This is a genomic window from Clostridium coskatii (assembly GCF_001675205.1).
GTDB lineage: Bacteria > Bacillota > Clostridia > Clostridiales > Clostridiaceae > Clostridium_B > Clostridium_B ljungdahlii.
This window is the reverse complement of the sequence record NZ_LROR01000104.1, coordinates 1-47,765: the sequence shown is the minus strand read 5'-3', so window position 1 is coordinate 47,765 and position 47,765 is coordinate 1. Positions and strand designations below refer to the sequence as shown.

The following is a 47,765-nucleotide window of genomic DNA, read 5'->3' as shown; positions in this document are numbered from 1 at the left end:
AGTTTATATCCTTTATCCCGTAACAATATATGCTTTTCAAAGTACGCCAATAGTTTTCCAGTTACTTCTAAGTAGTTGCTTAATTAAATATCTTTTCAGAATTTCCATCTACTTTTCGAGTGTCTTCATAATATTATATTACTATACTAACTATCTCTTGTAAACTAAACTATTATGCATCTTTACATGCTTCACAAATTCCATAATAAATATTACTCTGGCTGTTGATTTTAAAGTCATATATATTCTCAATAAACTTTTTCTGTTTGTCCAATTCCTTTAAAATTTCACTATCAAAGGCTCCAATTATTTTTCCACATTTTACACAAACTAAATGTGGATGCTCAAATTTTTCATCTGGAATTACCAATTCATATCTTCCATACTTCTCATTAGTTTCAATTTTCCTCAGCACACCAATTTTTTCAAAAGAAAGTATGCACCTATATACAGTGGCAATTCCAATCTTACTACAATAACTTTTTGAAAAATAATGAACCTCTTCAACAGTCATATGTTCATAGTTTTTTTCAAAAAAAGCCTTTAATACTGCACTCCTTTGACTTGTTAATTTACATCCCTTTTCCTGAATTACAGACCTTATTTTTTCTTGAATTTCCTGTGGTATCATATCTAAAACTTTCCTTAAAGATTCCTAAACAAGTGCTTAAGGTTGTCATCTGACTCATGATGATGTTTATGAAATCCATGATGTCTATGATGATCATGAAGTCCACATTGTAAATCACCTGAGTCACCTTCATTAAGTGATTTAGATAATTTTTCAGTAATCATAAGCATTTGTTTTACTTCTTCATCAGAAAGACTTTGAAATAGGGACCCAACTAACTTTTGAGTAGAAATTCTTGATTCCTCCTCAACTTTTCTTCCACTATCTGTAATATAAATATGCATAACTCTCTGATCTTTATCGTCTTGCTTACGTTCAACAAGTCCAAATAGTTCCATCTTTCCTATCATCACAGTCATTGATGCAGGTCTCACATCCATGATTTCAGCAAGCTGTCGTTGAGTAATACCCTCATTTTCTGCAACGATAGTAAGCATTCTCGATTGTCCTCCCATAAAGTGATTTCCTCCATGAGAAATTTTATGTGAAAAACGGTGCATTTGTCTTCCTAAACGGTGTAATTCTATAAATAATTTCATTGATTCTTCATTTGCCATTTAAAATTCCTCCAATATGTTTAGTTAACTAACTAACTTATTTTTAATATATCATTGCTTTTTCATATTGTCAATAACAATTTAGTTAGTTAACTAATAATTGTTAGAAATAAAAATATTATAAGATATATCCTCTATTACTTCATTAATTTACCATATATTATCTACTTGCAATGACAACTTAAATATGTTATTATAATCTCACAAAAGGAAAACGACTACATTCTTAGTTGATGATTTTTCTTTTTATTATGAATTTTATAGTGTACAACTTCTGAAATACACGTTAAGCTTTTATTTTGAACCTACATTTAAACATTGGGAGTTCAAATTTAGATGAGGATATGTACTTTTTTATGAGTCCTTCTAAGGCATTAAAAGCGATAGATACATCTGTGAGAACACCCACCTATCGAGAGATAGGTGTCAAAATTAAAGCACCGATATTTTGGATATAAATATAAAATTCAAAGCCAATGCTTAATTAAGCATTGGCTTTTTAATATTTAATAAAGTTATCCGATGACTACCTGCTCTAATACTTCCACTTCTCCAAGTGGAAGTAAAGAGCAGCTACGTCCCCGGATAACGATTTCTAACCACAGGTATAGTCAAAACTCCATCTGATGCCAAGAACTCTGTTTATAAATAATTCACTTTTTACTTGATTTTAAAAAATTCATATGATATATTTATAACATAAGTTACAAATATATCACATGAAGGAGATTATATTATGAAAGATAAAAAAATTAGTTTAAGAATTTGGATTAGTGCTAAAATAATCCCGGCTTTATTATTTCTTATGTATTATTGGATGAGTGTAAGGCACAATTTCAAACCCATTTATATATTAATAGAATATTTATTGCTGGGACTCACACTTGTGTTTTTAGCACTGCTCAAAGGAAGTTCAGAGACTTTTGATGAATTTGCAAAAGAAACCCTTAATAAAACAGATTCTATTTGTCTAAAACTTTCTTATTTATTTATGGGCCTCATTTTGCTTCCATCAGCATTTATAACTCCAAGTGGCGTAATGACAGGCTACTTGATTGCTATAGGTATAGTAGCATTAACTATCCTGCGGGCAATTATTTTCTGTGTAATTGATATGCGGGGTATATAGTATGCCAACTCTAAAAACAAAAGTAAAAGAATATAGAGAAAAAATGAATATGAAACAAAGTGAATTAGCAGAATTAATAGGGGTAAGAAGAGAAACCATTGTTCACCTTGAAAATGGTAGATATAATCCATCACTTAAACTGGCAATGGACATAGCAAAAGTATTCCATGCTTCTGTGGAAGAATTATTTAAATTTGAAGACTAGATTATAAATTTAGTGGAGGTTATATCCTCCACCAATTCATTTAAAAACAAATTATATGATAAATTTAAAGCTCTTTAATATGAAAATCCAGAAAGTTAGAGTAAAAGCTGATAATAAAGTAGTGGCTACAACAACACTTGAAGTCAAAACACCATCATTGTTCATGTTCTTTGCCATTATATAACAGCTCACTGTAGTTGGAGAACCAAGCATGATAATTAGAGCAACAAGTTCTTGATCTCTAAATCCAAAATATACTGCTAGTGGCAAAAATACAGCAGCTTGAGCTACCAGTTTTATAAAAGAAGCTGCCAAAGTTGGTTTTATCTTTGCAAGGGCTTTTGTTCCTTCAAAGCCAGCCCCAATAGTTACAAGTGCCAAAGGAGATGCCATAACTGCAAAATTTTTGAGTGTTTTGTCTATTATTTTAGGGAAATGAATATTTAATAGTGACACTATCATTCCTAGCAAAATTCCAATGATAATGGGGTTTTTTATAATATTGATGCATGCTTTTTTTATACTATCATTTCCTCCTCTGCTATCTTCACTTTCAAAAGTAAGTACAATAACAGAATATATATTGTAAAGTGGAACAGCTCCTATAATCATCATAGGAGCCATCTCCGCATTTCCATAAATATTTTGAACAAAGGCAATTCCCAGTATAGCTGCACTTCCACGAAAAGATGCTTGTACAAAAGCTCCTGTCATAGAAGAATCCTTCATAAATTTTTTAGTAAAAAACCAAATTGACCAGAAACAAATGGATGTAACTACTGCACAAAACAATATGTACTTCCCATCAAAATTTTTAATTATATTAGTTGATCCAATATCAGTTAATAATAATATCGGTAAAGTAACTTTAAAGTTAAATTTATTAGCTACCTCTATGAAATTATCATTCAACATTCCTATTTGTTTTAACACATATCCTACCACAATAACTAAAAACACAGGTACTGTCGCATTTAAACTGTATATTAAACTCTCCATTTTGTAATTTTCACCTTTCTAAAGCATATAGCTAAATTTGAGTACACATATTACATTATAATAGAACCTGTCTAATATACAATTTTTTTAATATACCTTTTTTAAAAGGTCCTCTTTTGTCATATTATTTTCTTTCACCATTTTTACCCATCCGTTATTCCCGTTAAGTATGAATTGTGATCTAGGCACCTTAGGGCTTACAAATACTCCTTTTTCATCGTCCTCTCTGCCGCTTTCTATACTATCTTTAAATTTACAAAGTGCTAGATAGATGTCCCTTTTTATTTCACTCTCAATTGGTATTATATCTTTTGTACCCTTAATGAATTCTCCTCCGCCTATACCTATTGCAAACTTGAAGTTAAAGCCTGTCTTTTTCGAAAAGTTATAAATTATATTTACAGCATTTTTATTTTGAATGCCTTCTACAAATCCACAATTAATAACACCATATAAATCTGGAAGTTTATTTTTATCAATCTTATTTTCTTTTATATAATTTTCAAGTTTCCATAAAAAATCAAGAAAATTAGATGGTATGCTATCAACATAAAGTGGGAAAACAAATATTACGCTATCTGACTTTATAATTTTTTCAAAACTTTGAGCTATCTTACCTGATTTTAAATCTTTAATTGTATAAATACATTGAGTTTCTATATCATTATCTTTAATTAATTTTTGTATTTCTCCTATGAAATAAGCTGAAGTGCTTCCACTTTCTCTAGGACTTCCATTTACAAAACATACCTTTTTCACTTTACTTAACCTCTCTTTCTTTTAAATAGATTTCAAAATTATTTATATATTCATCTATATCAACATCATTTTTGCACACATAAGCTTTTGCCCCATTTTTCTGAAGATTTATTCCATTAGCTGTAACAAGAGAACTAAAAGTTTCTTCTTCTTCACTAGAAACATCTTCACCATATCCTAAAGCAACTAGTTCTGGATACTTGTCATAACGTGGTGAATGATGCATTTCTCCATTCACTTCTTCAAAAAACGGAAGTATATTAGGTATTTGCCTATCCAGTGATCTTTTTATAACAGGACTGTAACATCCATATTTTATTGGGCCTACATACAATACAACATTACTTTTTATAAAATCCTCACATATTTTTCTTCCCAGGTCATCAAATACACACATACCAGGAGTCTTGAGCCAACAGCTAAAGCATCCAATACAATAATGTAAATCGTCCAAAGCTAAATTGTAACTTTTAAACTCAATTTTTTTAGTTTGAAATGTTTTTATAGTTTTTTCCATTATTTTCCTTCCAAGCTTGTTTTCATTTTGCCTATCATTTATAACCAATATTTTCATAAGTTTAAATTACCTCCTTATCATGTTTACAGCGTCAACTTATGAATATATAATACATTACTAAGTTTACATTGTCAACATAATTTAAATTTTAAGGAGGTGGAAGTTTAGTTTTCCACTAAAACTTTTTATTTACCACGCTCCTTAGACTTTTCCATTAAAAATATGTGAAATATATCTCCTCCAATATTTTTTTAACTTTCAGTTTGTTTAATGTATGAAAGTTTGTCTACTTAACTCTCGATTATGTCATATTATATTAGCCCAATTCAATGCAAAAATGTATTCTTTCACAACTGCACTTATATTTATATTTAACTTCTTTGAAAATTCTGTACATTCATCCCATCTAGCCCTTTCATAGGAAATTATTAAATCAAGGACTTCCCTATATTTATTACCTTTTCCAATTAAGGCTTCCCTTACGTCCTTCTCTAAAAACAGTTCGCCCAATAGACTCTCCATATTCCTTTCAAGTATTACATCGAGCATAGAAAGCATACCTACTATAAAAAAGTTATACTGCTTTTCCAAATCATCAGGGTATAACTTTGATCCAATTCTTTCACAAAATTTAGCTCTTACAATAGATGCCCTTACAATTTCACTTGACCTATAAGATCCCATACTTCCTAAAACTATAACATAAAGCCATTTGCAAGATTCTATTTCTCCAAGATAGGTTATTGCTTGATGCGGTGAAATAATTTTACTTTTAAGCCCATACATAGATGAATTTATGAGCTTTAAAAATTTATATATTATAGACAAATCTTTTATTATAAGTGATTTCAATTTTACAATATCTACATTTTTTTTGCTTAATTCAGAAAGTATTTCTACATATATTAATTTTTCCTTTGGAATATCTTTAGCTGATACTATAGTTGGCTTACTAAAAAAATATCCCTGAAAAAGGTCATATCCTAAATTTTTTGCTTTATTATAGTCTTCTTGCGTTTCAACTTTTTCCGCTAAAAATTTAATATTATTGTTTTTAGTATTATTTAATATGAACTTCTTTTCATATCTCGCCATCTTAAAATCCACTTTAACTATATCTGCCAAATCTAATAATTCTATGTACTTTTTATCAAATATAAAATCATCAAGTGCAAGTGTATAGCCACACTCTTTCAAGTATCTGCACGCATTTACTACCCTTGGAGTTGGTTCAACGGTTTCAAGTATTTCAATTACTACATCTTTAGGTAACATCGGAATAACATCATCCGTTATAAGATTTTTAGGAAAATTGATAAACGCCTTTTTACCCCATGTAATTTTATCTACTCCAACGAGAGAAAAAACGTTTGCTATAACATTACACGTAGCTTTATCTTCATCATTGCCCTTATAGTAATTTTCAAAACTATCCCTATAAAGCAATTCATAAGCTACAACTCTTTCCTTTTTGTTAAATATTGGTTGTCTAGCTATAAATGCATCCAAATTATCACTTCCTTAAAACATACTTAATATATATACACATATTAGCGTTTATTGGAATTATTTTAGGAATTATCCTATTATAAACTTATCGTACAAATTTGGGTACTTCTTTATCGCTTATTTTTTTAGTTAAAACTAGAAGAACACTTTTACCACTTAATAAATAAATTATACTATAGAAAACTATTATTGAGAGGGTACAAATGCCACATAATCATAATATTTCAAAAAATATCTGTCCATTTGCTAAATGTTTTTTCAGAAATGAGTCAAGCAGGGGAATTATCTTAAATACAGCAAAAATATCACCTGAAAAATTTAGCATAAGCTATCCATTCATACCAAATCCAAATAAGGACCAAATAATAAATAAGATAAATACTTCTATTATAAATGAAGTAAGTAAACTTTTTACATCTCAGGTCCTATTTCCAGAAAAAATAGATTTTAATGAAATTTTAGGTACTTATGAAGTAATGTTAAACAAAAACAATCTTTTAAGTATACTGTTTAATATGTATACTTATGTAAATAAAGCTGCTCATGGATTTACAGCTTACTCTTCCATAACATTAAATGTTAATACAGGACGAGTATACAACTTCAGCGATTTATTTAACCCTAAAATTTATTATGTAGGTTTTTTAAATGAACTTGCTAATCAATATATTAAGGGCAATAACATTACTCTGATAAATGAGTATAAAGGTATAACTCCAGATCAAAAGTATTACCTTACTCCTAATTCACTAGTGCTTTATTACCAAGTTTACGAATACACACCTTATTACTATGGAATTTTTGAAATTGAATTGCCTTATAGTAAAATAAAAAATCTTTTAAGTCCAACAAGTCCAATAAATTTACTTATATAATAAAAACCAGGGCCATACACCCTGGTTAACTATTTACTCCTATGAAATTTTGAAAATTAAGATACTATTGTAATTCTTTTTTACTTTTCTTTTCATATGATCCATATATCAATAAAGCAATTATAGTAAAGAATACTGGACCTATAATCATCCATATTGTATCTTTTAAATTTCCATGTACTGCTGGTTCTATTATTGTAAAGAAATTAGCAAACCCTATGGTAAAAGTAACTACTACTGTAGCAATACATGTCCATCTATAACTTTTGAAAACTTCAAAAGGTTTTTTGATTTCTGTTTTCTTTTTAAAAGCAATAAATGCAGCTGATAAAAACATATATGGTACAGTCATTGCTACGTTAGTCATCTTTATTAGTATATTAAAAAATTTAGACGCTGCATCTCCTCCAAAAGATACTAGTGCTATAAATGCCACTACAAATATACATTGAACCCACATAGCATTCTTAGGCATTCCATCTTTAATTTCAGCCATTTTTCCTGGCCATAATTTCTTTGGTGTACCTTCCACTAATTGTTTTAGTGGTGCATAACACAATGTAAAGAATGCTCCCGATAGTGCTAAAAACATGGATAATCCTGCATACCTAGCTGTCCAAGCTCCTATTGTCAATGAAGTTGCTTGACTGCATCCAAAGCTTTGTCCTATTTGATATCCTAAGTTTTGCATTACTACATAAGCAACATTGCCCATGTGCACACCTTTTACTGATAACACTTCTTTCCAATTAGTAAATATGCCACACAAAAATATACCTACAGCATATCCTATGGCAATAATTATTGCTGCTACAGTAACACCTTTTGGAAATGTTACTTCTGCTTTTTCAGTTTGGTCTACTAATCCTCCCACTGCTTCTATTCCGCCATAAGCAAATAATGCAAATACTAAAAATGCCAATACACTAATGCCACTTTGATAGTCAGGATTTGGTGATTGTGTAAAAGCAGCTGATGATACAATTGGCTGAGCTAAATGGCCACCATTTCCTATTAAAACAGCTACTGCTCCAATTAATAATACAATATTAAGTAATGCTACTGCTGTACCACCTACTGATGTTACTTTTGTTATTTTTTCCAATCCCTTAGATGCTGTTAATGTTACAACTAAAATCCAACATATCCCTAATATTCCTAAGACTTGAGTGGAATTTAATCCTAATAGTGACCAGGTTGCCGTTTTGTCACTTCCAAATATGGCATTTGAAAACGGTACCCATATTGTTGAAGATATATTAACCATCCAAATTACATAAGAAGCATACCACATGAATGTTCCTATAAAAGCATATTTAGCTCCAACAGACTTTTCCATCCACGAGTAGATTCCACCTCTTTCATTTTTAAATGCTGCTCCATATTCTGCCATCATAAATGCATAAGGAATAAAAAAAGTTATTGCAGATAAAATATACCAAGGAATTGCACCATAACCCATCAAATAAAATGCTCTGGGTATATTAGTGAATCCAAATACTGATGTAAAAATCATTAATACTAGTGCTATTAACGTCATCTTTTTTTGTTTTTGCTCAGTTGATTCCATCTTTCTCTCCTCCTTTATTAATTTATTGATTACATTTTCCCGTATAACTGGACTATTTTAAGTATTACTTCTACAGCTTTTTCCATAGAATACACGGGTATGTACTCAAATTTGCCATGGAAATTATGTCCTCCAGTAAATATATTTGGTGTAGGAAGTCCCTTAAAAGATAAGCTAGCTCCATCTGTACCACCTCTTATAGGTTGAACTTTTGGAACTACATCCACCGATTTCATCGCTTCAAAAGCGATATCAACTATATGTTTTACAGGCTCAATTTTTTCCTTCATATTTTTATACTGGTCTTTTATTTCAATTTTAACTATACTTTTGCCATATTTCTTGTTTAAACTTTCTGCAGCACCAGTTATAAATTGTTTTCTTTTTTCAAAATTTTTCTCATCAAAGTCTCTTATTATATATTCAAGCTTTGTTTGCTCTACTCCACCATTAAGTGCAACTATATGATAAAAGCCTTCATAACCTTCTGTAGTTGATGGGGTTTCATTTTGTGGAAGCATACTCATAAATTCCCCAGCAATAAGCATCGAATTTATCATTATTCCTTTTGCGCTTCCTGGATGAACATTTCTTCCACTAATAATTACTTCTGCACTTGCAGCATTAAAATTTTCGTATTCCAATTCTCCAAGAGCTCCTCCATCTACCGTATAAGCTGCATTTGCATTGAATTTTTCAACATCAAAATGATCTGGCCCTCTTCCAATTTCTTCATCTGGCGTAAATGCAACTTTAACGTTTCCATGCTTAATTTCTGGATTTTCTATTAAAGTTTCTAAAGCAGTAATAATCTCAGCAATTCCTGCTTTGTCATCAGCACCTAAAAGAGTAGTCCCATCTGTAGTAATAAGTGTTTTACCAACATAGTCTTTTAATTCTGGAAAATCCTTTGGAGAAAGAACAATATTTTTTTCTCCATTTAAAACTATATCCTTACCATCATAGTTTTCAATAAATTTAGGATTTACGTTCATTCCTGAAACTTCTGGACTTGTGTCCATATGTGCAATAAATCCTATGGTAGGAACTTCTTTATCAACATTAGATGGTAACGATGCCATTACATATCCATTTTCATCTACTGAAACCTCTCTCATTCCTATTTTCTTTAGCTCTTTTGACAATTCTTTTGCCAGCACCATCTGTCCTTGCGTAGTAGGAACTGTATTCATTTCTTCATTTGATCTAGTATCAAATTTTATATATTTAGTAAATTTTTCTACGACCTTAGACATGTTCAGCCTCCTTATAATATCTCCAATTTGTTAAAACTATATATACATATATACTGTATCACTTTTTCAAAGTATGATAATCATCCTAAAGTATTACTAGGTAGGATGAAATTTATCATTTAGCTAATCATACTTTAGGATGATTGTATATTTAAAAAAGTTATGTGAAAAGTTTCTTATATAAAACTTTTCACATAACCTTCTCTTAAATAATCCCTATCTCTTTTGCCTTCGCTACAGCTTCAATTCTATTTCGCACACTCAGCTTACTAAATATGTTTAATATATGACTTTTAGCAGTACTTTCTGTAATAAATAATCTCTTTGCTATTTCTGAATTTTTGGCTCCTTTTTCTATTAGCATTAACACTTCTCTTTCTCTTTTACTTATTATTTGGCTATCTTCCTTAGTTGAATACAAACTTAGTATTTTATTTAAATAATCCCCCATTTCATAATAATCCTTGTTAAATTTCATAGACTTAATAGTTTTTATCAAGATTTTTCTTGCCTTTGTCTGCTTTATTAAAAATAACCTGACAAAACCACTCTTATATCCAATTATTAAAGCTTGTCTTAAATCCTTTGTGGCATTTTCGTATTGATCCTTTTGTGAAAGAATTTCTGACCTAAAAATATAGGCTCTTATAATTAAACTGTTACTATTTTTCTCTTTATCAGAAGCTAAAATCTTATTTAATAACATTAATGCATCTTCATTTTTCCCTTTACACATGAGTATTTTAGAAAACACAACAAGTTCTTCTGCAATTTTAAAATCCCTTTTTGCAATATACTTTTCTACACATTTAATTCTGCCATACTCTATAAACCTCTCCATTTCCAGCACTTTGAAATGATCTTTTAATTTATAAAAATAGTATTTATCTGCTAACTTATTGTTCTTATATTTTTTAGATAATTCTTGTACTTTTTCATAAATCTTATTTAATTCACTCTTTTGATTCTTCTTATTATTTTTAAGGACTACTCCAGAATATACATAATACCCTATAAATGCCGTATAAAAATCCCATTCTTCAACAAGCTCTAATCCCTTAAATACGTACTCCTCTGCTTTTATAATATAATTTTTTTCATAATACACTAGTGCTAGTGCTACATAAAAAATTGACATCAGTGAAGATTTTTCTAAATCATTACTTATAGTACTATTTAAGCATGTATTACATATATTTTCGCATTCATTTAATTCTCCTTTAAGTAACTTTGCAAAAATAATTATTCTATTAGTCATTAAATTCAAAGTATTATCCTTATAGGATTGACTTAAAATTATTGATTCATGAAAAAACTTTTCTTCTAAAACAAAATCCTGTAGATAAAAATATACTATACCTGATTTTAGATTTATTATTGTATGCCAAAACATGTCTTTTCCTAAATAATTCAAAGCATTTTCATAATATGAAATACTTTTTTTATAATCTAATTCGATATAACTTTTATCTCCTCTAATAATATACAATATACCTAAGCATTCTTTCTTGTAATCTTCATCAGTACAACTCTTCAGTGCTTTTTCCGCAAACTCTAAATATTTCTTATAATTGATGTCATCATATATATACGTATACATATATATGATACAAAACCTAGCATTTTTTACAATAACATCTTGTGGTATGTTTTTTAACCAATTTTCTACATAAAAATATTCATTGATAAAAGTCTCTTTAATACATTTATCTTCAATTACTTCTATTGCTTGCTCATAGTTTTCTATGCTTATATACTGATTAACAGCATTATTTATACGTCCATTATTTTCATACCATTTAGCGGCCTTATTGCTAGCTTCACGCATTTCTTCCTTATTTATAACATTTGCTTTACTCATTAAAAATTTCTTAAAAAGTATATCATATTTAAATAGTTTTCCATCATAATCCAATTTGTTAATAAACAAATTTTTATCATATATTTTTTCTAAAATTTGCTGACTATTTTTCATACAACTAACAGCATTGCATAACTCAATATTTAATTCATCTAAAATACACGTTTTTAATAAAAAATCTTTAATTTCTTCTGATTGCCTATTAAAAATTTCTTCACAGAAATAATCCTGAATATACTTATTACTTTCAATAAATTTTTCATTCATTTCCGTTACATTTTTTCTTTCTTTTATAGATAATACCGTCATTTGAATTCCTGCTATCCAGCCCTCTGTATACTTATTTAATATTTGTACACTTTCCTTTGGCATTGTAATTTCTATATTGGTTTTTATAAACTCATCTGTTTCTTCTAATGAAAAACTAAGATCTTCTTTACCTATCTCCGTTACTTCTCCATCCAACCTTAACTTAGAAATATTTATGCTCAGCTTTGTCCTACTTGTTATTATAATATGAATATTATCAGAAATACCCTCAATAAAGTGTTTTATTTCCACAAGTATATCCTCATTCTTTACAAAATGTAAATCATCTATTACAAGTATTAAATCCTTATTTACAGATGAAATACTAGCTAATGCCATATTTACTGCTGATTCACTTGATATGTCTTGATCTTGAATAAGGTCTTCTTCTTTGCAATTTATGTCATTGTTTTTAAACTTTTCAATAGCTGTACTAATTGATCTCCAAAAAACATTTACATTGTTGTCCCTTTCATCTAAAGAAATCCATACTGTATTATGATCTAAGTTTCTTGAGTATATCCATGAAATAACAGAAGTAGTTTTTCCACTACCTGCTGCTGCAGATATAATTGTAAGCTTAGTTTTCAAAACTTCATCTAGCCTACTTAAAACCTTTTCTCTGTCTATAATCTTACATTTCTTTTTTGGAATTAAAAATTTAGTATTATTGTACTTATAATTTAATAACATTTTTCTCTGCTCCCAAACACTTTTTATGTTTCTGTAAATAATTGAATTATTTTCAATATCACTTCTACAGATTTTTCCATAGAATAAGTTGAGATATATTCATATTTGCTGTGGATATTATGAACACCATTAAATATATCTGGTGTGGGAAGTCCCATATAAGATAACTTAGCTCCATCTGTTCCTCCCCTTAGTGGTGTTACATCTGGAAATACATTTACTTCTTTCATAGCTTGAATAGCTATATCCACAATATATTTTTCCGGTTCAATTTTTTCTTTCATATTTCTATACTGCTCAGTTATTTCAAGCATCACTGTGTCTTTACCATATTTTTTATTTATAGTTTGTACTACATGAGAAATAAAATTTTTTCTTTTTTCAAAATTTTTATTATCAAAGTCTCTTATTAAATAATGGATTTCTGTCTTTTCTACCTTGCCATTAATAAATGAAGGATGATAAAAACCTTCAACTCCCTCTGTATTTTCAGGGGTCTCTTTTTCCGGAAACATATTCATAAGCTCTGTTGCAATTCTCAGTGAATTTACCATTCTCCCTTTAGCTTCACCGGTATAGGTATTTTTCCCATTTATAGTTATTTTAGCACTTGCTGCATTAAAATTTTCATATTTTAAACTTCCAATGGATTCTCCATCTATCGTATAGGCTAAATCAGCCTTGAATTTTTCTACATTAAAATATTCTCCTATTTTTCCTACCTCTTCATCTGTAGTAAATGCTATTCTTATAGGCCCATGCTTAATCTTAGGATTTTGTATTAAAAACTCTACAGCAGTAATAATTTCTGCTATACCCGCTTTATCATCTGCTCCAAGAAGAGTAGTTCCATCTGATGTAATTAAGGTTTGTCCTATATAATTTTTTAGTTCTGGAAAATTTTTAGGAGAAAGTACCATATTTTTTTCCTCATTTAAAATTATATCTTCACCATTATAGGCTTCTATAAACCTAGGTTTTACATTAGCACCTGAAACTTGAGGATGAGTATCTATATGGGCAATAAACCCTACTACTGGTACATCTTTAGTAATGTTTGCGGGAAGTGTTGCCATTATGTATCCATGCTCATCCAAGCAGATATCTTCCATGCCAATATTCTTTAATTCCTTTGATAATTCCTTAGCTAACTCTAATTGACCCCTCGTAGTGGGAACTGTTGTGGAATTTTCATCGGATCTAGTATCATACTTTACATACTTTACAAATCTTTCTACAACTTTAGACACTATCAATTTCCCCTTAAATAATATTGTTATAAATGCAATCCACCTAAAGTATGATTACATTTATAGGATTTCCTTCTAAAAAATTTTTTAAGTTTTCCACAGCAATATTTAGGAGTCTTTCTCTCGTTTCCTTTGCTGCCCAGGAAATATGTGGAGTAATTATACAATTTTCTGCTTTTAAAAGAGGACTTTCTTTTTTTACAGGCTCTCTAGAAGTTACATCCAGTGCAGCACCATATACTTTTCCAGTATTTAATGCATGAGCTAAGTCCTCTTCTACAATTAGAGGACCTCTAGCATTATTTACTATTATCACTCCATCTTTCATATGTTCTATAGATTTACTATTAATTATACCCTTAGTTTCTTCAGTTAATGGACAGTGGAGGAAAATTACATTTGATTTTTCAAATACATCATTCAGTTCTGCATATTTTACATTTTCACTCTCTAGTACTTTATTTTTATGCCTATTATATGCAAGTACTTTCATTCCCATAGCTTGAACTATCTTACTAGTTGCTTGACCTATTTTCCCATAACCTATTATTCCTGCTGTTTTACCTCCTAATTCCATAAGTGGTTTTTTCCAGAAGCACCATTCTCCAATTTCATTCCACTGTCCCTCTTTTACAGCCTTATTGTGAATTGATACATGATTTGTGAGTTCAAGCAAAAGTGATACTGCCATTTGTGCTACAGCATCTGTGCTGTAACTTGGAATATTTGTCACTACAACTCCAAATTTTTTTGATGCCTTTATATCTACAACGTTATATCCTGTTGCAAGTACTCCAAGATATTTTAATTTAGGGCAATTTTTAAATACATTTTCGGATATTGGAGTTTTATTTGTAAATACTACTTCTGCATCCTTAATTCTTTCAATTATAAGATCATCATTACTATTATCAAATATAGTTTTATCATAGACAGTTAAATCTCCAAGCTTCTCTAAGGATGACCATCTTAAATCACCTGGATTTAACACATATCCGTCTAATATTACAATTTTCAAATATACCACTTCCTCTATGTAAATTATACTTTTTAGTATAATACTTCTTCAAATTAGAATCACCATAATAATTTAATTTTATTTTGAAATACTATATTTGAAGGGAGTGATTTTAATGCCATTTACAACTGTAAAAGCTGTAGTTGAAAAAAAAGATGGAATAGCAGTAGAAGCACATTCTGGTGGATTTAAAGTATTGCTAGATAAAACTAAACAATCAGGTGGCACCAATAAAGGTATGAACCCTGCCCAACTTTTACTATGTACTTTGGGAGGATGTCAGGCAATGTCTATAGCATCCTATGCAGATAAATATGGAGTAAATATAAAATACTTATCAATAGAACTTGAAGGTGATATGGATTCAAATACCTCTCCAGATTCTTCTACCTCAAGGTCTGGATATCAGGATATAAGATTTAACGTTAACATAAGAACTGATTCCTCGGAAAATAAAGTAAGAGAACTTGTTGAATTTGTTGAAAAAACATGTCCTATGGGAGACAGTATAAGAAATGGCGTACCAATAGAACCAGCTAAAATTTCAATAGAAAAACAAATGCACTATATGGTTTGAATTAAGAATGAATGAAATTGGATTATTTTTCAATTCCTCTTGGGAAAATACAAGCACCACAGCCTTAATTAATGCAGCCGAAAATAATATTGGAATTGCTGTACTGCCTTTTCAACTAATCAAAGATCATATTGCTTCAGGTTCTCTAGGAGAACTGAAAATAAAAGATATGGATTTTAATAGGAAACTAGCTATTGTATATCACAAGAATAAGTTATTGACGAGTGCTATGAAAGATTTTATAAAGATATGCCATGAACTATAAACAGAGTTCTTGGCATCAGATGGAGTTTTAACTCCACCTGATGCTTAGAAATCGTTATCCAGGGACGTAGTCACTCTTTTTACTCCCACTTGCAGAAGTGGGAGTATTAGAATGAGTAGTCATCGGATAAAATATCATGTCCTTGAGAATTTTTAACACACATTTGTATCTTTGAAATTCTCAAGGACTTTTACTTACTTTTGGAACAATCTTATGTAGCTTGCAAAAATTTTATATAATTTATACAGCCATCATAACAGATGTAGCTTTAATAACAGCTTTTGCTTTGACTCCAGGTGCAAGTCCAAGATCTTTAACTGCAGCCATTGAAATGGTAGAAGTAATTGTGTTTCCATCATCAGTGTTTAAAGTAACAGATGCATTTACTGCACCTTCCTTAACAGATTCAATTTTCCCTGTTATTTGATTTCTTGCACTAATAATCATTTTTTACCCCCATCTTGCCGCCATAAGCGACATAAAATATTAATATTTACTATGTTTCCATAATATCACATAGCCTATCATAAGTATAATTGTATAATATTATATTTATCATAGCTAAATACCTATATAATTTAATATTTAATCTTCCCTCTAATTATCACTTAACTGATATAAGTGACTTTACAGCATTCTTTATCTCTTCATATCCAGTGCATCGACAAATATTAGACTGAAGCCACTCTTCTATTACACGATCATTTGCATCAGGATGTATATTTGCTAAAGCATGGCAAACCATTAAAAATCCTGATGTACAATACCCACACTGAAAACCCCAATTATCTACAAAAGCTTTTTGTATTGGTGCATTTTTTAAACCTTCAACAGTAGTTATTTTTTTACCTATTGCCTCAACTGTCAGCATTAGACAGGATTTTATTGGCCATCCGTCTATAAGAACAGTACATGATCCACAATCTCCATTTTCACAACCAGGCTTAGCACCTGTAAGTCCTAGTTCATTTCGAAGTGTATTTAATAAAATATCTGAGGGCTTTATAGCAACTTCTTTGTCTTCTCCATTAACATTTAAATTTATTATGGTCTTACCTGATATCTTTAGCATTTACTCACCTCACAGTTTTTCTAAAACTTCTATAAGTATTTTTTGCAGCATAAATTTTCTAAAGTCAGCAGATCCGACTATATCATTTAATATGGAATCCGGCATATTATCTATTGAATTGTTAACTCTTATATTACTTGATAAGTTAGTGTTATTTAAGCAATCTTCTACCATAGGAGATCTAAAAGGATAACTGCAAATTCCGCTAAAGGCTATATTTATTCTATTATAATCTTTAAGTGCTGCTATAGTAACTAAAGGATAGTCTATTTTATCACTTTTAGTTCTTTTTATATGTAAATATGGTAGTGAAAGAAAACACTTATCTACTATTACATTTACTATAAACTCTCCACAAGCAAGCTTCATTTTTTTATCAAATATATTCTTTAATAAAACTTGCTTTCTACCATTGGGACCTGCTATAATCACTTCACTATTTGATACTAAAAGTGGCAGCACAGCTTCTCGGTATATAATTGTTCCACATATATTTCCCCCTAGCGTGATTTTATCCTGTATAGTGTGGTCTGCAATTCTCTGTACCGTTAAAGTAAGTAGAGGAAATAAGTTTGCTTCAGCAATTTGCGTAAGTGTAATAGCAGCGCCAATAATTAGTTTATTATCCATTAATTTCTGAACATTACATTCAGAAATTCCTTTTATATCAATTACTGCTTCGGTGTGTACATTATAAGCTCTTGACATACTTATAATTTCAGTTCCACCACTGTAATACAAAGGCTTTATTCCTTTTTCATTTAATTCAATATATAATTGAACAGCTTCCTCAACTGTTTCAGGTTTATAATATTCAAAATCAAAGGGTATCATATTTTCCTCCAGTCTTAGCCTTCCAGATTACTTCAGGTGTTATAGGTAGTTTATCAAACTCATGATTAGCTGCATGGGATATGGCATTTGCAAATGCAGCTGGAATTGCTATTATACCATGTTCTGCAAATCCACGTGCCCCAAAAGGAGCATCAACCTGGGGTGTTTCAACAAACTCAATTATATATTCTGGGTTTTCACCAAATCGCATTGGTTTATAAGTGCGCAGTGTAGTAGTTTCAAGCTTACCATCAGCATCATAGATAAAAGCTTCCCTTGTCGCTAATCCAAAACCCATGTTTATTCCTCCCATTATAAGTCCTCTTGAAGTTTTGGGATTAATTACTTTACCTGCATCTATAACAGTAACGGCTTTTAACAGTCTATATGTAAACTTTGTAGGGTCATACTCAATTTCAACTGCTTGAGCACCTACAGTCCAGGCCGGTCCAGGCTTACCTTTCCCTGTCTCTTTATCTATATCCGTAATATGGTTCATTATGTAACTTCCACGTCCAAGTATTTGTCCCTCAACTGAAAGACCGTTTGGATATTTGTAACCATAGACCAAATCCTTAAATGACACATATATTTCTGGATCTTGTCTTAAATAAACTTTTTCTTCTGCAATCTCCAAATCCTCTGGAGGACATTTCATAACAACAGCAGCCAGACTTTTAAGCTGCTTTATAAGATCCTCAGCTGCTCTAAGTACTGCCTTTCCTGCCATAAAAGTTGTCATACTTGCAACGGTTTTCCAATGTTCCGGCGAAACTTGAGTGTTTACCCCCATCATTACATGAATCCTGCCTACATCCATTTTTAATTTTTCCGCAAGTATTTGAGCTAAAGTTGTCTTTGAACTGGGTCCAATTTCAACTGCTCCAGAATTAAGGTTTATACTCCCATCTGTATTGAAACTAAGAAAAACTCCAGAAACAGCATTAGTAGGTGAATCAGATGTTTTCCAAAAACATCCTATCCCCTTTGCCTTTATCATGCCTTCTCCTGTTTTTATTACTTGACCTTCATCCCATTTTGTTAATTTCTTTAATTTTGTCAAACAATCTAATAGATTACCTATATTGCTGATAGTTGTTTTTACTTGTGTTGGCGTATACTGACCAGGCTTTATGGCATTTTTAATTCTCAATTCTAAGGCATCAATTCCAAGCTTTGCTGCCAATTTATCTATCATTCTCTCTATGCAGAAGGTATATTCCGTATGACCGAATCCACGATATGAAGTAGCATAAGTATGGTTAGTATAAACACATATTGAGTTGCACCATATATTTTCAATATTATATGGTCCAGAACAATCTACTGCTATAGCCTTAGCCATACGCGGACCAATATCCGCATAAGCTCCTCCATCAACCCTATATGTAGCTTCAAGCGCTTTAATAATTCCATCTTTTGTTGCACCTATTTTTAACTCTGCCTCAACTCCAATTTTACAAGGTGAAGTTTTAATATCATCTTCTCTTGAGTTAGCTATTCTAACTAATCTACCACCCACAGCTTTTGAAGCAAGATATGCAATAATTTCTAGCTGCATAGGTGCTTTACCGCCAAACCCTCCACCTACAAAAGGTACTTTAACAATTATATTTCCTTCTGGTATATTGTAATATTTGCTTAAAAGCTTTTTAACAGAATATGGTCCTTGTGAAGAAGTATAGATTATTACTCTTCCATCAGGCATAATTTGTGCTCTAGCATTTCTAGTTTCCATTGCAATATGATCTGATTGTGGGAGTGAAAAACTTCCTTCTGCTATGACTTCACTTTGTGCCCACCCATTTACCACATCACCTTTCCTTATTTGGATTCGATCTGAAATATTAGTGTTTTGTTCAGGATATACATCCTTGACTGCATGTTTATATTGATCTAAATTCTCATGTACAAGGATTGCATTTTGCTTTAAAGCATCACTTATTGAATTAACAACAGGTAGTTTATCATATTCTACTTTTATTAGCTTTAAAGCTTCCATTGCTTGCTGTTCACTATTTGCAATAACTACCGCAACAGGTTCTCCATAGTAGCGAACTTTTTCTCTTGCTATGGGAGGCCTATCTTCTATCACTGCTCCACAGAGCACAGGAAAATAATTTCCTGCTATTACTGCCTGAACGCCCATGGATTTCCTTGCTTCTGATATATCAATCGATTTAATTTTTGCATGTGCATAACGGCTTGTAAGTATTTTGGCATGTAAAATACCTGGAAGAAGTGTATCATCAGTATATTTTGCTGCTCCTGTAACTTTATCAAATGCCTCTTTTCTTGGTATATTTGCGCCAATTCCAGTCATACTTTCCAAGTACTCCTACCTCCTCCTAAGAAAATTTATCCGATGACTACTTGCTCTAATACTCCCACACACACAGCGAAAGCGACTATCGCCAAATCAAAGATTTGGGATATCTGCTTTTCTCCAAGTTTACGTTACGAGCAGCTATGTCCCTGGATAGCGATTTCTAAGCATCAGGTGGAGCCAAAACTTCATCTGATGCTTAGAAATCTGTTTATCTCATAAACTTAATTAAAAACTAATTATATTTTTCCCTAATCTTTGTAGTTTATTCAATGTTTGTTAAACTACATTTTTAATAAGTAAACTACTTAAAAATGAAAAAATAACTCCGGTTTAAACCTAAACCGGAGTTATTTCTAAAATTCTCACTTAGACGGTTTGAATGTTGTACAGCAAGTATCATCACTAGTGTCGGGGTCTTTACCTTGCATTGGGTTAACTTCCAAAGACTTAGCATTACAGCAGTTATTTTTCCAATAGTGACAACAATCAACGCCACATTTAACTTCCATTTTTGGTGCATCCATAATTAAATCCCCCTTTCAACATATATATTATATATTTAAGTTATATATGTAGTATGACCTAAAACATAAATACTATCCAAGCAATCCATTAAATAAATCAAACAATTGTAGAAAGTTTTTCTTATGAATAACACCTTTATATTTCTATGTTCTATATTTAAAACTTCCAATAAATTTTACATATACACTGTTGTCCTGATCTTCTCCTATAGAACCATCATAATTAAAATTATATAATAATATAATTGAGTTATACTTTCTATCCAGTTTATCTGAAAACTTTTTGTTATAATCTGAAATAATATTTTGTGAAAAAGATTGATCTTTCATTATATCAGAAAACAAATCCGAATCTCTTTCAATAAAGTTTATTTCCTTTAGTTCCTCATCAAAACACTCAACGTTAAAATTTTTTTCAAACTTAGAATTCAAATAGTCACCAAAATTAGAATAATTCACTTGAAGATAATGCTGTAAATCTTTAATATCTTCACATTTTGCCAGCCATATAGATACTATTCCTTCATACTCCATTAAAACTTCTCCTTTACATTTCTAAATATACCTCTATTTTATCATAGGAATAAAGGAAAATAACTTATCTTACACACAATTAAGTAGAAGAACCTAATTTATACTTTAGAAGATGTATAAATTAGGTTCTTTTACTTTTGAAATAACACTATATTTATTTAAAAAATAATACTACTTATTTATATCAAAGGTAATTCTCTCTTTTCCATCCATATAAATATCTGTCTTTTTAGGATCAGTTTTTGCGAGTATTTTTCCATTTCTTATGGAATACAGCACCTCTGATTGTTTTCTTATAACATCATATTCATCTTTTCCATTGAGTATAATGAGATTAGCAGTATTTCCTTCCTTTATTCCATAATCATCTTCAATATGCATTGTCTTTGCACTATTTTTTGTTATGAGATCAATAGAATTTACAATCTGATCGTAACCCATGAGCTGACATACGTGTATACCCATTTGAAGTACCTGAAGCATATTACCTGTTCCCATTGGATACCATGGATCACATATATCATCGTGTCCAAAACATACATTAATGTCTGCATCTATCATTTCTTTAACTCTTGTAATTCCCCTCCTCTTAGGATAAGTATCAAATCTTCCTTGAAGGTGGGTGTTTACTATAGGATTAGATATGAAATTTATATTTGACATCTTTAAAAGTCTAAAGAGTTTATAGGCATATGCATTATTATAAGAATGCATAGCAGTAGTATGACTTGCCGTAACCTTTTCTCCTATTCCATACTTATATGCCTCTGCTGCAACTACTTCCACAAATCTAGACTGCTCATCATCAATTTCATCACAGTGGACATCAACCAGTTTATCATACTTTACTGCAAGCCCCAGTGCTTTTTTTACAGAATCCACTCCATATTCTCTTGTAAATTCAAAATGTGGAATAGCCCCTACTACATCTGCACCAAGCTTTAATGCTTCCTCCAAAAGTTTTAATCCGCAGGGAAAAGAATTTATACCCTCCTGTGGAAAAGCAACTATTTGTATGTTTACAAATTCTTTCATTGCTTCTCTTACTTTAATTAAAGCTTTTAATGCTGTAAGATCTGGATCTGTAACATCTACATGTGTTCTTACATATTGTATTCCATTTGCTATCTGCCATTTAAGCGCAGTTGTAGCCCTTTTTATAACATCTTCTTCCGTAAGCATTTTCTTTCTAAGTGCCCAGGTTTCTATTCCCTCAAAAAGAGTTCCACTTATATTCCATTTTGGCTCTCCTGCAGTAAGAGTAGTATCAAGGTGAACATGGGGTTCAACAAAAGGTGGAAGTGCTAAATTCCCATTCCCCTCAATTATGTTTTTGTCTTCTTTTATTATATTTTTAGAAATCTCCTTTATAACTCCATCTTCAATTAAAATATCATATATTCCATCTTTATTTCTAAGTCTTACATTTTTAATTAACATGCTGCGCTTCCTTCCTATATTATTTGTTCTTTAAAAATATTTTACTACTTATAAAATACAAAATTGACGAAATTATAATTATAGGATAAATGGCTCCTATGGTTTTGGTAAACATAGGTAAACTCTTCATAAATAAAAATATAATGACAGAAATTATCCATACACTAATAGTAACAAGGTTAAATCCAGATTTATACCAATACTTACCTTTTTCATCATCAAATTGTTCTGTAGCATAATGCTTTTTCTTAACAAGATAATAATCTGTTATCATGATTCCAAAAATAGGTCCAAATACCATACCTATATAATTAAGAAACATTTGAAAAGAGTCCAAAAAACTAGAAGCATAAATTGGAACAATAGTTAAAAGAGCTGCAAGTATGGTTACCCCAAAAAGAGCTGTTTGGGATTTTATTTTTTTATTTAAATTTGTAACAGAAATTCCTGCTCCCATAAGATTTATTGCATTTGCTGTAGTACTCGTCAATATAATAACTAAAAGTGCTATAACTCCAAGACCTAGCTTGCTTACAATAGTACTTGGATCAGAATTGTTAGGATCATATACTCCTGTTGTAACTGCTGTACCAATTGCTCCAATTATACCCACAAAAGCAAACCAAAATAATCCAACATTTGCTCCAATTATAGGAGCTACTGTAGATGCTTTTTTACTCTTACTATATCTTGTAAAATCTGCAATAGCAGGAACCCATCCTAAACTAAAAGCAGCCATAGCATCAAAAGCAGATCCAATATCCATAACTTTTCCAGAAGGAGGTCTCCAAGCTATAATTTTACTTAAAGGCACCTGTTTTAAAACAACTACTGTTTCCCATACTCCTAAAATTAATATAAATATAACTCCTATTTTTTCTACCATTTTTACAGACTTATGTCCTGTAGCAATGGATATAAGATGAAGTATGCTCATTACAGCAATTCCTATAAGCATCGTCTTTTCACTTCCGTTTGAGCCATAAGCAGGAAGTCCAAATATATCTTTTAATATAAAACTTATAGAAATTGCAGCTATAAAAGTATTTACAGCTGTCCAGCCAATAAATTGAGTTATGTTGAGAACAGATGGTAGAAAACTTCCTCTAACACCAAAAGCTGGTCTTGTAAGTGCCATGGTAGATGTTCCAACTTTGTAGCCTATAAAGCCTATTAAAGCCATTATTATATAGGCAATAGGATTTGAAACTAAAGTTACTAATACAGCTCCACCAAAAGTAGCCCCTGCTACAACTCCTCCAACATACCAAGTTCCGTTGTTTGCATTGGCACCAATCCAGGTTGTTAGCATGTCCAAAAAACTTATTGTTCTTTCACTCTGTGGTACAGTTTCAAGGGCAGCATATTCCTTATGTACTTTTTCATTTGTTTCCTTGTTATCCATCAATTACCTCCTAAATTAATAATTTTTTCTTCATATTATACCACGCTTTTCTAAAAAATGCATATATTTTTTAATAATTTAGCAAAATAGTTCTGCAATTATAAATTTAATTTTATGAATTTTACATTTTACCATAAAAATTATGATATTATTAAGGAATAAATAATAGGCTAAAAATACCATATTATAAAGGAGGACATACTTATGTTGGAATATAATATACAAAAAATATTGAATAATTTTATGATAGATTATTATGGAGTTGCAGATATAAGTAAATATGAAAATGAACTTGTAAAATATGGGGGATCTCTTGTAAAAAGTTATCCAAGAGCTATTTCATTAGGTATTGTATTTCCATCTACTATTGTAGATCATTTAAACGATGACTCCAACAATATTACTAAATTGGAATATGAAAATTGTTATAAGACTATAAATGCCAGATTAGATAATATAGCATCTATAATAAGTTCCTATATAATAAGAAAAGGTTATAAAGCTTTGCCTATATCTGCAGCAGAAAGAGTAAATAGTGATTATATAAATGCAGCCTTTTCACATAAACTTGCAGCAAGACTAGCAGGACTTGGATGGATAGGTAAAAGTTGTTTACTGATTACCCCAAAACATGGCCCAAGAGTAAGATGGGTAAGTATATTAACTGATTTACCATTAAACCCTACAGGTAAAGAAATAGAACAAAAGTGCGGTGAATGTATGGCCTGCGTGAAAATATGTCCGCAGAAAGCATTCTATGGTAAAAATTATATAGAAGGTGAAGATCGTGAAAAAAGATTCGATGTAAAAAAATGTGACAGTTATTTTAGTGAAATGGAGCATAATAAACAAGTACCTGTCTGCGGCATGTGTGTGTATATATGCCCTTATGGTAGGAAAAATAATAAATAACTCAATTTTCGCACATATAAAGTTTGGGCTTAATATAAAAAAATTGCGAAACATTTTTTAGAGGACAATTGACAGAGGACATAGGACAGTTAAGGTAAGTTTTCTTCCTTATGTCAGAAAACTAATTTATTTTTTTAAGCTTGTTTTGCTAATGCAAAAAAGCTTAAGTAGGTAACTAAAATCTATGATTTTCAGATAATTACTTACTAAAAGAGTATTCATGAAAAACAAAAGGACATAAATTTCTTTTAAGTTGAAGATTTTTCGCAGCGGAGCGGAGAAAAATCATCCTTCACTGTCATCTGTCAATTGTCCTCTGTCCTCTCAAAAGCTTTGCTTCACAATATTTTTAAACTGCGAAAGTTGAGTAAATAATCTGTATGAGTTTAAAATTTTAATATTGATAAAATACTTAATTTAAGTAAATACTATAGAGAAAGCAATAAGCTTTATCCGATGACTACCTGCTCTAATACTCCCACTTCTTCAAGCGTGAGTAAAGAGCAGTTACGTCCCTGGATAACGATTTCTAAGCATCAGGTGGAGTCAAAACTCCATCTGATGCCAAGAACTCTGTTTATAGTATTTACTTTTTTATTTTTTATATATTTAAGCTTATCATTTATAGGAGGGACTTGTATGGATAACAATAAAAATAGGATGAAAGATAGGCCTAAGTCTAATGCTGAGATGAGAAAAATGCACTCTGAAGCAGGATCTGAAATAGGTATTGAACGCGGTAAAAAGATAGGTTCTCATTCAAATGGCAAAAAATATACAAAAAGATCAAAATTATCTCATAACAAATAGCACAAATACTTTATTATCTATACTAAAATGTAAAGATAAACAAGTTTATGAGAATCACTTAGCTGACCACAAACTTATTATATGATGGAGGTAATATTATGAGTAAGAAAAATTCTTCTAGTAAAAATTACAGTAATACACAATCTCCTACATCTAAAAATTATACTAAAAATGTAAAAAATAAAGCCATAAAAAACAGCCCTTATGGAAAAAATGAACCTTCTACCCATACAGAGTACAAATAAGCATTAAGTTGTTTTTCCTATGGAGTTTTTAACTTGAAAATAAACTTATGCATAGAAATATTTCACAATAAACAAGTACATTTAAATATTTTGTATATAAGTCTTGACAGAAAATTTGTAGAAAAATTTAGGCCTTTTGAATTATCTGAGGTACGAGTTTTGAAAAAGCCTTAGGTTTTCTTAAATTTTCTATTTATTCTGTTTAGACTTATCAAAATATTTAGCCGTACTTGTGATTGTAAAAATATTCGAAGTATAAGTTTATTTTTCATTTAAAAACTCTATATTTACTTTTGAAAGCTCTTATACCAATTTTCATTTGAAGTGATTGAATATTAAAATTATAATATTTATATTATTATCTTCAAGAAAAGATGTAATAAAATGACTAATTATAGAATGAATACAAAATGTGTACAGGCAGGCTACAGACCAGGCATTGGTGAAACCATTGCTAATCCTGCTCTTACCGTACTAGATATCGAGAAATTTGCAAATACTGCTCATACACATGGTGTTCCTGCAGAGTTAATCCATATAAGCTACGGCATTGAAGACAAGGAAGATTTAATTTCTGATATTTCACAAGCACTAGATTGTATTAAATAATTTTAATCACAAAAAGGGATCGGTCAAATGTATTAGCCAATCCCTCTAATCTTTATAAATTTGTTTTAACTATGTGAAACTACATACTTAAAACAAATTGGTACTTATTTTTGAAAATTCTTGCCTGAAACCTCCACACTTTGCATTACTATAAGGGCATCATCATCTATGTCATTTACTATGGACTTCAAGCGTGATATCTCAAGTCGTGACACTATTACAAAAATCACATTAGTAGGGAGATTAGAATAGCCCCCTTCTCCTTTTATAAGAGTTATTCCTCGTCCTGACTCTTTTAAAATCCTATCTTTTATTTCTTCATGTTCGTCTGAAATTATCATAACTGACCTTGACTCATCAATTCCTTGAGAAGTTACATCTATAGCTTTAGATGCTATAAAATAAGCTACTAATGAGTACATTGCTCTGTCCCATCCAAATGCAAAACCTGCACTCCCAAGTATAAATACATTAAAACACATTACTATTTCACCAACAGAAAAACCACTTTTTTTATCTAAAAATATAGCTACAATTTCCGTTCCATCCGATGACCCTCCGCTTCTTATCATAAGTCCTACACCTATTCCAAGTATTATACCCCCAAATATAGCTGCAAGAAGTGGGTCATTTGTTACCCCTATTTTAGGATTAAATACTGATGTCATAACTGAAAGTGAAATTACTGAAAAAAATGTGGCAATTGTAAAATCTTTGCCAATATTTTTGTATCCTATAATGATAAAAGGAATATTAAATAATAGTATAAATACTCCAAGAGGTATTGATGTAAAGTGACTTACCATAATGGATATACCACTTATTCCTCCATCAATAACATCATTTGGTATCAAAAAGAATTTCAATCCTACTGCATCCAAGCACGCTCCCACTAACATTAACAATATTCTTATTGCAATAGAAGCTCTTCTATTATGTTTTTTTCTCATAGTACCCCTCCATATGCATTATTTTCTTTTGCCCTATAATAATTTTACCATTAATTTTATTAATTGCGCAAATATAGCTTTCTACAATGTTATAATGGATATAGCTTAAATTTAGGAGGACGTCTTTGAATGAACATGATATTTTTTGACACAGAAACAACTGGTTTAAAGCCTGGAAACATATGCCAACTAAGCTACATTCTTGTTGACACCAGTGAAAAGCCAACCAAAACCATAGGTAAAAATATTTTCTTTGCTGTGGATTATATAGAGCCTAGTGCAGAAAAAGTACACGGTTTTTCTGTGGAAGACTTGTACAAGCTAAGCAGCGGTATGAACTTTAAAGATCATTTAGATGAATTTTTAAATGACTTTCAAAATGCAGATATCTTAATAGGCCATAATGTAAACTTTGATATTAAATTTCTATCTTCTGAATTTAAAAATTGCAATGAAATATTAAACATAAAGCATACTTTTTGCACTATGAATTACTATAAAAATATATGTAATCTTAAAAACAGATATAATAAATGTAAGGCTCCTAGACTTGAAGAGGTTGTACGATTTCTTCATATAGAAAATCCATACATAACTGCTGTAAGTAAAAAATACTTTAACGGTACTGGAAACTTTCATGATGCCAGGTTTGATACTACAGCAACCTACTTGCTTGTAACAGAAGGAATTAGAAAGGGATATATTCCCAAAAGATATTTTTCTCACATAATACAATAAAATTATAGAATTTTTATTTTCAAAATTAACCCAACCAATAATTAAAGGGGTTATCATATTAACATAAAATAAAATAGTTCTCCCAAATTTTTAGTTTGAGAGAACTTATATTTACATTTAACCAGGGAATATAAGGCATGCGGCAAAAAGTTTTTCATAACCTTCAGATGCACCTAATTCCATATAATCTATTTGATGAGCTAATTGTTCAATTTCTTCTTTTACCTTACCAGACATAAGAGCCATATATGCACCTGTCTTAGATGAGTTTCCTACATATACTAGCTTATCTTCAACCTTTTCTGGTAAAATTCCTATTCCTACTAAACTATCAGCTGATAAGTGAGCTCCAAATTGTCCTGCTACAACAACTTTATCAAGATTATCCATATCAATATTAGCCTTTTTTAATAAAGCATAAAAACCTGAAAGAATAGCTCCTTTTGCTAATTGCACTTGACGAATATCTCCTTGTGTAATTAGTATTTGGTCTGGACTGCTTTCTAAAATAAATTGTCGTTTTCTGCCATCCAATTGAATCATATCATATCGATAATCTGATTCCTCTAACTTTTCTTTCTTTATAAATGCTCCATCCTTTTTTACAAGTTCTGTACGAAGCAGCTCTTTTACAACAGCTAATATGCCACTTCCGCATATTCCTATTGGCTTTTTATCTCCGATAACCTGAACTTCAACTCCACTTTCAGTAATTCTTACATCCTCAATTGCGCCTTCTGCCGCTCTCATGCCAGAACTAATATTCATTCCTTCTAAAGCTGGGCCTGCTGCGCAAGAACATGATAACAGCTTTCCATGATTGGATAAAACAATTTCTCCATTAGTTCCAATATCTATAAATAGAACATTTTCCTTAGCTTTATGCAGCTGACAAACATATGCTCCTGCTACAATATCTGCACCTATATAAGCTGAAACTGATGGAAGACAATATAGTCTAGCACCTGGTGCTGCCTTTAATCCAATGTCTTTTGCCAATATATTTTTTGACTTTGTAAATATTGGTGAATACGGAGACATTCCTATAGATGTAGCATCAATCCCTAACAGAAGATGCATCATTGTACAGTTTGCTGCAATAGAAATCTCATAAATGTTTTTTCTATCCACTTTTGATTTATTGCATATATCTCCAATCATCTCATTAATAGAATTTACAATTGCATATTGCAGTTTTTCTTTTCCATCTTCAGGATGCTCCACTTCATAGGTTATTCTAGTTAAAACATCCAATCCAAAGTTCTTTTGAGCATTAATCATTGAAGCTGCAGCCAATTCTTTACCTGTCTTCATGTCAATTAATGCTGTTACAACAGTTGTAGTTCCAATATCAACTGCAACTCCATAGAGAATGTCTGTAGTATCACCACACTCAATTGCAATTAATTCTCTTCCATTAAAAACTCCTGTAACTTTTCCAGTTATAAATTCATGCTGCTGAAGTAATCTCCAATCAAATTTTTCAACATCAAAGGTTTTACATATAAGCTCTTCAAAAGAACCTTGATTTTCTAATGTAGGTTTTTCTATTTCAAAAACCTCTTTATGAATTAAAGGATCAAACTCAAAGTCCGGTGTATAACCTGTTGTAAGTATGTCATGTTTTCCTTCTTTTTGTAAAATTTCAATTACAATATCCTCTTGTGGTACTACAAAGCAAGAAAGTCTTATACCTGAATCAATTTCTTCCTTTTTTAAAAGTTTCTCTTCTGTTTCTCCGATATCAGGTAAATTTCCTTCTAAAAGTTTGATTTTACATTTTCCACATAACCCTTTTCCATTACATGGATTATCTACAAAAACATCATTTTCAAGTAAAATTTCCAGCAAATTTTTATCAGGTGTATATTCAAAGCTTTTATTCTGTGTCTTAATAGAAATCTTAGGCATTAGTATCTCCATCCCCTTTTGATAAATATTCTAACATTGCTTTTACATTTTTTAAAGGGGATTTCATTCCAAGTCCACAAGCTGGAGATATAATATTTGACCCATCCTTTACACACTTTTCAGTTAGTTCTGCAATTTTCTTTGGTTCACCAAACTCAATTGCATAAGTACTTACATTGCCCATTAACACTCTATCTTTTAAATTTTTTCTAGCATCACTCATGTTGACTATAGAATCAAAACTTAAAGCATTACTTTTTACCTTATTTACTTCTGAATATACCCTCTTCATTTGTCCACATATGTGCACAATTGTACTTTTATTCTGTTTTTGTACACTTTCAATAATTTTATTAATATATTTAACAGCAAATTCTTCAAATAACTTTGGCCCTAAAATTTCACCTGTACCACTAGGATCAGAAATAGCTATTATATCCGCACCTGCTTCTATTTGTTTTTTTGCAAATGTAATTAATTCATCTGTAACAAAATTAAGAAATTCATGTGCTTCCTTATTGCTCTTTTTTAACTCTTTATAAAAGGTAGAAGGTTCCATTATAGAACTTGCTGTACTAATAGGTCCAGTTAAATTACCTATGATAGGAACATCAGTACCTTTTGATTTCAATAATTTAATTGCCTCAATAACTACCTTTGCTCTTCCTTCTGTAAAATTAATTTGAGAAATCTTCTTCCATTCCTTAACAGAATCAATTGCATATTCTACAACATGAGGTTCATAAATCTTTGTTCCCATGTCAACCTTTGCTCCAAAATTTTCTGCCTCAATGGTCATACAAAATGGAACTCCATAATTCTCAAAACAACCTCTTTCATACACAGCTTCTGCTAAACCAGCCATCATTTCTGCACTCATATGTGCTTCAGGAAACTTTATTTGAGCTTCTTCTATTAACTCTGTTGTGACCATATTCATCATGCCTCCAGGACAAATACATGGTGGTCTATCAACCTTTTCTCCATTAAAAGCCTTATTTAAACGTTCTTTTGGTGACAACATATCCCTCACTTCTTTCTATGCTATATTAAGTAATCCTTTTACTAGTTTAACTGCTTCAATTGCATTAGCAGAATATCCATCCGCACCAATCAAATCAGAAAACTTCTTTGAAATAGGGCCGCCTCCTATAACAACTTTAAGATTTTCTCTTATTCCAGCTTCTTTTAGTAGCTCTATAACAGTTTTCATTCCACCCATTGTTGTTGTCATCAAGGTTGACATACAAACAAATGAAGCGTTAACTTCTTTAGCTTTATCTACAAAACTCTGAAGAGGAACATCTCTACCCAAATCAATCATCTCAAATCCAGCTGTTTCTAACATGATTTTTACTAAATTTTTTCCTATATCGTGAGTATCTCCCTCTACAACTCCAATTACTCCCTTTGGTTTTTCTCTATCTGCTTCATCAGCTGGAAGATGAGGTCTTAAAATTGCTAAACCTTCATACATTGCATCTGAGCATAATAATAAATCCGTAACAAAATATTCTTCTTCCTCATACAATTTGCTTGCACGATTCATACCATCTACAAGACCTTCCATAATACCATCAAGTATATCATATCCTGCTTCTACATATTCATTGGATGCTTCAATCGTATCTTCCTCTTCCATTTCAAATACACCATCAGATAATCTTTTTAATAATTCTTCTTTTGATACTGTCATTGTTTTCCCTCCATTTTTTATAAATTTATATTCTAAGAGAAATTTTTTGGATCTAGTGGCCACTTTCCATATTTTCTAGCTGAAGCCATAAACTGATCAATATTTTCTAATGGAACTGCACCTGAAAGATCGCATCCTGATGCCAAAATATATCCACAAGGACTGTCATAAGCCTTTTGCATACAATTTTTTACTGCTGAGTCTACATCATTGGTGTTTCCTAGAATCAATACTTCCACTGGGTCTACATTACCAAGTATAGGTACTTTGTCTCCTACTACTTGTTTTGTATATGCTAAATCTACTCTATTATCTATACTCATCATATCGCAGCCTGATTTAACCATTTCTCCTACAATTGATGTTGTATCTCCACAAATATGATAACAAACCATTCCCTTTGCCTCATGAATCTCTTTCATTAATTCTTGTGTATATGGTAAAACAAACTCTAAATATTGCTTCTTATTAAGAATAGTTCCTGATGCAATAGGATCACATAATAAAATAAGAACACCTGCTTTTATAAACTCTCTGCAAATCATTTTTAATGCATCATTACAGAATTTAATTAGTTGATGAAGCTTTTCAGGATTTTTTCTAGTTGCTCTGAGCAAGTTTTCTGTTTTGTAAATACTTGCAGCAGCAGTAAAAGGTCCAGATATTAATACTCCAGTTGGAACTTCATTTCCTATTTTCTCCATTATGATACGTGCAGCTTCTAAATGTAATTGGAATGCTTTATCATTTTTTAGTTCTAATTTTGACATATCTAGCTTATCAACATCATTCAAATCCTCTAAAACATATTTCATAATTGCTGGCACTGAATCTTCTGGATCACTCATCTGACTACCTAAAGCTGCACCTACACCATGTAGTCCATATTCAACAATAGTTAAATCATTGCCAAATCTTTCATAGCAGGCAATCTGTGCTCTTGCTTCATTTAAGGCACTACTTCTTTTTTCCTTATGAGTCATTCCAAGCGCTAATCCAGACATAGAACAAGCAACTGGCATAGCTAAAATTCTGTCCATAGGTTTTCCTGTCATAAATGCAGCTAATCTTTCATTTGGCGTCATTTTATCATTCTTGTGCATGCGTTTTATCCTCCACACTTTTAAATTTATTTATATTAATAATTAAAGCAAAGCAATTGTTTTGATTGTTCCATCTTTTAATTCAAAATCTTTATTTTTAATACACATTTGTCCAACAAATTTTGCTTGTCCCATAACTTTTTCACAAGCTTCAGAATATTTTATAGATCCTCCTAAATTAATATCCTTCCACACAGCTTTATCTGTCCCTAATAATGCAAAAGTAGTCTTAGGACAAAGCATTACTATCATTTCATCATCAATCATTTTTTCAATATTTTTTAATAACGGATAAGTAAACATTTCTACAGTCTGCTCAGCATATTTAGGTCCTAAAATATTTAATCCACCAGAAGAATCAGCATAACTAATCATGTTAACTCCTGCTTTTTTAGCTTCTTCAACAAAGCGTAATATTTCCTTTTGGAATTTATCGAAAATAGCCTTCATAGTATCTGGTTCTTTTCTAAATAGCTTAAAAACATGACGCGGATCAATTAAAACATTCATAATTGTAAATGGTCCTGAAATATATAAAAGAACATTTTCTCCTTTGCCTCTCAAATATTTACAAGCTTTTAGAACCTCTGATATACGGCCTTTCGAGTAATCGATTTCAGGTAGATTTAATATCTCTTCTGCTTTTGTGCAAATATAATCTTTTGCCCTTGGACCTGTTTTTTCATTTCCAAGATTAATTATTCCGCCCATAGCTTCTCCCTCAACGGTATGACAGAATGGCAATCCACAAAAATTTGCATTATCATATTTCTTTAATTCTTCTGCCAATGTAGCCATGCTGTCCCAGTGCTTATAGGCTTCTGGAAAATGTAATCCCGTTTTTTCTGTAACCTCTTCGTTAATCCCTACAGAATTATCATACGTACAATTAAAGTCAATAATTTTACTCATGTTAATCCCTCCTTATTAAGTTAGTAAATGACCAAAACTTAGCATTTTATATCAAGTGATTCTTAAGTTCAGATAGAATTTACTTATTCGGATAAAAATTATAGATTAAATATATCTGTTTAAAATTTTGGATATCTACTTAAAACCCTAGATACATGCCTACTTGTAAAACATTGTAATATTTTTTGTTTTTTTAGTTGATTTCCAATAAAGGCCACTTTAGCCTCTTTAAATTCTTCCACATAGTTCCACTGAAAATGATGTGGAGTGAAATCAAAATAAATAAATCTTTTTGTATCAAGCTCTAAAATTCCTTTAGCCCTCAAAATATAACCATATTTCTTGCTCTTTAGAGAAGCTAAGATTTTATCTATATCCTTCTCTAGAAAAGTTCTGGGCTTGTCTATAGATAAAGTACTGAACACTTTATCTGCAGGTGTTGATACAGCTTCTTCTTTTAAATTAATTTCAAAATCTCCAATTGTATCTAATATTTCAATTATTTTTTCACCATCATAAGAATACCAATCATCCTTAAGGATATATGCTTTTTCATTATTTAATTTTATTTTTGAGATTACTTCTTCCACTTTTTCGTCATCTATACTATCTATATGGCTTAAAAAGATAATATTAGCATTTTGAATTTGATCTAAATAAAATCCACCAAAATTCTCTAAATAATCATCAAATGCACTTACATCTACAATAGTTATAAGATGATTTATTTTTATATTGCAATTTGAATTTTCAGAAATTTTGCTGCAAACCCTTATGATATCTGATAAATTTCCTACACCAGATGGTTCTATAAATATATGTTCAGGTTTATATTCTAACGCTAATTCCTCTATGCTATCTTTAAAATTTTTTACTAAACTACAACAAATACAACCAGCATAAATTTCTTTAATAGGTAGTTTGTCATTAATTAAGTCTCCATCAATGCCAATATCACCAAATTCATTCTCAATTAAAGCAATTTTACCTTTCATATTAGGAAGGATTTTTTTTAGAAATGTAGTCTTTCCAGCTCCTAAAAATCCAGAAATAATATTTACATTAATACTCAATGTAAACCTCCTTCGTAGACACTTTTATTTACGTGTTAAACAATTGACAATTTTGTTTAAAAATGGATTTATAATATTTTTAACTTTTACAGTTTAAAAAAATTAACAGCTGTTGAGTAATCTTTTTATATCATGTAACTTTGTAGACAACTCTATACTATTTATTCACATTTACTGAATCATTCTAACATTTAAAATACTATTGGTCTAATCATTATTAATTATTGTTTGTCACACATTTATAAACTATATTTATAGGAAAATTATAGTTTTATACTTTTAAATTTATATGCATATTAAAAATCCCAATATCGTCATCCTCAATTTATGTTACTTGCTGCCTTTAAAAGAGTTCATGACTTGTTAAACTGCAATTCATAATGTACCTTTTATAAAAAATGTAATATTTTTTATTTAATTTCAGATTACGAATTGCAGTTGTTAAAATAGATCAAGTATTTATAATATCTTGATTTTATCTAAATAAGTTTCTGTAAAATTCTATTGTATGCCTAAGCATTTTCGCTGAAATCATATTCTAACTAATATTTCATTTATTTCCTCACTCACTTTTATTCTTTCACTGTAAACCCAGTCAACATCAAATTTCAAATTAAATATTTTAGAAAATGAATAATACATATTTATCTTTTGATAATATATTTCCAAGTCATCTAAATTACCCACAAAACATTGTGGTTTAAATAAACTATCTTGTTTATTTATAAATAATTCATCTACGTATTCCAAAAACTCATTCATTAAATCTTCTCTTGAAACATCAAAGGGAACCTTCAATAAATTCCACTGATCTTCTTCTTTTAGCTTATATTTCTTTATCTTATCTAAAATCAATATATATTCGCTGATGTCCATCTTTGTATAATAATCTAGTTTTTCTTCTCTAGTCCCCCACAAAGCTAATTTTTCATTTAAAGGCAAACTTTTAATCTTTAATATTGCATCTGATGGTCCAATAACTGCTCTTTTTATTTTTTCATCTCCAGCTTCTAATTTGGATTTAATAAAATTTTGAGTATCTCCAGCACTAGCTACATAACCTATATCATAAATACCTATTCGTCCCGCACGTCCACTTACCTGTTTTACTTCTTGTGATGTAAGTTCCCGTACTTCTTCGCCATCAAACTTTTTTATATTTATAAAAATAATTCTTCTAATAGGTAAATTGACTCCCATACCTATTGCATCAGTTGTAACTAGCACTTTTGTCTCCTTATTTGTAAATTGTTCATACTGCATTTTTCTAACTTCTGGAGGTAAATCTCCATATATTATACTGGCTTTAATGCCTTTACTTGAATATCTCTGTGCTATCTCCAGCACTCTTTTTTTAGAAAAAACTACAACAGCGTCACCTTCCTTGATGTCATCATAATTAAATTTCTTATTTTCAACTTCTAGAGGAATACTTCTTTTATATTCTTTTATCTCATACTCATCTTCACAATCATTTATAATTGTTTTTATTATGTCTTTAGCATTAAGAGCTCCACATATATGAATTTCATCACATTTTAACCCTAATAAAGCCCTGCTCCATGCCATTCCCCTTTGTTTATCACTAATCATTTGAATTTCATCAATCACAGCTATATCATAGTGCTCCTTTAAATTAAGCTTTTCTATTGTACAGGAGATATGAGTTGAGCCTATCTTTAATACTTCTTCTTCACCAGTTAATAAATCACAAATTATACCTTCCTTATTTAACTTTTCGAAATTTTCCAAAGCAAGAATTCTAAGTGGTGATAAATATATCCCTTTCTTCGCTGTTTTGAGGCGTTCTACAGCATTATAAGTTTTACCTGTATTCGTGTCCCCTAGATGAATATAGAATTTTCTCTTCATGTGTCTAGTCTCAATATATTCATCCTTAGGATTATCGGGAAATGTTTTTTCAAACTCTTCAGCAATTAACTTAGGTATATGATTTTTAGTAAGTACTGTCATTATGCCTGAATTCAAAAAAGCATTGTAATTTTCTTTTATAATTTCATAAAAATCAAAGTGTGTATTGTTCTTCTTATTGTAACTGTCAAGTATTCTCTTTGATACATTTTTCAGTAATTCTTCATAGCTTTCATATACATCTTCAAAGTCCTTTAATCCTTCATTTTTCATTTCCTTAAGTTTAACAAGCTTTTTTCTTATGGAACTTTCATGTTCTATAAGTGCTCCTGGTTTTGAATAATATACAATCTCTTCAATATTATTAATTTGACTTTTTAATTTTTTAAATTCTTTTTGTGATGAATTCTTCTTCATATGTTTTCCTCCGCCTACTATATTCAATTATTCAAATATTATATTCTCCTATCTTATTGAGTTTATAAATTTACTTTATTGCATCTTAATTATATAACTATTTCTCAAATTATTATAAATCAAATACACATTTTACGTTAATCACAAAAAATAAAATAATAAACATGACATTTATCTATATTTTCTTTTATAAATATAATAAAGAAAACTTTGTTTTAAAGTAATCGCCCCACTCACTAAGGCTTTTTCCTTATCTTTTTCTTTAATATCTCCTCCTCATTTAAAATCAAAATATACATCTTCATAACTTCTACACAACTATTATGTAATATTATATCTATTAAATGTATTTATCAAATGACTACCCGCTGTAATACTCCCCTCTTTTTCAAATCGGAGGTAAAGAGTAACTACGTCACTGGATTCGTTTAACTAAAAATCATGTTGAGTTCTAAACTCCATCTGATTCAAGTTTTCACTTCATACTGTGAGGACTGTTACCAATGATCTAAACAAAGTTCCAACTGAAAGTCTAGTTAGCACTGCTATGTAAGAAAATCCTTCAATAATTAATTTTTATAACTTCTGAATTTCTTCATAACTTCTTTATATGTACACTGTATAATTCAATTACGATAAAAATTATTAAAATTACTTTGGAGGGATATACTATGAATTGTCATGGAAATAAGAAAGAAAAACAAGGAACTCATAATCATAGTTCATTAAAGCATACGCTGCATATGGCTATCTGCTGTGGATTACCTATAATTATCATAGGATTATTACCAATTATAACGAAACTAAACCCTAGCGCTGGTAGTGTAATTGGAAGAGTAACACCTTTTTTATGTCCAATAATGATGATCTTTATGATACCCATGATGATGGGTATCAATAAAAAAGGAAGTTGCTGCAATACTAAGGAAACTAATTCTAATAGTAAAGAAATCGTATAGATTTAAAGCAATAAAATTATTTTTAAGGAGAGGCTCTCAATATTTAAAGAGTCTCTCCTTAAAAAATAATCGTAGAATATAATAAATTTAGTTATGAAAATAGGTATATATAAACCGCATCTAGGTATTTTCTCATTTATTTGTACTTTTTCTTTACATATCATCCGCCTCTTTTTACTTTACACAGTTTCTAACATATCTAATAATTCATCAAATCTCTTTATAGTATCCTCTAACGGCTTAGGTGAAGTCATATCCACTCCTGCTTTTTTCAATACATTTATTGGATAATCACTGGACCCACTTTTCAAAAATTCCTTATAAGATTCTACAGCTTTTTCTCCATTCTCTAGTATTGCATTGGCAAAAGAATGTGCTGCTGCATAGCCTGTAGCATACTGATATACATAAAAGTCCCAATAAAAATGAGGAATTCTCGACCACTCCATATCTATTTCTTCATCCACAACCATATTCTCTCCAAAATATTTTACATTTAATTCTCGCCAAATTTTACATAAATCTTCTCCTGTAAGTGGTGTTTCATTTTCTATTTTTTCATGAGTTACTTTTTCAAATTCGGCAAACATGACCTGTCTAAATACAGTAGTCCTAATTTGCTCTAATTCTTGGTTTATGAGATAAAGTTTTCTTTTTTTATCCGTCTCATTGTCAATTAAATAATGTATTAATAAGCTTTCATTAGTAGTTGAAGCCACTTCTGCACAAAAAAGAGAATAATCTGAATATATATAAGGTTGATCTTTTCTCGAATAATAAGAATGTATGGAATGACCCATTTCATGCGCTAAAGTAGAAACATCTGTAAGCTTATAGTTATAATTTAAAAGTACATAAGGCATAGTATCATAATCCCCTGTGGAATAAGCTCCTCCTCTTTTGCCTTTGTTTGGATATATATCTACCCATCCATTTTTTATTCCTTCATCAAATATATCTAAATACTCTTTTCCCAAAGGCTTTAATCCTTCTTTTACTATTTTTACTGCTTCATCAAATTCTATATGTTCTTCTACAGTATCTATTAGTGGAACATACAAATCGTACATATGCATTTCATGAAGTCCTAAAAGTTTCTTTTTAATGCTTACATATCTGTGCAGATACTTTAAATTATTATTTACAGTATCAATCGTATTATTATAAACATCTAAAGGAATATCATTAGGTTTTAGTGAACATTCCATTGAACTTTTATACTTTCTAGTTTTTGATATAAAAATAAAATTTTTAATATTTGAGGTAAGTGATGCAGCTAAAGTATTTTTATACTTTTTATAAGTGTTAAATAGTGATTTAAAGGCTTCTTTTCTAACAGATCTCTTTTTAGACCTTATAAAACCTGAATAATTTACATCAGTAAGTTCAACTCTTTTTCCCCTCTCATCCTTTATTTTTGGGAAAGTCATATCTGCATTAGATAACATACTGTACACTTTCTCTGGGGCATTTAAGCAATCTGACACTGAAGCTATAAGTTCCTCCTGTTCCACACTTAAAATATGAGGTTTCTTTTTCAAAATTCTTTCTAGTAAAAACTTATACATATTTAATTCGGGAACAGCCTTCATAAATTTATCTATAGTTCCTTCTGGCAAACTCAATATTTCAGGAATAAAAAATGCTTCCATGCTTTTTATTTCAGCACTATATGCATATATTTTATCTCTTAAAACTTGAAAAGTAGGATTAGCAGTATCTTCATCATTTTTCATGTGTGCAAAAATAGCTAGTTTTCCTGCCAATCTTGAAACTTCTTCATCCAGCTTAAAATATCCTAAAAGCTTCTTGCCTTCAAATAATTTACCAGCGTATTCACTTAATTTTGGTGCCATGGATTTTAACTTTTCAAAATCCTTTTTCCAGCTTTCTATATCTTTATATATTTTCTCTACCTTCCATTTATCTTCTTTTAATATTTCATCTCTTCTTTTTGTCTGTACCATATAAAATTCTACTCCTTTTCTATAAAAATAATATTTAGGAATTTTCAAAATTAGTTTTCCTACATTTTACTTTAATTATAAAGATTTTCACTTCATATTACTACACTATTGCTTTTACAATACTGTTGAATAAAATTATGAATTATACGATAAAATAATAATTATATTAGAGGAGTTAATGCCAAAGAATTTAATTTTTATATGCTTGTTAAAATCAAATAAAAATGCCCTCCTTTCCAGTAACAGATTTTTAATTTTTTAATCTGCCTGACTCAAGGAGAGCATGCCAATTTTGAATAATACGGTGTTCTTCAAAATTGTTCGTTTTTTAGTTCAGTCAATTTAATTCTATGAAAAATCCCCCTATATACCGATTAGTATAGAATACTCCCTCACTTACATCGTTAACTGTAAAATTTATTTTCTTAGATAACCTACTGCAATCACAACAGGAATAGTAATAGCAACTGCTGCGCCTGCTGAAATTAACCCATTTAATGCCAGGACTAAAAGACTTTTTACTGCAATACTATAACTTACATGAAGAGCCTTCATATAAGCATCTATATATATTATGTAAATAAGTCCTAAGACACCTAAGGTATTAGTGAAGGAGCCAATTACTGCACCTATAGCAATATTCATGCTTCTAGATCTTGTCCTAATTAATCTATATCCGTAATATGCAGTAATTCCAATCATCATCCTCGGAAGCACCGCTATAATCGGGTTCATAAATATAAACGAAACTGGTGAAGGAGTATTAATTGCTTGAAAAATACTAAAAACACCAAAAAAAAGCCCAATCATAGCACCAACTACAGGACCCTCGACTATCCCTCCAATAATTACTGGGATATGCATAATAGTTGTTTTAAAAGGTGGTATAGGAATAAATCCTAAGCCTGTTACACCAAGCACAATTGTAATTCCAAATAAAGCTCCAATTACAGTAATCTGTGCTGTAGAAAATTTTCTCTTTACTAATGTTATTTCTTTCATAATAGTAACCTCCATTCTTATTCCTTTATGGATATAAGTCGGAAAACTTCTATAAATTGATAAAGGGTTAAACATAGATTAGAGTTTGGTTTCCTTATGAAATACCAACTCTTTAAAATTATAGCATATCTTATTAATATAATAAATATAATTTTACCATGAATATATAGTTCCATCAGTCCTCCAATCAGTTCCTCCTGATAAAACTCCATTTTCATCTCTCCAAATTATCTGACCTCTTCCAAAATCAGTCTCATCAATAGCATAACTTATTTTATGCCCTTTATCGTACAAAGCTTTTGCCAAATACTGAGGGAAAGCATGCTCAATACTAATATTTTTTTCCTCATTCCACATCCACCTTGGAGCATCCAGTGCTGCTTGTGGATTTAAATTAAAATCAATACAGTTCATCAATACTTGTACATGGGCTTGAGGCTGCATAAAGGCTCCCATAATTCCAAAAGGTCCTACAGCTTTGCCATTTTTCATTAAAAATCCAGGAATTATTGTGTGATATGGCTTTTTTTCAGGTTCCAGTGCATTGGCATGATTTGAATCAAAAGAAAAATTTTTCCCTCTGTTATGCAGAGCAATACCTGTTCCAGGTACCACTAACCCTGAACCAAAGTCCATATAATTACTCTGTATGTATGATACCATATTCCCATATCCATCAGCAGTAGCAAGATAAACAGTTCCACCTTTCGGATTTTTACTAAATTCAGGCTTAAAAGCAGTTTCTTTTATTCTCTTCCTTTTTTCATCAGCATAAGCATCAGACAGCAAGTCCTCTATTTTAATTGTCATTTTATTTCTATCTGTTACATACCTTAAAGTATCTTCAAAAGCCAATTTCACTGCTTCCATTTGCTTGTGATAAGTATCTACAGAATTTTTTTCATTGAATTCAAAACCCTTTAATATATTAAGAGCTATGAGTGCGGTGATACCCTGTCCATTTGGAGGAATCTCACACACATCATAACCTCTGTAATTAATACTTATAGGTTTTACCCATTCAGCATGGTATTTTTCTAAATCCTCTTTTCTTATATATCCACCAGTTTTCTTTGAAAAATCATCTATTTTTTCAGCCAGTTCTCCTCTATAAAATGCTTCACTTTTAGTCTCAGCTATAATTTTTAATGTTTTTGCATGATCCTTTAAGGTAAACATTTCCCCTATTCTTGGAGCCCTTCCCTCTGGTGCAAAAGTATCAAACCAGTATTTAAATTTTTCATCAGTTAAGTTTCTTTTGTATAACTCATAAGCCATTCTCCAAAATTTTCCTACTGTTGGGGTTACAGGGAAACCTTCCTCTGCATACCTTACAGCAGGCTCTAATAGCTTTTCAAAAGGCAGTTTTCCAAATTTTTCTGAAAGTGATGCCCATGCTGCAGGAATCCCTGGAACATTAACAGGTTCCCATCCAAACTGTGGTATTTGATTATATCCTGCTTTTTTCAAAATCGGTATAGAAATTCCTTTTGGCGATGGTCCACTTGAATTTAATCCATGCAATTTACCATTAAACCATACTGTAGCAAAAGCATCACCACCAATTCCATTTGATGTTGGCTCACATACAGTCAAGCAGGCAGCTGTTGCAATAGCAGCATCTACTGCATTGCCACCCTTTTTTAGAATTTCAAATCCAGCTTCTGCTGCAAAAGGTTGAGATGTAGCCACCATTCCTCTTCTCCCATAGGCTGTGCTTCTTGCTGAACTAAAAGGATTGTATAAGGCATTAAAATTCATAATATCCACCCTCTATAATACTAATATGAAATGAAAGTAACATATTACATATATTATTAAAATCATGATACAGCAGTATAAAACTTATGTCAATATATTCCTCTATCCCTTATCCGATGACTACCTTCTCTAATACTCCCCATCAACCTTACATCTTATTTAATTGCTTCGCAATACATTGATATTCTTTATCCAATGCTTCTTTATCACAATCTTTTAAGGACATTCTAGAAACAATTTCAGTAAGCTTCATCTGCAAAATTGATTTTTCTATATATATATTTTCTTGATTTTTTGGTACGTTTTTACTTTTTTCAAATTGTTCCAAATTTCCTTCAAATTCCGTTATTTTTTCATTTTCAAGTATAAACAGTCTATCTGCTACAGAATTTATAAAAGCTCTATCATGAGATACAAAAAGTACAGTTCCTTCATAAACTTTTAGGAAATCTTCCAGTGCCCCAATAGACTGCATATCAAGATAGTTTGTAGGCTCATCAAGAAGCAATACATTAGCCTTTGATGCAAAAAGCTTTGCAAAAGAAACCTTTATTTTCTCTCCGCCGCTTAAAACTCCAACCTTTTTACTCACTGCATCACCAAAAATCAATAATCTTGCCAAAATTGTTCGAACACAGCTTTCACTTTGAATGCTACTAAGCATAACATTTTGGAGTACAGTTTTATCAAAATCAAGATCTTCAAAGTTCTGATGAAAATATCCAATAACCGCTTTTGGAACAGTATAAATTTGCTCATCCTGCATATTTATAAGATTTAATAGTGTAGTTTTTCCAGAGCCATTATCTCCTACAACTGCTGTCTTCATTCCATTATAAACCTTAAATTTAGCATTACGAAAAATCTCATTTTTATTATATTTAAAACAAAAATTAGAACTAGCCATAATAATTTTATTTTGTGGAGGATTGGTCAAAGAAAAATCAATTTTTACTTTTAAAATTTTATCGGGTTTTTCCTTAACTTGCAGCTTTTCAATACGTGACTTTATGCCATTTACTGCACTATCCAATTTTTTCTTTTTTTCATTGACTGCACGTTTGTGAAGTCTTGCTTCAGAATTCCCCATTCTCTTTGGAGTTTTTTTCATGGATTTTGATTTACTCTGTACATCTCTTGTTGTTTTTTCAAGCCTTACTTTCTCCTCTATATATTCTTCATATTCCATCTTCTGTTTTTTTATTTTTAAATCTTTTTGCTTTTTGTAAAAAGAATAGTTTCCTTCGTAAAAGAAAAGTTTGCCATTTCTTATTTCAATAATTTTATTACATAGGGTATCCATAAAATCTCTATCATGGCTTATCAACACAATAGTTTCTACCTTACTGAACTTTTCTTTCAGTACTTTAATGCTTTTATAATCTAAATTGGATGTAGGTTCATCTGCTAAAAGCAAGGAACTGTTTTTACTTAACTCAGCTGCAATACTAAGCTTAGCTCGTTCACCTCCACTTGCCTTCTGACAATCAATCTTATCATTGACTCCAAATTCTTTAAAAAGCTTACCTTGCGTATTCACATTTTCATCTGAAAATTGTTTTATATACGCTGCAGAGCAATACCTTTTAATAACACCTGTATCTGCATCTGTCTCTCCTGATAAGATATTCAAAAGTGTAGTTTTACCTGCACCGTTTTCTCCTACAATACCAATTTTATCTCCTCTTCGTATTTTTAAATCATTAGTAGATATGATTAATCTATCTCCATAATATTTTTTCAAATTCACAGCTTCTAAAATAAGCATAAAAAAAATCTCTCCTTTGCAAACGCTGGAAAGATAAATGAATCCATAAGTATATAGCTATGCCAAAAAAGCATAAACGTCTATAGTAATTATTATTTCATTTAAACTAACCCAGCAAAAATAAAGACATAAAAAGCCTTAAAAATAAATCTCAATTGATTTTAAAAAACGCTGAATTAGTTAATCTTCATTAATTACATACCTTGCCCTTTCTATAATATATCTTATATATTACTATATTTAGAATAATATATCAACCTGTCTCATTTTACATAACAATCACTGTTTATCTCATCTCTTGAAACCTCTTTTCCATCTTCATAAGTAACTTTATAAGCTTTTGCCTCACAAACTGACTTTCCAGATCTATTTACTGTTTTTACACTATTTACAAGCTTATAGGTCTTTTTAGTTAACTTAGAATTGAAATAAATATTAAATGTAAGTTTCTTATCATCAGTAGTACATTCTATATATATGGGATACCCCAGTGTATTTTTAAATTTATAACCTATGTTTCCATAATCCACAGTAGCATCCATTCCAATACCTACATAACTCACGGGCATATTGTGGTGATCTCTTTCTGTAGGCACTATACCTGCTCCTACTACAGCATTATGAGGGGTACTTGATACCTGACACACTCCTCCTCCTAATCCAGATTCCACTTTATCACCTACAATAACATGTGCAAAATCATTGGTAGATATGATTAATCTATCTCCATAATATTTTTTAAATTCACAGCTTCTAAAATAATCAGCACCACCCATAAAACGGGTGCTGATTAATGACATAAAGCTTGTATCATCTTTTTTTTGTTTTCATATTATATAGCGTACTAAATTTTGAGGAAGTGATTATATGATAACTGTAAGTTTATGTATGATAGTAAAAAATGAGGAAGATACTATAGGAAGATGTCTGGATTCTGTAAAAGAGGTAGTAGATGAATTCGTAATAGTAGATACAGGATCTTCTGATAATACTAAAAATGTGATAAAAAAATATACTAATAATATTTATGATTTTAAATGGATTGATGATTTTTCAGCTGCAAGAAATTTTGCATTTAGTAAAGCAACTAAAGATTATATTTTCTGGTTAGATGCCGATGATATACTACTTCCTGAAGATATAAAAAAGTTTAAATTCTTAAAGAAAAATTTAGATACCTCCATAGACTCTGTAACAATGAAATACAATATAGGCTTTGATGAATATGGGAATATAACTACAAGCTATCGACGTAATAGATTAGTCAAAAGAGAAAAAAATTTTAAATGGATTGGATTTGTCCATGAATATTTAGAAGTGTATGGAAATATAATTAATAGTGAAATTAGCATAACTCATAAGAAAATAAACTATTCTCCTAACCGTAATCTTGAGATTTTTCGAAATAAATTAAAAGAAGGTGTAGAGTTTACTCCTAGAGATATATTATACTATGGAAATGAATTATACGAACATGAAATATTTGAAGAAGCTTTAAAATATTATAATAGTTTTTTAGATTCAAAAAAAGGATGGTATGAGGATAACATTTATGTTTGTGGAAATATATGTGATTATTATCAATCAATTAATAATGGTGAGGAAGCTCGTAAATATGCATTTAAAAGCTTTGAATATGATGCTCCAAGAGCCGAAATATGTTGTAGACTTGGATTTTCATTTTTACAAGAAAACAAGATTAATCAAGCAATATTTTGGTATGAAACAGCTGCAAACCTAAAAAAACCAAAAGATAGTTTAGGGTTTTTTAATGATGCCTGTTGGACGTGGCTTCCGCATTTACAATTATGTGTTTGCTATGACAGAATAGGTAATCATAAATTGGCTTATGATCACAATGAAATGGCTAGTAAGTTTATACCTAATAATAAAAAAATACTTTATAATAGAAAGTATTTTAAAAGTATAGGATTAAAATGATAATTTACTTTTTTCTCTAAATTGGTATATTTAAAAAATAAACCACGGTGAAAAAAGTCTGTAAGTATAGTTTTCTATGATAAATCAAAATACCATAGAAAACTGCTTTATTATTGTATAAACAAGACTATAGAAGCTATTCCCACTTTATTAATCTTGGATTTTCATCTAGGATAGATTTATATTGTTCTAAAATTCCATACTTGCCTTCAGGATCTGCTTTTAGATATCTAATATATTTAGATTGCCTTAATTCTTTGGTTGACCAACCCAAATGCTTTAATTTTACATAACATATACATCCAGGCAAGCTAAATATATTTTCAGGAATCCTTCCACAATGAAGAGGTTTTTCCTGCCAATTATAATTAAAATTAGGCTGATATCTTATTAAAAACGGTCTATAATACTTATGTGATTTCCAATAAAAATCTTCTCTATAATGATTCTCATCCCACATATCGTATAGCCTAAAAGCATAATAATCAAAATTTGGTTGATTAATTAATTCTCTAATAACTTTACATATTCTATCTTCAAAAATTTCATCAGCATCTAAAAATAATATCCAGTCTGGATTTGTACTTGCTGTTATTTCCCACAATTGTTTTCTTAAAATGACTTCATTATTAAATCCATGTTTTTTATTTTGCACCAACGTTAGAGTCATATTTTCAAATATTTTTTTACATATTTCAACCGAATTGTCTTCACTAGCATCATCTAAAATTACAACATTATCTACATATTTAGCTGCATGTGTTAAAACTCTTTCTAAAAATTTTCCACTTTCATTTCTTATAAGCATGGCAAGTGTTATCTTATTTTTTTTGTCTTTATTTATTCTTATCCGTTCCTCTAATAAATCTAAAATATTGTATCCAAAGAGAGGTTTGTTATCGTTATTTGTAAAATTTATATTTTCTATTAGCATAGTTTGATTATTTAATTGTAAATTGCAAATAAAAATTTTTGTAGAATCTTCTGTGATACTTTTATTT

The 47,765-nt window shown here is 30.4% G+C and carries 45 protein-coding genes; 12 read left to right on the top strand and 33 right to left on the bottom strand.

Annotation, left to right across the window (positions count from 1 at the left end; genetic code table 11):
* Positions 1–172: 172 nt before the first annotated feature.
* Positions 173–631 (bottom strand): Fur family transcriptional regulator, encoded by a 459-nt coding sequence (locus CLCOS_RS20650; RefSeq protein WP_013238595.1) that lies wholly within the window; start codon positions 629–631, stop codon positions 173–175.
* A 14-nt stretch (positions 632–645) separates the two neighbouring features.
* Positions 646–1,188: a MarR family winged helix-turn-helix transcriptional regulator gene (locus CLCOS_RS20645; RefSeq protein WP_013238594.1), complete on the bottom strand. Its 543-nt coding sequence runs from the start codon at positions 1,186–1,188 to the stop codon at positions 646–648.
* Between the two features lie 736 nt (positions 1,189–1,924).
* Between CLCOS_RS20645 and CLCOS_RS20640 the strand changes: the two genes are divergently transcribed.
* Positions 1,925–2,317, top strand: a complete 393-nt coding sequence (locus tag CLCOS_RS20640) for a hypothetical protein (protein WP_063600408.1) — start codon at positions 1,925–1,927, stop codon at positions 2,315–2,317.
* 1 nt (position 2,318) lies between these two features.
* Positions 2,319–2,522, top strand: a complete 204-nt coding sequence (locus CLCOS_RS20635; RefSeq protein WP_063600409.1) for a helix-turn-helix transcriptional regulator — start codon at positions 2,319–2,321, stop codon at positions 2,520–2,522.
* A 51-nt stretch (positions 2,523–2,573) separates the two neighbouring features.
* Here the strand turns inward: CLCOS_RS20635 and CLCOS_RS20630 are convergent, their stop codons facing one another.
* The 4 genes from CLCOS_RS20630 to CLCOS_RS20615 all read right to left on the bottom strand — a co-directional run bounded on the left by CLCOS_RS20630 (position 2,574) and on the right by CLCOS_RS20615 (position 6,306).
* Complete coding sequence (locus tag CLCOS_RS20630) at positions 2,574–3,521, bottom strand: AEC family transporter (RefSeq protein ID WP_063600410.1); 948 nt, start codon at positions 3,519–3,521, stop codon at positions 2,574–2,576.
* An 87-nt stretch (positions 3,522–3,608) separates the two neighbouring features.
* Positions 3,609–4,280, bottom strand: a complete 672-nt coding sequence (locus CLCOS_RS20625; RefSeq protein ID WP_063600411.1) for a hypothetical protein — start codon at positions 4,278–4,280, stop codon at positions 3,609–3,611.
* 1 nt (position 4,281) lies between these two features.
* Complete coding sequence (locus CLCOS_RS20620; RefSeq protein ID WP_063600412.1) at positions 4,282–4,854, bottom strand: NAD(P)H-dependent oxidoreductase; 573 nt, start codon at positions 4,852–4,854, stop codon at positions 4,282–4,284.
* A gap of 249 nt (positions 4,855–5,103) precedes the next feature.
* A complete protein-coding gene (locus CLCOS_RS20615) occupies positions 5,104–6,306 on the bottom strand; it encodes an EAL and HDOD domain-containing protein (RefSeq protein ID WP_063600413.1) in 1,203 nt (400 codons plus the stop codon).
* Positions 6,307–6,509: 203 nt separating this feature from the next.
* Here CLCOS_RS20615 and CLCOS_RS20610 point away from each other — a divergent pair, with 203 nt between their 5' ends.
* A complete protein-coding gene (locus CLCOS_RS20610; protein ID WP_063600414.1) occupies positions 6,510–7,181 on the top strand; it encodes a DUF3298 and DUF4163 domain-containing protein in 672 nt (223 codons plus the stop codon).
* A gap of 64 nt (positions 7,182–7,245) precedes the next feature.
* On the opposite strand, the gene yjeM is transcribed toward CLCOS_RS20610, so the two are convergent.
* The 5 genes from yjeM to CLCOS_RS20585 all read right to left on the bottom strand — a co-directional run bounded on the left by yjeM (position 7,246) and on the right by CLCOS_RS20585 (position 15,138).
* Positions 7,246–8,751: a glutamate/gamma-aminobutyrate family transporter YjeM gene (gene yjeM, locus CLCOS_RS20605; protein WP_063600415.1), complete on the bottom strand. Its 1,506-nt coding sequence runs from the start codon at positions 8,749–8,751 to the stop codon at positions 7,246–7,248.
* Positions 8,752–8,780: 29 nt separating this feature from the next.
* Positions 8,781–10,007: a peptidase T gene (gene pepT, locus CLCOS_RS20600; protein ID WP_063554988.1), complete on the bottom strand. Its 1,227-nt coding sequence runs from the start codon at positions 10,005–10,007 to the stop codon at positions 8,781–8,783.
* A gap of 205 nt (positions 10,008–10,212) precedes the next feature.
* Positions 10,213–12,870, bottom strand: coding sequence for a LuxR C-terminal-related transcriptional regulator (locus CLCOS_RS20595; protein ID WP_063600416.1), 2,658 nt, complete (start codon positions 12,868–12,870; stop codon positions 10,213–10,215).
* A 23-nt stretch (positions 12,871–12,893) separates the two neighbouring features.
* Positions 12,894–14,120 carry a peptidase T gene (gene pepT, locus CLCOS_RS20590; RefSeq protein WP_063600417.1) on the bottom strand — a complete coding sequence of 409 codons (1,227 nt, stop codon included), beginning with the start codon at positions 14,118–14,120 and terminating at the stop codon, positions 12,894–12,896.
* Positions 14,121–14,163: 43 nt separating this feature from the next.
* Positions 14,164–15,138 carry a D-2-hydroxyacid dehydrogenase gene (locus tag CLCOS_RS20585; RefSeq protein WP_063600418.1) on the bottom strand — a complete coding sequence of 325 codons (975 nt, stop codon included), beginning with the start codon at positions 15,136–15,138 and terminating at the stop codon, positions 14,164–14,166.
* A gap of 115 nt (positions 15,139–15,253) precedes the next feature.
* Between CLCOS_RS20585 and CLCOS_RS20580 the strand changes: the two genes are divergently transcribed.
* On the top strand, positions 15,254–15,715 hold the full coding sequence (locus tag CLCOS_RS20580) for an OsmC family protein (protein ID WP_063600419.1): 462 nt from the start codon (positions 15,254–15,256) through the stop codon (positions 15,713–15,715).
* A gap of 7 nt (positions 15,716–15,722) precedes the next feature.
* Positions 15,723–15,980: a LysR substrate-binding domain-containing protein gene (locus CLCOS_RS20575; RefSeq protein ID WP_063600420.1), complete on the top strand. Its 258-nt coding sequence runs from the start codon at positions 15,723–15,725 to the stop codon at positions 15,978–15,980.
* A gap of 240 nt (positions 15,981–16,220) precedes the next feature.
* Here the strand turns inward: CLCOS_RS20575 and CLCOS_RS20570 are convergent, their stop codons facing one another.
* From CLCOS_RS20570 to CLCOS_RS20535, 8 genes are all read right to left on the bottom strand, one after another.
* Positions 16,221–16,427: a TOBE domain-containing protein gene (locus CLCOS_RS20570; RefSeq protein ID WP_063600421.1), complete on the bottom strand. Its 207-nt coding sequence runs from the start codon at positions 16,425–16,427 to the stop codon at positions 16,221–16,223.
* Positions 16,428–16,584: 157 nt separating this feature from the next.
* Positions 16,585–17,052 (bottom strand): (2Fe-2S)-binding protein, encoded by a 468-nt coding sequence (locus CLCOS_RS20565; protein ID WP_063600422.1) that lies wholly within the window; start codon positions 17,050–17,052, stop codon positions 16,585–16,587.
* Positions 17,053–17,061: 9 nt separating this feature from the next.
* On the bottom strand, positions 17,062–17,886 hold the full coding sequence (locus tag CLCOS_RS20560; protein WP_063600423.1) for an FAD binding domain-containing protein: 825 nt from the start codon (positions 17,884–17,886) through the stop codon (positions 17,062–17,064).
* On the bottom strand, positions 17,873–20,209 hold the full coding sequence (locus tag CLCOS_RS20555; RefSeq protein ID WP_063600517.1) for a xanthine dehydrogenase family protein molybdopterin-binding subunit: 2,337 nt from the start codon (positions 20,207–20,209) through the stop codon (positions 17,873–17,875). Before CLCOS_RS20555 ends, CLCOS_RS20560 begins: the two co-directional genes overlap by 14 nt.
* 368 nt (positions 20,210–20,577) lie before the next feature.
* Positions 20,578–20,739, bottom strand: coding sequence for a DUF1540 domain-containing protein (locus CLCOS_RS20550; protein WP_023163545.1), 162 nt, complete (start codon positions 20,737–20,739; stop codon positions 20,578–20,580).
* A 144-nt stretch (positions 20,740–20,883) separates the two neighbouring features.
* Positions 20,884–21,273 (bottom strand): immunity 22 family protein, encoded by a 390-nt coding sequence (locus tag CLCOS_RS20545; RefSeq protein ID WP_063600424.1) that lies wholly within the window; start codon positions 21,271–21,273, stop codon positions 20,884–20,886.
* 171 nt (positions 21,274–21,444) lie between these two features.
* On the bottom strand, positions 21,445–22,713 hold the full coding sequence (gene codA / locus CLCOS_RS20540) for a cytosine deaminase (protein WP_063600425.1): 1,269 nt from the start codon (positions 22,711–22,713) through the stop codon (positions 21,445–21,447).
* Positions 22,714–22,732: 19 nt separating this feature from the next.
* Positions 22,733–24,118, bottom strand: coding sequence for a cytosine permease (locus CLCOS_RS20535; RefSeq protein ID WP_063600426.1), 1,386 nt, complete (start codon positions 24,116–24,118; stop codon positions 22,733–22,735).
* A 204-nt stretch (positions 24,119–24,322) separates the two neighbouring features.
* Between CLCOS_RS20535 and CLCOS_RS20530 the strand changes: the two genes are divergently transcribed.
* From CLCOS_RS20530 to CLCOS_RS23120, 4 genes are all read left to right on the top strand, one after another.
* Positions 24,323–25,030 (top strand): 4Fe-4S double cluster binding domain-containing protein, encoded by a 708-nt coding sequence (locus CLCOS_RS20530; RefSeq protein ID WP_063600427.1) that lies wholly within the window; start codon positions 24,323–24,325, stop codon positions 25,028–25,030.
* A gap of 639 nt (positions 25,031–25,669) precedes the next feature.
* Entirely contained in the window at positions 25,670–25,840 is a 171-nt protein-coding gene (locus CLCOS_RS22180) for a hypothetical protein (RefSeq protein WP_153042973.1), read from the top strand.
* A 98-nt stretch (positions 25,841–25,938) separates the two neighbouring features.
* Positions 25,939–26,085, top strand: a complete 147-nt coding sequence (locus CLCOS_RS22630) for a hypothetical protein (protein ID WP_192845000.1) — start codon at positions 25,939–25,941, stop codon at positions 26,083–26,085.
* Between the two features lie 384 nt (positions 26,086–26,469).
* Entirely contained in the window at positions 26,470–26,694 is a 225-nt protein-coding gene (locus tag CLCOS_RS23120) for a PLP-dependent transferase (RefSeq protein WP_063555000.1), read from the top strand.
* 104 nt (positions 26,695–26,798) lie between these two features.
* Here the strand turns inward: CLCOS_RS23120 and CLCOS_RS20520 are convergent, their stop codons facing one another.
* Positions 26,799–27,644 (bottom strand): YitT family protein, encoded by an 846-nt coding sequence (locus CLCOS_RS20520; protein ID WP_013238569.1) that lies wholly within the window; start codon positions 27,642–27,644, stop codon positions 26,799–26,801.
* A gap of 129 nt (positions 27,645–27,773) precedes the next feature.
* Here CLCOS_RS20520 and CLCOS_RS20515 point away from each other — a divergent pair, with 129 nt between their 5' ends.
* On the top strand, positions 27,774–28,382 hold the full coding sequence (locus CLCOS_RS20515) for a 3'-5' exonuclease (RefSeq protein WP_063555001.1): 609 nt from the start codon (positions 27,774–27,776) through the stop codon (positions 28,380–28,382).
* A gap of 117 nt (positions 28,383–28,499) precedes the next feature.
* Here the strand turns inward: CLCOS_RS20515 and CLCOS_RS20510 are convergent, their stop codons facing one another.
* From CLCOS_RS20510 to CLCOS_RS20480, 7 genes are all read right to left on the bottom strand, one after another.
* A complete protein-coding gene (locus tag CLCOS_RS20510; protein WP_063600428.1) occupies positions 28,500–30,293 on the bottom strand; it encodes an ASKHA domain-containing protein in 1,794 nt (597 codons plus the stop codon).
* Positions 30,286–31,317: a methylcobamide:CoM methyltransferase MtbA gene (locus CLCOS_RS20505; protein WP_063600429.1), complete on the bottom strand. Its 1,032-nt coding sequence runs from the start codon at positions 31,315–31,317 to the stop codon at positions 30,286–30,288. Before CLCOS_RS20505 ends, CLCOS_RS20510 begins: the two co-directional genes overlap by 8 nt.
* A 15-nt stretch (positions 31,318–31,332) precedes the next feature.
* On the bottom strand, positions 31,333–31,989 hold the full coding sequence (locus tag CLCOS_RS20500; RefSeq protein ID WP_063600430.1) for a corrinoid protein: 657 nt from the start codon (positions 31,987–31,989) through the stop codon (positions 31,333–31,335).
* Positions 31,990–32,021: 32 nt separating this feature from the next.
* Positions 32,022–33,092, bottom strand: a complete 1,071-nt coding sequence (locus tag CLCOS_RS20495; protein WP_063600431.1) for a uroporphyrinogen decarboxylase family protein — start codon at positions 33,090–33,092, stop codon at positions 32,022–32,024.
* 42 nt (positions 33,093–33,134) lie between these two features.
* On the bottom strand, positions 33,135–34,004 hold the full coding sequence (locus CLCOS_RS20490; protein ID WP_063600432.1) for a uroporphyrinogen decarboxylase family protein: 870 nt from the start codon (positions 34,002–34,004) through the stop codon (positions 33,135–33,137).
* A gap of 119 nt (positions 34,005–34,123) precedes the next feature.
* Complete coding sequence (locus CLCOS_RS20485) at positions 34,124–35,077, bottom strand: GTP-binding protein (RefSeq protein ID WP_063600433.1); 954 nt, start codon at positions 35,075–35,077, stop codon at positions 34,124–34,126.
* Between the two features lie 531 nt (positions 35,078–35,608).
* Complete coding sequence (locus CLCOS_RS20480; RefSeq protein WP_063600434.1) at positions 35,609–37,366, bottom strand: helicase-related protein; 1,758 nt, start codon at positions 37,364–37,366, stop codon at positions 35,609–35,611.
* Between the two features lie 671 nt (positions 37,367–38,037).
* Here CLCOS_RS20480 and CLCOS_RS20475 point away from each other — a divergent pair.
* A complete protein-coding gene (locus CLCOS_RS20475; protein ID WP_063600435.1) occupies positions 38,038–38,325 on the top strand; it encodes a hypothetical protein in 288 nt (95 codons plus the stop codon).
* 179 nt (positions 38,326–38,504) lie between these two features.
* Here CLCOS_RS20475 and pepF read toward each other — a convergent pair whose 3' ends face one another.
* From pepF to CLCOS_RS20450, 5 genes are all read right to left on the bottom strand, one after another.
* Complete coding sequence (gene pepF / locus CLCOS_RS20470; RefSeq protein ID WP_063600518.1) at positions 38,505–40,292, bottom strand: oligoendopeptidase F; 1,788 nt, start codon at positions 40,290–40,292, stop codon at positions 38,505–38,507.
* A gap of 417 nt (positions 40,293–40,709) precedes the next feature.
* Complete coding sequence (locus CLCOS_RS20465) at positions 40,710–41,294, bottom strand: ECF transporter S component (protein ID WP_063600436.1); 585 nt, start codon at positions 41,292–41,294, stop codon at positions 40,710–40,712.
* Positions 41,295–41,447: 153 nt separating this feature from the next.
* Positions 41,448–43,055 (bottom strand): gamma-glutamyltransferase, encoded by a 1,608-nt coding sequence (ggt, locus tag CLCOS_RS20460; protein ID WP_063600437.1) that lies wholly within the window; start codon positions 43,053–43,055, stop codon positions 41,448–41,450.
* 148 nt (positions 43,056–43,203) lie between these two features.
* The gene (gene abc-f / locus CLCOS_RS20455; RefSeq protein ID WP_063600438.1) at positions 43,204–44,823 is read right to left on the bottom strand and encodes a ribosomal protection-like ABC-F family protein; all 1,620 of its coding nucleotides are present in this window, start codon (positions 44,821–44,823) and stop codon (positions 43,204–43,206) included.
* 263 nt (positions 44,824–45,086) lie between these two features.
* Entirely contained in the window at positions 45,087–45,623 is a 537-nt protein-coding gene (locus CLCOS_RS20450; protein ID WP_242866887.1) for a VanW family protein, read from the bottom strand.
* 67 nt (positions 45,624–45,690) lie between these two features.
* Here CLCOS_RS20450 and CLCOS_RS20445 point away from each other — a divergent pair, with 67 nt between their 5' ends.
* Positions 45,691–46,764 (top strand): glycosyltransferase family 2 protein, encoded by a 1,074-nt coding sequence (locus CLCOS_RS20445; RefSeq protein ID WP_063600439.1) that lies wholly within the window; start codon positions 45,691–45,693, stop codon positions 46,762–46,764.
* A gap of 136 nt (positions 46,765–46,900) precedes the next feature.
* Here the strand turns inward: CLCOS_RS20445 and CLCOS_RS20440 are convergent.
* Positions 46,901–47,765, bottom strand: an 865-nt coding sequence (locus CLCOS_RS20440) for a glycosyltransferase (RefSeq protein WP_242872345.1), incomplete at its 5' end; no start/stop codon positions are given.

Coding starts and splice junctions, on each gene's coding strand:
- CLCOS_RS20650 (WP_013238595.1), bottom strand. CDS start 631: ATGATACCACAGGAAATTCAAGAAAAAATAAGGTCTGTAATTCAGGAA.
- CLCOS_RS20645 (WP_013238594.1), bottom strand. CDS start 1,188: ATGGCAAATGAAGAATCAATGAAATTATTTATAGAATTACACCGTTTA.
- CLCOS_RS20640 (WP_063600408.1), top strand. CDS start 1,925: ATGAAAGATAAAAAAATTAGTTTAAGAATTTGGATTAGTGCTAAAATA.
- CLCOS_RS20635 (WP_063600409.1), top strand. CDS start 2,319: ATGCCAACTCTAAAAACAAAAGTAAAAGAATATAGAGAAAAAATGAAT.
- CLCOS_RS20630 (WP_063600410.1), bottom strand. CDS start 3,521: ATGGAGAGTTTAATATACAGTTTAAATGCGACAGTACCTGTGTTTTTA.
- CLCOS_RS20620 (WP_063600412.1), bottom strand. CDS start 4,854: ATGAAAATATTGGTTATAAATGATAGGCAAAATGAAAACAAGCTTGGA.
- CLCOS_RS20610 (WP_063600414.1), top strand. CDS start 6,510: ATGCCACATAATCATAATATTTCAAAAAATATCTGTCCATTTGCTAAA.
- yjeM (WP_063600415.1), bottom strand. CDS start 8,751: ATGGAATCAACTGAGCAAAAACAAAAAAAGATGACGTTAATAGCACTA.
- pepT (WP_063554988.1), bottom strand. CDS start 10,007: ATGTCTAAGGTCGTAGAAAAATTTACTAAATATATAAAATTTGATACT.
- CLCOS_RS20595 (WP_063600416.1), bottom strand. CDS start 12,870: ATGTTATTAAATTATAAGTACAATAATACTAAATTTTTAATTCCAAAA.
- CLCOS_RS20580 (WP_063600419.1), top strand. CDS start 15,254: ATGCCATTTACAACTGTAAAAGCTGTAGTTGAAAAAAAAGATGGAATA.
- CLCOS_RS20575 (WP_063600420.1), top strand. CDS start 15,723: ATGAATGAAATTGGATTATTTTTCAATTCCTCTTGGGAAAATACAAGC.
- CLCOS_RS20570 (WP_063600421.1), bottom strand. CDS start 16,427: ATGATTATTAGTGCAAGAAATCAAATAACAGGGAAAATTGAATCTGTT.
- CLCOS_RS20565 (WP_063600422.1), bottom strand. CDS start 17,052: ATGCTAAAGATATCAGGTAAGACCATAATAAATTTAAATGTTAATGGA.
- CLCOS_RS20560 (WP_063600423.1), bottom strand. CDS start 17,886: ATGATACCCTTTGATTTTGAATATTATAAACCTGAAACAGTTGAGGAA.
- CLCOS_RS20555 (WP_063600517.1), bottom strand. CDS start 20,209: ATGACTGGAATTGGCGCAAATATACCAAGAAAAGAGGCATTTGATAAA.
- CLCOS_RS20550 (WP_023163545.1), bottom strand. CDS start 20,739: ATGGATGCACCAAAAATGGAAGTTAAATGTGGCGTTGATTGTTGTCAC.
- CLCOS_RS20545 (WP_063600424.1), bottom strand. CDS start 21,273: ATGGAGTATGAAGGAATAGTATCTATATGGCTGGCAAAATGTGAAGAT.
- codA (WP_063600425.1), bottom strand. CDS start 22,713: ATGTTAATTAAAAATGTAAGACTTAGAAATAAAGATGGAATATATGAT.
- CLCOS_RS20535 (WP_063600426.1), bottom strand. CDS start 24,118: ATGGATAACAAGGAAACAAATGAAAAAGTACATAAGGAATATGCTGCC.
- CLCOS_RS20530 (WP_063600427.1), top strand. CDS start 24,323: ATGTTGGAATATAATATACAAAAAATATTGAATAATTTTATGATAGAT.
- CLCOS_RS22180 (WP_153042973.1), top strand. CDS start 25,670: ATGGATAACAATAAAAATAGGATGAAAGATAGGCCTAAGTCTAATGCT.
- CLCOS_RS22630 (WP_192845000.1), top strand. CDS start 25,939: ATGAGTAAGAAAAATTCTTCTAGTAAAAATTACAGTAATACACAATCT.
- CLCOS_RS23120 (WP_063555000.1), top strand. CDS start 26,470: ATGACTAATTATAGAATGAATACAAAATGTGTACAGGCAGGCTACAGA.
- CLCOS_RS20520 (WP_013238569.1), bottom strand. CDS start 27,644: ATGAGAAAAAAACATAATAGAAGAGCTTCTATTGCAATAAGAATATTG.
- CLCOS_RS20515 (WP_063555001.1), top strand. CDS start 27,774: ATGAACATGATATTTTTTGACACAGAAACAACTGGTTTAAAGCCTGGA.
- CLCOS_RS20510 (WP_063600428.1), bottom strand. CDS start 30,293: ATGCCTAAGATTTCTATTAAGACACAGAATAAAAGCTTTGAATATACA.
- CLCOS_RS20505 (WP_063600429.1), bottom strand. CDS start 31,317: ATGTTGTCACCAAAAGAACGTTTAAATAAGGCTTTTAATGGAGAAAAG.
- CLCOS_RS20500 (WP_063600430.1), bottom strand. CDS start 31,989: ATGACAGTATCAAAAGAAGAATTATTAAAAAGATTATCTGATGGTGTA.
- CLCOS_RS20495 (WP_063600431.1), bottom strand. CDS start 33,092: ATGCACAAGAATGATAAAATGACGCCAAATGAAAGATTAGCTGCATTT.
- CLCOS_RS20490 (WP_063600432.1), bottom strand. CDS start 34,004: ATGAGTAAAATTATTGACTTTAATTGTACGTATGATAATTCTGTAGGG.
- CLCOS_RS20480 (WP_063600434.1), bottom strand. CDS start 37,366: ATGAAGAAGAATTCATCACAAAAAGAATTTAAAAAATTAAAAAGTCAA.
- CLCOS_RS20475 (WP_063600435.1), top strand. CDS start 38,038: ATGAATTGTCATGGAAATAAGAAAGAAAAACAAGGAACTCATAATCAT.
- pepF (WP_063600518.1), bottom strand. CDS start 40,292: ATGGTACAGACAAAAAGAAGAGATGAAATATTAAAAGAAGATAAATGG.
- CLCOS_RS20465 (WP_063600436.1), bottom strand. CDS start 41,294: ATGAAAGAAATAACATTAGTAAAGAGAAAATTTTCTACAGCACAGATT.
- ggt (WP_063600437.1), bottom strand. CDS start 43,055: ATGAATTTTAATGCCTTATACAATCCTTTTAGTTCAGCAAGAAGCACA.
- abc-f (WP_063600438.1), bottom strand. CDS start 44,823: ATGCTTATTTTAGAAGCTGTGAATTTGAAAAAATATTATGGAGATAGA.
- CLCOS_RS20450 (WP_242866887.1), bottom strand. CDS start 45,623: ATGTCATTAATCAGCACCCGTTTTATGGGTGGTGCTGATTATTTTAGA.
- CLCOS_RS20445 (WP_063600439.1), top strand. CDS start 45,691: ATGATAACTGTAAGTTTATGTATGATAGTAAAAAATGAGGAAGATACT.